General features: G+C 49.8%; 46 protein-coding genes, 1 tRNA gene and 1 pseudogene (1 of these 48 running past the window's edge). 18 read left to right on the top strand and 30 right to left on the bottom strand.

What is annotated here, in order from left to right:
• From INF28_RS07035 to rpmH, 4 genes are all read right to left on the bottom strand, one after another.
• Window positions 1–599 carry the 5' portion of a YidC/Oxa1 family membrane protein insertase gene (locus INF28_RS07035; RefSeq protein WP_226392756.1) on the bottom strand. It extends 454 nt beyond the left edge of the window, so only the first 599 of its 1053 coding nucleotides appear in the window; it begins with the start codon at window positions 597–599; the stop codon falls past the left edge of the window.
• Between the two features lie 32 nt (window positions 600–631).
• Window positions 632–838 carry a membrane protein insertion efficiency factor YidD gene (gene yidD, locus INF28_RS07030; RefSeq protein ID WP_226392755.1) on the bottom strand — a complete coding sequence of 69 codons (207 nt, stop codon included), beginning with the start codon at window positions 836–838 and terminating at the stop codon, window positions 632–634.
• A complete protein-coding gene (gene rnpA, locus INF28_RS07025; RefSeq protein ID WP_226392754.1) occupies window positions 819–1169 on the bottom strand; it encodes a ribonuclease P protein component in 351 nt (116 codons plus the stop codon). Before rnpA ends, yidD begins: the two co-directional genes overlap by 20 nt.
• Window positions 1170–1350: 181 nt before the next feature.
• The gene (gene rpmH / locus INF28_RS07020; RefSeq protein ID WP_226392753.1) at window positions 1351–1485 is read right to left on the bottom strand and encodes a 50S ribosomal protein L34; all 135 of its coding nucleotides are present in this window, start codon (window positions 1483–1485) and stop codon (window positions 1351–1353) included.
• A 434-nt stretch (window positions 1486–1919) separates the two neighbouring features.
• Here rpmH and dnaA point away from each other — a divergent pair, with 434 nt between their 5' ends.
• The 5 genes from dnaA (at window position 1920) to INF28_RS06995 (ending at window position 7909) form a co-directional block, all read left to right on the top strand.
• The gene (dnaA, locus tag INF28_RS07015) at window positions 1920–3233 is read left to right on the top strand and encodes a chromosomal replication initiator protein DnaA (RefSeq protein WP_226392752.1); all 1314 of its coding nucleotides are present in this window, start codon (window positions 1920–1922) and stop codon (window positions 3231–3233) included.
• A gap of 12 nt (window positions 3234–3245) precedes the next feature.
• Entirely contained in the window at window positions 3246–4643 is a 1398-nt protein-coding gene (gene mnmE / locus INF28_RS07010) for a tRNA uridine-5-carboxymethylaminomethyl(34) synthesis GTPase MnmE (protein ID WP_226392751.1), read from the top strand.
• A gap of 69 nt (window positions 4644–4712) precedes the next feature.
• Window positions 4713–5705, top strand: a complete 993-nt coding sequence (locus INF28_RS07005; protein WP_226392750.1) for a DnaD domain protein — start codon at window positions 4713–4715, stop codon at window positions 5703–5705.
• Window positions 5706–5709: 4 nt separating this feature from the next.
• A complete protein-coding gene (locus tag INF28_RS07000) occupies window positions 5710–6693 on the top strand; it encodes an ATP-binding protein (RefSeq protein WP_226392749.1) in 984 nt (327 codons plus the stop codon).
• A gap of 253 nt (window positions 6694–6946) precedes the next feature.
• Window positions 6947–7909 (top strand): reverse transcriptase family protein, encoded by a 963-nt coding sequence (locus INF28_RS06995; protein WP_226392748.1) that lies wholly within the window; start codon window positions 6947–6949, stop codon window positions 7907–7909.
• Here the strand turns inward: INF28_RS06995 and INF28_RS06990 are convergent.
• Complete coding sequence (locus INF28_RS06990; RefSeq protein WP_226392795.1) at window positions 7887–8120, bottom strand: transposase; 234 nt, start codon at window positions 8118–8120, stop codon at window positions 7887–7889. The two genes, INF28_RS06995 and INF28_RS06990, sit on opposite strands and share 23 nt — an antisense overlap.
• A 261-nt stretch (window positions 8121–8381) precedes the next feature.
• On the opposite strand from INF28_RS06990, the gene INF28_RS06985 reads away from it, so the two are divergent.
• Window positions 8382–11003 carry a glycoside hydrolase family 2 protein gene (locus INF28_RS06985; protein WP_226392747.1) on the top strand — a complete coding sequence of 874 codons (2622 nt, stop codon included), beginning with the start codon at window positions 8382–8384 and terminating at the stop codon, window positions 11001–11003.
• Between the two features lie 63 nt (window positions 11004–11066).
• Here the strand turns inward: INF28_RS06985 and INF28_RS06980 are convergent, their stop codons facing one another.
• The 12 genes from INF28_RS06980 to INF28_RS06925 all read right to left on the bottom strand — a co-directional run bounded on the left by INF28_RS06980 (window position 11067) and on the right by INF28_RS06925 (window position 32419).
• Window positions 11067–12125 (bottom strand): glycoside hydrolase family 88/105 protein, encoded by a 1059-nt coding sequence (locus INF28_RS06980; protein ID WP_226392746.1) that lies wholly within the window; start codon window positions 12123–12125, stop codon window positions 11067–11069.
• Between the two features lie 11 nt (window positions 12126–12136).
• Complete coding sequence (locus tag INF28_RS06975) at window positions 12137–13462, bottom strand: FAD-dependent oxidoreductase (protein ID WP_226392745.1); 1326 nt, start codon at window positions 13460–13462, stop codon at window positions 12137–12139.
• Complete coding sequence (locus INF28_RS06970) at window positions 13446–14855, bottom strand: FAD-dependent oxidoreductase (RefSeq protein ID WP_226392744.1); 1410 nt, start codon at window positions 14853–14855, stop codon at window positions 13446–13448. The genes INF28_RS06975 and INF28_RS06970 overlap by 17 nt, the downstream gene beginning before the upstream one ends.
• Before the next feature lie 71 nt (window positions 14856–14926).
• Window positions 14927–19294, bottom strand: a complete 4368-nt coding sequence (locus INF28_RS06965) for an S-layer homology domain-containing protein (RefSeq protein ID WP_226392743.1) — start codon at window positions 19292–19294, stop codon at window positions 14927–14929.
• Window positions 19295–19329: 35 nt separating this feature from the next.
• Window positions 19330–21954, bottom strand: a complete 2625-nt coding sequence (locus tag INF28_RS06960; RefSeq protein ID WP_226392742.1) for an S-layer homology domain-containing protein — start codon at window positions 21952–21954, stop codon at window positions 19330–19332.
• Between the two features lie 54 nt (window positions 21955–22008).
• Window positions 22009–23718, bottom strand: coding sequence for an FIVAR domain-containing protein (locus tag INF28_RS06955; RefSeq protein WP_226392741.1), 1710 nt, complete (start codon window positions 23716–23718; stop codon window positions 22009–22011).
• A gap of 19 nt (window positions 23719–23737) precedes the next feature.
• Window positions 23738–25246: an extracellular solute-binding protein gene (locus INF28_RS06950; RefSeq protein ID WP_226392740.1), complete on the bottom strand. Its 1509-nt coding sequence runs from the start codon at window positions 25244–25246 to the stop codon at window positions 23738–23740.
• Between the two features lie 41 nt (window positions 25247–25287).
• Window positions 25288–26166 carry a carbohydrate ABC transporter permease gene (locus tag INF28_RS06945; protein WP_226392739.1) on the bottom strand — a complete coding sequence of 293 codons (879 nt, stop codon included), beginning with the start codon at window positions 26164–26166 and terminating at the stop codon, window positions 25288–25290.
• 27 nt (window positions 26167–26193) lie between these two features.
• Window positions 26194–27159, bottom strand: a complete 966-nt coding sequence (locus tag INF28_RS06940; protein ID WP_226392738.1) for an ABC transporter permease — start codon at window positions 27157–27159, stop codon at window positions 26194–26196.
• Between the two features lie 177 nt (window positions 27160–27336).
• Window positions 27337–29154 carry a cache domain-containing sensor histidine kinase gene (locus INF28_RS06935; protein ID WP_226392737.1) on the bottom strand — a complete coding sequence of 606 codons (1818 nt, stop codon included), beginning with the start codon at window positions 29152–29154 and terminating at the stop codon, window positions 27337–27339.
• Entirely contained in the window at window positions 29151–30758 is a 1608-nt protein-coding gene (locus INF28_RS06930; RefSeq protein WP_226392736.1) for a response regulator, read from the bottom strand. Before INF28_RS06930 ends, INF28_RS06935 begins: the two co-directional genes overlap by 4 nt.
• A 485-nt stretch (window positions 30759–31243) precedes the next feature.
• Window positions 31244–32419: a D-alanyl-D-alanine carboxypeptidase family protein gene (locus INF28_RS06925; RefSeq protein WP_226392735.1), complete on the bottom strand. Its 1176-nt coding sequence runs from the start codon at window positions 32417–32419 to the stop codon at window positions 31244–31246.
• 299 nt (window positions 32420–32718) lie between these two features.
• Between INF28_RS06925 and INF28_RS06920 the strand changes: the two genes are divergently transcribed.
• Window positions 32719–33654: a helix-turn-helix transcriptional regulator gene (locus INF28_RS06920; protein WP_226392734.1), complete on the top strand. Its 936-nt coding sequence runs from the start codon at window positions 32719–32721 to the stop codon at window positions 33652–33654.
• Window position 33655: 1 nt separating this feature from the next.
• Window positions 33656–35368, top strand: a complete 1713-nt coding sequence (locus tag INF28_RS06915; RefSeq protein WP_226392733.1) for a hypothetical protein — start codon at window positions 33656–33658, stop codon at window positions 35366–35368.
• Window positions 35369–35594: 226 nt separating this feature from the next.
• Here the strand turns inward: INF28_RS06915 and INF28_RS06910 are convergent, their stop codons facing one another.
• The 5 genes from INF28_RS06910 to INF28_RS06890 form a co-directional block, all read right to left on the bottom strand.
• Window positions 35595–36479 carry a DMT family transporter gene (locus tag INF28_RS06910; RefSeq protein WP_226392732.1) on the bottom strand — a complete coding sequence of 295 codons (885 nt, stop codon included), beginning with the start codon at window positions 36477–36479 and terminating at the stop codon, window positions 35595–35597.
• A gap of 61 nt (window positions 36480–36540) precedes the next feature.
• A complete protein-coding gene (locus INF28_RS06905; protein ID WP_226392731.1) occupies window positions 36541–38577 on the bottom strand; it encodes a methionine--tRNA ligase in 2037 nt (678 codons plus the stop codon).
• Window positions 38578–38604: 27 nt separating this feature from the next.
• Window positions 38605–40242, bottom strand: a complete 1638-nt coding sequence (gene gltX, locus INF28_RS06900) for a glutamate--tRNA ligase (RefSeq protein WP_226392730.1) — start codon at window positions 40240–40242, stop codon at window positions 38605–38607.
• 61 nt (window positions 40243–40303) lie between these two features.
• Window positions 40304–40981 carry a YoaK family protein gene (locus tag INF28_RS06895; RefSeq protein ID WP_226392729.1) on the bottom strand — a complete coding sequence of 226 codons (678 nt, stop codon included), beginning with the start codon at window positions 40979–40981 and terminating at the stop codon, window positions 40304–40306.
• Window positions 40982–41050: 69 nt separating this feature from the next.
• A tRNA-Tyr gene (locus INF28_RS06890) sits at window positions 41051–41135 on the bottom strand.
• Window positions 41136–41316: 181 nt separating this feature from the next.
• On the opposite strand from INF28_RS06890, the gene INF28_RS06885 reads away from it, so the two are divergent.
• The 5 genes and pseudogenes from INF28_RS06885 to INF28_RS06865 all read left to right on the top strand — a co-directional run bounded on the left by INF28_RS06885 (window position 41317) and on the right by INF28_RS06865 (window position 43355).
• Entirely contained in the window at window positions 41317–41556 is a 240-nt protein-coding gene (locus INF28_RS06885) for a hypothetical protein (RefSeq protein WP_226392728.1), read from the top strand.
• Between the two features lie 115 nt (window positions 41557–41671).
• Window positions 41672–42103 (top strand): 50S ribosomal protein L13, encoded by a 432-nt coding sequence (gene rplM / locus INF28_RS06880; protein WP_226392727.1) that lies wholly within the window; start codon window positions 41672–41674, stop codon window positions 42101–42103.
• Between the two features lie 19 nt (window positions 42104–42122).
• Window positions 42123–42515 (top strand): 30S ribosomal protein S9, encoded by a 393-nt coding sequence (gene rpsI / locus INF28_RS06875; protein WP_226392726.1) that lies wholly within the window; start codon window positions 42123–42125, stop codon window positions 42513–42515.
• 359 nt (window positions 42516–42874) lie between these two features.
• Window positions 42875–43090, top strand: a pseudogene (locus INF28_RS06870) (hypothetical protein); the annotation flags it as partial.
• The gene (locus INF28_RS06865) at window positions 43050–43355 is read left to right on the top strand and encodes a DUF6017 domain-containing protein (RefSeq protein WP_226392725.1); all 306 of its coding nucleotides are present in this window, start codon (window positions 43050–43052) and stop codon (window positions 43353–43355) included. The pseudogene INF28_RS06870 and the gene INF28_RS06865, both read left to right, overlap by 41 nt.
• Window positions 43356–43562: 207 nt before the next feature.
• On the opposite strand, the gene INF28_RS06860 is transcribed toward INF28_RS06865, so the two are convergent.
• The 8 genes from INF28_RS06860 to INF28_RS06825 all read right to left on the bottom strand — a co-directional run bounded on the left by INF28_RS06860 (window position 43563) and on the right by INF28_RS06825 (window position 49586).
• Entirely contained in the window at window positions 43563–44453 is an 891-nt protein-coding gene (locus INF28_RS06860) for a radical SAM mobile pair protein B (RefSeq protein WP_226392724.1), read from the bottom strand.
• A gap of 20 nt (window positions 44454–44473) precedes the next feature.
• Window positions 44474–45697, bottom strand: coding sequence for an MATE family efflux transporter (locus INF28_RS06855; RefSeq protein ID WP_264175716.1), 1224 nt, complete (start codon window positions 45695–45697; stop codon window positions 44474–44476).
• A 41-nt stretch (window positions 45698–45738) separates the two neighbouring features.
• On the bottom strand, window positions 45739–45876 hold the full coding sequence (locus tag INF28_RS06850; protein ID WP_226392723.1) for a hypothetical protein: 138 nt from the start codon (window positions 45874–45876) through the stop codon (window positions 45739–45741).
• Window positions 45873–46451, bottom strand: a complete 579-nt coding sequence (locus INF28_RS06845) for a TetR/AcrR family transcriptional regulator (RefSeq protein WP_226392722.1) — start codon at window positions 46449–46451, stop codon at window positions 45873–45875. Before INF28_RS06845 ends, INF28_RS06850 begins: the two co-directional genes overlap by 4 nt.
• Before the next feature lie 124 nt (window positions 46452–46575).
• On the bottom strand, window positions 46576–46824 hold the full coding sequence (locus INF28_RS06840; RefSeq protein WP_226392721.1) for a hypothetical protein: 249 nt from the start codon (window positions 46822–46824) through the stop codon (window positions 46576–46578).
• A 99-nt stretch (window positions 46825–46923) separates the two neighbouring features.
• Window positions 46924–47412, bottom strand: coding sequence for a GNAT family N-acetyltransferase (locus tag INF28_RS06835; RefSeq protein ID WP_226392720.1), 489 nt, complete (start codon window positions 47410–47412; stop codon window positions 46924–46926).
• On the bottom strand, window positions 47402–48886 hold the full coding sequence (locus tag INF28_RS06830) for an amino acid adenylation domain-containing protein (RefSeq protein WP_226392719.1): 1485 nt from the start codon (window positions 48884–48886) through the stop codon (window positions 47402–47404). The genes INF28_RS06835 and INF28_RS06830 overlap by 11 nt, the downstream gene beginning before the upstream one ends.
• A gap of 25 nt (window positions 48887–48911) precedes the next feature.
• The gene (locus tag INF28_RS06825) at window positions 48912–49586 is read right to left on the bottom strand and encodes an alpha/beta hydrolase (RefSeq protein ID WP_226392718.1); all 675 of its coding nucleotides are present in this window, start codon (window positions 49584–49586) and stop codon (window positions 48912–48914) included.
• Between the two features lie 449 nt (window positions 49587–50035).
• Here INF28_RS06825 and INF28_RS06820 point away from each other — a divergent pair, with 449 nt between their 5' ends.
• The 5 genes from INF28_RS06820 (at window position 50036) to INF28_RS06800 (ending at window position 57442) form a co-directional block, all read left to right on the top strand.
• Window positions 50036–51901: a TerB N-terminal domain-containing protein gene (locus tag INF28_RS06820; RefSeq protein ID WP_226392717.1), complete on the top strand. Its 1866-nt coding sequence runs from the start codon at window positions 50036–50038 to the stop codon at window positions 51899–51901.
• Window positions 51898–53229 carry an ATP-binding protein gene (locus INF28_RS06815; RefSeq protein ID WP_226392716.1) on the top strand — a complete coding sequence of 444 codons (1332 nt, stop codon included), beginning with the start codon at window positions 51898–51900 and terminating at the stop codon, window positions 53227–53229. The genes INF28_RS06820 and INF28_RS06815 overlap by 4 nt, the downstream gene beginning before the upstream one ends.
• Entirely contained in the window at window positions 53226–55457 is a 2232-nt protein-coding gene (locus INF28_RS06810; protein ID WP_226392715.1) for a DEAD/DEAH box helicase, read from the top strand. The genes INF28_RS06815 and INF28_RS06810 overlap by 4 nt, the downstream gene beginning before the upstream one ends.
• 93 nt (window positions 55458–55550) lie before the next feature.
• Window positions 55551–55949 (top strand): winged helix-turn-helix transcriptional regulator, encoded by a 399-nt coding sequence (locus tag INF28_RS06805; protein ID WP_226392714.1) that lies wholly within the window; start codon window positions 55551–55553, stop codon window positions 55947–55949.
• A gap of 434 nt (window positions 55950–56383) precedes the next feature.
• Entirely contained in the window at window positions 56384–57442 is a 1059-nt protein-coding gene (locus INF28_RS06800) for a DMT family transporter (protein WP_226392713.1), read from the top strand.
• The last annotated feature ends 229 nt before the right edge of the window (window positions 57443–57671 follow it).

Below are 57671 nucleotides of genomic sequence, written 5' to 3'. Positions count from 1 at the left end.
TTCCCGGTCTCCAAAATCCACTGGCTGTTCATAATCTCCTGATGGCTGTGCAAGAACCGGGCAATCTGGATCTCGTACATACCAAACATCTTATAGTTATTGGCAGTCAGCGCCTCCATATTTTCAATTCCCAGCGCCGTAAAGAACTGACTGAGCCCATCCGGCGTTCCCTCTGCCCATTGGGTCACGGCACTGACGATCCGCCAAACTTCGTCCTCTCCAAACCCCATCAAATATACCACCGGCTTTTTTACCACCCAGTAAAGGGCCATCAAAATCGGCAGCTGGATCAGAAGCGGCAGGCAGCCGCTCATGGGGTTGACCTTATATTTCTGATAAAGCTTCATGGTTTCCGCATTCAGCTTTTCCTTATCATTTGCATATTTCTGCTGCAGCTCATTAAGCAACGGCGCCAACTTTTGTGTCTTCGCCATAGACCGCTGCTGTTTCACCATCATAGGCAGCAAGATCGCCTTGACAAGAATGGTAAACAAAATAATGGCAAGGCCATAATTCCCCACCAGCATATTACATAGCTTCAGGATCCACCCCAAAGCAAGCATAATATAGGACACCTGCGTTCCTCCTCTTATCGTCATTTCAGCGGATGTCTTCTGACATCCCGTCTTTTCTACGGAAAATCAATTCCGCCTTTTCCAAAGGGGTTACAGCGCAGAATCCGCCAAAGCGCCTTCACACTGCCCCGTAAAACTCCATATTTTTCTATGGCCAGCACCGCATACTGGGAACAACTGGGATAAAATCGGCAACACGGCTTCTTCAGCGGCGAAATGTGCCGTTGATAAAACCGGATCCCTCTAATCAGCAGCCATTTCATGCTCCCACACTCCCAGCTTTTCCGCCGCGCCACAGAAGTCACGGACTAGACGATCATGCGGGGCGGTTACCGTGAATCCCCGCGCAACAATGCAAAAATCATACCCCGTCTTCAACCGGGGGGCAAACACCCGGTAAATCTCCCGGATCCGGCGTTTGGCACGATTCCGCTCCACAGCGCCACCCACCTTTTTTCCTGCGGTGATCCCCAGCCGGGAAATCCCCTCCCGGTTCTTGGCGGCATACACTACCATGGTAGGCAATACAACGGATTTTCCCCGGCGGTATAGCCGCCGAAACTGCGCATTTTGTGTTAAACTTATGATTTTCATAACCTGTCCTGTCTTCCGGTATTCTTCCATATATAGACAAAAAGACGCCTGTGGCGCCTTTAGACTGTCGAAAAACTTTTTCTTTGTTCTGTTTCCCGAACTGCCGCAGACTGCCAATTCGAGCGTCCGGCAGCGCGCCGCCGGAACGCAATGGCCAATGGCAATGCCTGCCAAATTTTTCTTATGCAGACAGTTTCTTTCTGCCCTTCAGTCTTCTTCTCGCCAAAACCTTACGGCCGTTCTTGGTGCTCATTCTCTTGCGGAATCCATGTTCCTTGGCACGCTGCCGCTTTTTCGGCTGGTATGTTCTCAGCATTGCTATCCCTCCTTACAAATCATCGTAGAAAGTGGAAAATCTCCCACAATAATATTCAATAACAGAATCTGTACTATTTTATCACGCAATATGCCGCTTGTCAAGTACCTTTTGCCAGAAAAAATTTTTTCTCCGCCTTCCTGAAAATAAAACCGTACATCTTGTTATTTTCCTTTTTCACTTCTTCTATATTTTGTATTCCGTCAATTTATAGAATTTTTTGCCGGAAATTTTTGAATTTTTGGGTGTTGAATTTTTTTTTAATATCTGTTATGATAGATGTTACCGCAGGAAAACGGACAGGGAAGTTATCCGATCACCGCGGCAGGCACTGCATTTTTAGCATTTTGATTTCGCACTGCATTTTCTTTTCCCCTGCTCCGTATGCTTATATATTATAAATCGAAGAATTACCAGACAGGAGGCCGTCCGCATTGGATCAACTCACAACCATTTGGAAACAGGTTTTAAACGAACTCGCACAGGAAATTTCCAGTGTGTCCTTTGACACATGGATTAAGCCCATACGTCCCATAGCGCTTACCGAGACCCACATTCGTCTTGCTGTGCCGGGAAGCCTGAATAAAAACATGCTGATGACAAAATTTCGTTCGCTTTTGGAAAGCTGTATTGAACTTGCCGCAGGACATCCCTGCGAGATAGAGGTCATCTGCGATACGCCGGATTCATCAGACAAAGAAAATACCGATCCCATTCGGGAGCAGAATTTCTTAAACCCCAAATATTCCTTTGAATCCTTTGTGGTGGGCAATAACAATAACCTGGCGCACGCGGCGTCCCTGGCTGTAGCCGAATCCCCGTCCCAGAAATATAACCCTCTGTTTATTTACGGCGGAAGCGGCTTGGGCAAAACCCATCTGCTTCAAGCAATCGGGAATTATTTCCTTAAAAACTACCCGGATAAAAAAATTCTTTATACCACAAGTGAAAAGTTCACCTATGAACTGGTAATTGCCATCCGGGAAAAGACCAATCAGGATTTTCGGAACAAGCACCGCACTGTCGACCTGCTTTTGATGGATGATATTCAGTTTCTGGCCACCAAGGAATTGGCGCAAGAGGAATTTTTCCATACCTTTAACACTTTATTTGAGGCAGGGAAACAGATTGTTCTCACCTCGGACCGCCTACCGTCTGAAACACCGCACCTGGCGGACAGGCTGAAAGGTCGATTCCAGATGGGCCTGCTGGCAGACATTCAGCCGCCGGATTATGAAACCCGGCTGGCGATTCTGCGTTCCAAAATTGAAGAAGAATACTTTACCTTTGACGAAGAAATTGTGGAGTATGTGGCAAACAACATCAAATCCAATGTACGGGATTTGGAAGGCGCAGTCAAACGTATTCTGGCCTATGCCGGAATTGAACGAACCAATACCATTTCTATGGAGCTGGCACAGAAGGCATTAAAAGAAATTCTTTCCACCCTGCCCCAGAGGGATATTACCATTGGAGTGATCATTGACGAGGTGGAAAAATATTTCCGGCTGCCCAGCGGTTCTCTGGTCACCAAACGCCGGTCCAATGATATTGCCTATCCCCGGCATATCGCAATGTACCTTGCAAGGGAGGTGCTGGATGAATCCTATCCCAGAATCGGCGAGGAATTTCACCGTGACCATTCCACCGTTATGACTGCTGTCAAAAAGATCCGGCAGAACTTGAGCGGGGATACAGAACTGAACGCTACCATCCGTGAGCTGGTAGAGAACATCAAAAAGAATTAGAGGTTTGTCCTTATGAAACTGCATGATACTATTGCCGCAATCGCCACCCCCATTGGATCGGGTGGCATTGCCATTTTAAGGCTCAGCGGCAGCCGGGCCGAAGAAATTATAACACAGGTTGCAGCTGCCCCCAGTGGGAAACCCCTTCCCAAACTGGAGGACCGCAAACTGACCCTGTGCTGCATTCACTGTTTTGGGCATCCGGATGCGCTGATTGATCAGGCACTGGCGGTCATCATGCGCGCGCCCCGCTCCTATACCGGCGAGGATGTAGCAGAAATCCACTGCCACGGCGGCTTTTTTGCCGCCAGTAAAATTTTGACCGAATTGCTGGCCGCCGGCGCACGACTGGCTGAAAGCGGCGAATTTACCCGCCGGGCATTTTTAAACGGAAAGACCGACCTGACCGGCGCAGAGGCTGTGATGGATATGATTGACTCCCGGTCCGGCCTGGGATTGCAGAACGCGGCTCGCTCGTTAGGCGGCGCTTTGGCAAAAAAGATTGATGCCCTGCGGGAAGATCTCATGGCAGTTACCGCCCGTATTTCCGCTGCTGCCGATTATCCCGAGGAAATCGACCCTCCTGCGCCCGGAGAAACCGCCGCGGCACTACAGTCTTTGCAGGCAAAAATTCAGGCACTGCTGGATGGCTTTGAAACCGGGCGGATGCTCCGTGACGGCATTCTGACCGTGATCATCGGCAGACCCAATGTGGGGAAATCCTCCCTTCTTAACGCCTTGTCCCGCAGTGACCGGGCCATTGTCACAGACATTCCCGGAACCACCCGGGACGTAATTGAAGAATATATCCGCATTGGCGGCATTTCCCTCCGGCTTCTGGACACCGCCGGAATCCGTTCCGGCGCAGGTGAAGTGGAACAAATTGGCATTGAACGTGCCCTCTCCCACGCCCGGGAGGCGGACCTCTGCCTGTTTGTCATTGACAGCGCCGAGGGTATTACCGAAGAAGATAAGAAAATTGCAGAACAATTAAAAGATAAGCACTTCCTCCTACTTTTGAACAAGACCGACCGGGAAGCGCGGATCACACCGGAAGAAGCCCGGCAGGAACTGGGAATTGCCCTTCAAAATATTATTCAAACTGCCGCCCCCAAGGACGGCCCGGTCATCGGCATTGATACCCTGGAAACCGCGATCAGCCGTATGTTCCTCAGCGGCCATTTAAACCCGGGGGAGGTTTATTTGAGCAATACCCGACAGCGCGATGCGCTTTTAAAATCCCGGGACGCAATTGCCCGCGCTGCCGAGGCAGACAGCGCAGATCTGCCATATGATCTTTTGTATGTTGATCTGGAAGACGCGCTCTCCGCTTTGGGAGAGATTACTGGCGTAACCGTACAGGAAGAAATTATTGATCAGGTGTTTTCCCGCTTCTGTGTGGGAAAATAAGTTCCTGTACGGCGCTTTCCATCAGGGCGAAAACCCATTATTTATTTTCAGAAAGAAGGCTGCCGCAATATGGAACAATTTCCTGTTTCTTATGATTTTGCAGAAAAATATATCCGGTTCTCCAGGCCGGAATACATACAGGTTTATCTTTATGTGAAGTACCAAACCCACAAAACCGGAGTTTTTCCCAAACCGGACGCCATTGCCAAAGGCCTTGGTATGACCGCTGACCGGGTTATTTTTATTCTGGACTTCTGGGTCAGCCGGGACGAACTGATTTATGACGAAAACGGCTACCGTTTTCCGGAGGAAACTGCGGCGGCAACCCCGCCTGCTCCCAAACCCAAAAAACGGCGTCAGGTCACCCGTCCGTCTTATACCATGGCGGAAATTGATGCGGCGGCAACCCAAAATAAAGCGATATCCGGCCTGTTTTATCAGGCAGAGACGGTTTTGGGCAGGGTACTGACTACCACGGATATGGAAATGCTTTACTCCTTCATTGACTGGCTGGGATTGCCGGTAGAGGTGGTCACCATGCTGCTGTCCTATGCGGTAAAACGCGGAAAAACCAGCCGCCGCTATCTGGAAACCGTGGCCATTGACTGGGCGGACCGTGGCATTGACACCTTTGAAGCGGCCGAATCCTATGTTATGGAACTGGAGGCCATTGACAGCGCGGAGCACAAAATCCGGAGTATTCTCGGCATTTATGACCGAGCCCTAACGCCTACCGAGAAAAAATACATTAAGCTTTGGACAGAGGATAGTCAGATTTCCCTGGATCTTATCCCCCTTGCCTATGACCGCACGGTAGCTCATACAGGAAAACTCAGCTGGGCTTATATGAACAAAATTCTGGAAAGCTGGGCCGCAGAAGGCATTACCACCCCGGAACAGGCAAAACAATGGAATGGTGTGCTGAAACAGCAAAAGGATCCTGCCCAGCAAAGCTCCCTGCCGAAAAAGAGTAAATTCAACAATTATGAAGATAGCAACCAGACGGATTATGACAAGCTGGAGGAACAGCTTTTGGATATGATGCTGGATAACGAGGTGTAAAGATATGGAATCAGCGTATACCTTAGCCGGCCGCGCCCTGGCGCAGAGGCGCACACAAAACCAGGAAGAACAGGAACGGCGCAGAAACCAGGTATTAAAAGCCGACCCCACGCTTTCTGAACTGGAAGCCCGGCTGGCACAATGCGGTACGGCACTGGCCCGCTGTGTGTTGGAAAACGGAAAAAATTATGAAACCATTCAAGCCGCCATACAAAAATTGCAGGGGGAAAAGGCAGCGCTGCTGCGCCGGCTGCATCTGCCGGAAACCTATCTGGATGATATTTATACCTGCCCGCTCTGCCATGACACAGGATACAACGAAAGCGGCGGCCGCTGTACCTGCCTGAAACAGCTGATTAGCCTGTATGTGAGCTCCAATGCCAATTTGACAGAATACATGAAGGAACAGACCTTTGATCATGCCGATTTTCATCTTTTTGCAGACCAGCCCTCTGACGGCGGACGGGAGGTGCTTCCCTGTATTAAAAAGGCCTATGACATTGCCCGGCGTTTTGCGGACACCTTTGATACCTCCCACGCAAACCTTCTGCTGACCGGCAGCGCGGGTACGGGGAAAACCTATCTTTCAAGCTGCATTGCAAACCATGTTTTAAGCCGCGGAAAAACCGTATATTATCAAACTGCTTTCCAACTGTTTGATCTGCTGGAAAAGTTAAAATTTGGCCGCTGTGACGGAGATGAAAAAGAAGGGGCAGAATATACCGCCCAATATATTTATGATGCAGACCTGCTGATTTTGGACGACCTGGGCACCGAATTTATTTCAGCCTATTCTGCCGCCGCACTGTTTGATCTGATCAATACCCGGCTGATCCGGGAAAAAAGCTGTATTTTATCTACCAATCTGACCCCTGCCGGGCTGGAACAAATCTACAGCAGACGCCTTACCTCCCGGCTGATGGGCAATTATACGGTCATTCCCTTTGTGGGTCGGGACCTCCGGATGCGGAAATTTCAAAATGGATAAGTTGTTTCCGATATTACGTGAAACAACGCTTGCCTTTTTCCTTGGGCTATGCTATACTACCATAAAGCACTTTCTGTTGATTCACGCCTCCGGCATGAACGGCTGAAGCCGTAGTCAAGTCATCATGACACCGGGCGCGAGTCGCGCCCGGTTTTTTCTTTATTATCGCAGATTCGCTGCGCTCAAGAAAGCGGAAAAACCGCATTCCCGCAAACTGCGTTTGCAACAAAAAAATGCGCCCTTTCCTCTTTCTATGCACATTTTGTACGGCTTCAGCCGCAGAAAGGGGCCAAACCATATGATCATATACCGCAGTATTGATACTTTGGCAAAGGATTTGGGCTTTTCGCCCAAAACCCTATATGCTGTCAGTTACCAAACTGACCGGCATTATGAACAAGTCTCCTTTGCCTGCGGTGGGAAAACCCGCCTTCTTTCTGTCCCGGATCCCCTTTTAAAATCCATTCAGCGTTCGATTTATCGTAATCTTTTATGCCATATGCCGGTTTCTCCCTGTGCGGCGGCATACCGCTTTGGCACCAGCATAGCGCAGCACGCCCGCCTGCATGCGGGGCAGAAGCTGGTTTATCAGATGGATATTCAAAATTTTTTTGACCACATTCTCTACAGCACAGTCAAGGACAAGGCTTTTCCGGAAATCATCTACAGTCCCTCTCTGCGAATTCTTCTGACCATGCTCTGCTATTATCGTGACCGCCTTCCTCAAGGGGCTCCTACTTCACCTGTGATTGCCAACCTGGTGTTAAAGGATTTTGACGAAAAAGTTTGCGCGTGGTGCCGCCAGCGGCACATCCGGTATTCTCGGTATTGTGATGATTTAACCTTTTCTGGCAGCTTTGACCCCGTTTCTTTATATGAATTTGTAAAGGGTGCCCTTTACCAAGAAGGCTTTTATCTCAATCCCAAAAAAACACGCCTGCTTTCGCAAAGCAGACGCCAAACGGTTACTGGGCTTGTGGTCAACCAGCAGGTTTCTGTTCCCTCCGCATACCGGCGGCAGGTGAAGCAGGAAATTTATTATTGCCAAAAATACGGCATAACCGCCCATATGTCCCGGCAAAACATAGCAGATACCCCAGAGCACTATCTGCGTTCCCTGCTGGGTCGAGTGGATTTTATTTTATACTATCATCAAGACGCCTCGTGGGCCATGGACGGCCGGCAGTGGCTGATTACACAGCTGAAAAATTTTTGATAAAAATATATTCCATTGCGTATTTTTCTTTGGCTTTGGCAAATACTCGCTCTTTCATTTGTTTCCTTTGTTCATACAATTCTTTATTCTTTGAAGTGTGACGATAATCCTCAACAAGTTCTAAGCACTCAGACCATATATGTTTTGCTGATATCTTTACATGGCTAGAGCTTTTTGTACATTCGCTTGACTTGGGCCACTGTTCATATATTGCAAAATGGCTCTTAATTTCACACTAACCATCTATGTTCGTTGCATTCAACTTCTGGGCATGAAACACAATCTTATTTTCTATTTTTATTATATCAAAATCTATCTTTTTTTTCAATCACACAATTGTTTATATGGATACCCCGGCGCCTTTTCCCCGCCGCTTTTTTTCCCAAGGAATCTACCATAAAAACGTAGTTTTACCCATTTTCCCCCTGCCCTTTTTGTGGTATGATAACCTGGTTACAGGAGGAGGATTTGTATGATGTATCAAAAAATAAGTCTGAACGGCAGCTGGCAGTGTCAGGGCGAGGACTCTCGGGGCAACCCCATCTCCTTTCCCGGCACCGTACCCGGCTGTGTCCATACCGACCTGATCCGGCACGGTCTTTTGCCCGCCGACCTTTTCTGGCGGGACAACGCCCTTTCCTGCCAGTGGGTCGAGTCAAAAAGCTTTCGCTACAGCCGCCGCTTTGTGGTTGATGACCTCGGCGCCAACCCCGAACTGGTCTTTGAGGGGCTGGATACCTTCTGTGAGATTTATCTCAACCACCGTCTTTTGGGCCGCTGCTTTGATATGTTTCTCCCTTATACCTTTTCGGCGGAGGGGATTCTGAAGAAAGGGGAAAATCTTTTGGAAGTAATCTTTTTTCCGCCTGCGCAAAGGCCCCTTACCAAGAACAGAAAGGGCGCTTTCTCCACCCAGCGTCTGGAATGCCGGCGTATGCAGTGCACCTATGGCTGGGACTGGGTGGAACGGTTTGTGACCATGGGGATCTATCGGCCTGTATATCTGCGGTTTTCGTCTTCTATGACCCTTGCGCAGGTGTATCTTTACACCAAGGCCGCCGATGCCCAAAGCGCCCAGGAGGTGGCAGAGCTTTCTTTTCTTCGCTCCGCTCTGGGCGGGCATGTTGACATTTTGGTCCTGTCACCAAAGGGGCAGGAGGTTTGCCGCCAAAGCTTCTATTGCGAAGAACCCTCTGCCAAAATCTATCTTGATATTCTCTCCCCTGCCCTTTGGATGCCCAACGGCTGGGGCAGACAGCCCCTTTATGAACTGCAGGTCCGGATTGACGGACAAATGGCCTGCGTGCAGAAATTTGGAATTGTTACCGCCCGGATCCTGCAGGCGCCGGACGCCCCGGACAGCGATTTTGCCCAAAAATGCCGGCAGCTTCAGCAGTGCGCCGGCGGACCCCAATATGACAAAAACCAAAGCTTCTCCGGCTTTCAGCTTTTGGTCAATGGCCGCCCAGTCTTCTGCAAGGGCGCAAACTGGGTCCCATGCGAGCCCTTTCCCTCAGCAGAAACACCCGAAAAAATCACCGCCCTGCTGGAGCTGGCCAAAGCCGCCGGCATCAATATGCTGCGGGTTTGGGGGGGCGGCATTTTTGAGCAGGACTTCTTCTATGACGAATGTGACCGGCTGGGGATTATGGTGACCCAAGACTTTATGATGGCCTGCGGCGAATACCCCGAAGAGGACCCCGCCTTCTTGGAAGCCCTTCGGCAAGAGGCCAGGGCCGCCGCCCTCCGGCTGCGCAACCACCCCTGCCTGATGTGGTGGACCGGCGACAACGAAAACGCCGTGAACGGCTTTGACCTTTGTAAAAATTTCCCCGGCCGCACCGTCGCCCTGAAGGCCATTGCACCCGTGCTCTGCCAATACGACCCCCAGCGCCGCTTCCTTTTATCCAGCCCCTGGGGCGGTAACCGCTATGCCTCCAAAACCGCAGGCACCACCCACAATACCCAATTTTTGGGTACCATGTTGAATCAGTGCTTGGTCACAGACGACTACAAAGAATATCTCAAAGAATTTACCGCCCGCTTTATCGCCGAGGAACCCTGCCTGGGCGCCGCCGAGGAGACCTCTCTGCGGCAGTTTATGACATGGGCGGATATTTTGGAAACCGAGGATATCTGGCGATTCCACACCAAGACCAATCCCGCTTTGTCCAAAGAGATTTTTGACTATATCAAAGGCTTTGCCGAAAATATTTTCGGCCCGTTTTGCAATGGCCGTGACCGGCTTATGAAACTCAAATATCTGCAATATGAATGGATCCGGGTGTCTATGGAAAACGCCCGGCGGAATCAGGGCTTTTGCGGCGGCATTCTCTACTGGATGCTTAACGACTGCTGGCCGGCGGCGGCCGGCTGGGCACTGCTTGACTATTACGCCCGCCCCAAAGCCGGCTATTACAGCTTCCGGCGCTGTGCCAAACCCGTTATGACTTCCATTGACAGGGAAGGGGATATGCTAAACGTCTATCTCTGCAATGACAGCCCCCTTTCCCGCACCGTCCGTCTGTCGGTCCATGTTCTGGACTACAGCCGCCACAGCTTCTGCACCGTCAGCACCCAGGCGGTTCTGGCCGCCGCAAATACCAGCTGTATTGTCACTGCCTTTCCACTCTCCGGCCTTGGCCCCCACGGACTGCTGATCAGCGAGCTCCGCAGTGCGGAGGGCGGGGAGGTTCCCAGTATGGGCGTTACCGGCGGGGAAGTTGCCGGCGGGGGCGGTATTCCCGGCGGGGAAGTTGCCGGCGGGGAAACTGCCGGCGGGAGTGTTGACGGTATGGGCGTTGCCGGCGGGGGCAGTATCTCCGGCGGGGAAGTTGGCGGCGGGGAGATCATTGACCGTGCTTTTTATAAGCAGGGAAATCTACGGCTCTCCCAAGCCGTTCCGGTAGACATTGCCGCCCAAGATGCAAACCATCTGACCCTTGTCTCAGACCACTATCTGCATCTGGTCTGCTGTACAGGCGGCATTTTTGAAGACAACTATTTTTTCATGATGCCGGGCGAAACAAGAACCATCTCCTACCGCCCCCTTGCGGACGCCCAGCCCGAAGCGGCGGCCTGTTTGCTGCTTTGATCCAACAAAAAAACACCTGCCAAACGCAGCTTTTTGCTGCCGCAGGTGTTTTTTTATGCCTTGTTACCGCACCGCAGAGCTCTGGGGGGCGTTCTCCGTTTTTCCTCTGCCTGCCTCTGCCAGCGCCGCCGCCGCAAGCCCCTGTCCGTATAGGGTGGGCTGGATGCGGATGGTCCGGTATTCTTCCGCACTGGGCATGACCGGCGTGCCGCCAGATACGCCGCCCACCTCTCCATTTTCTCCCACCGCCGCAGATACGGCCTGCAGCGCCTTTTCTATGGACAAATCATACTCCCTGCCCAGCACGCCGCAGGCTCTTCCCAGCGCCATGCCTGCCGCAATCCCAGCCGTGGCGGAGATCTCATCATAGGAGGATGGGTCGTTCAAAATTGTCCCAAAGGCCCCGTTCTCCCGCTGAACCGCCCGCATGGCCGCCGCACTTTGGGCAAACTGCCGCCATTCCTGCTCCGTGCCCTCAATGGCAGATAGAATCAGCGCCGTACTGTACAAAATCCAGGCGTTGGCACGGCCCCAGCGGACCCCGCTCATATGATTTTGCCCGGCACAGTCCCAGGCGTGAAAATACAATCCCGTTTCCTCGTCCCTGAGGACACGCAGGTGATCTGCCAGCTGCCGGCGGCTGAAGGCAATATAGCGCAAATCGCCGGTGACCCGCCCCAGCCGGGCCATAAAGACACAGACCATGAATAAGGTATCCGCCCACATCTGCTGAGAAAATCCTGCGCCGGCTTCCGTCACCGTGTGCTCCAGTCCCCCGTCTTTGGTCCGGGGCGCCTTCTCCAACAAAAAGGCGGCAATCTCCTCGCACACCCGCAGCCATGCTTCGTTGCCTTTCTGTTCCCACATGGTTAGAACCGTTAGCAAAGGCGCAGTGGAATTGACCGTTTTTTGCACATACGCTTCCTTGAGATGCCTGTTGATCCATTCCTCCAAAAACCGCAGATATTCTTCCTTTCCCGTCGCCTGCCAGGCCTTCCATATCCCATACAGTCCCACGCCCGGACCCCAGTCAAACCGCTCTATATCCATGTTCCAGCTGGTGTCGTTTCCGTAAATCACCCGGTCAGTGATTTTTTCCATAATGGTTTTCCTCTGCTCCATTCTTTTCCCTCCTACTCTGCATCCGGCAGGTATGCGCCGTTTTCCTTTAACCGCTCCCGCAGCTTTTCTGTGGAAATCTCATGGACATTGCCGCCGTCTGCCAGCACCGCCGCCACACCTGCGGCCTCTCCGGTACATAGGCAAACCGGCATAACACGGGCACTGCCCTGGGCCATCCGGTCACAGGAAATGATCTTCCCCGCCACCAGTAAATTGGAAAATCCCACCGGGGTCAGACACCGGTACGGAATTCCGTACGACTCTCCGGGACCATACCGCTCCGGCCGACCTACCGCTTCTTTTTTCCCCTGGGCGATCAGCGCCGCCTCTTCCTTGGAATAATGCACATCTACATAATAGGAATTCCGGCAAATCTCGTCGGGGAATGACCGCCTTTTGCAATAGTCATCGGCTGTCAGGACATAGTCCCCAAGCACCTGCCTGCTCTCCCGGATCCCCATCAGGGGCGCTGTGCTTGCCAGATGCGCATTGCCAAATGCTGTGGGGTGAAATTCTGCCAATGCGTCCCGGTACTCTCTGGCCGCCGCCCGACCCTCTGTCATTGCTCTGGAGATCTGCTCCGGCACATCGGGGTCCGCTTCCCACAGATGCCCTGCGTTAAAGCCTACTGTACCCTGACCCACCACATTGCAGCAGATATGGGTGTCCTGAATATGTGGATATTTTCCGGAGGCCACAATGGCATGAATCGGACTTTCCGCCTTGCTTCCGTGCATATTCGGTCCGTGCTGAAACGCAAACAGATCCACATTCCCCAAAGCAAAACAGTGGGTGGCCGGCTGGCGCACCGTCTCCTCCGTCACCATCTGCGCCCCCGCTTTGCGGGAGAGAATCCCTTCTCCCGTGCAGTCTATATAGGTCTTTGCCTGATAAATCTTCAAATCCCCGTTTTGGCAAACCAAAATACGGCGGATGCGGCCGTCCTCTGCCTCTGCCCCGCAGACCTGCGAAAAGAACAGGCAGACCGCACCGCTGTCCACAACCAGCCGGTCATAAATCCCCTTCAGCTTTTCGCTGTCTATGGGAACCCAGTCCAGCCGTGCCGACGGAACATAGGGCATATCCGCTTTTAAGGCGTCAAACACCTCCTTAGCAATGGAGCGGTAAATCATCTTTTCCTGATCGGAAAAGGGACACCATGCCGGCACCAGCCCCATGGTCCCCATTCCGCCCAGGGCTCCCGTTGCCTCCAGCAGCAGGGTTTTTGCCCCCATCCGTGCCGCTGCCGCCGCAGCCGCACAGCCCGCCGGGCCCCCGCCGCAAACAATAACATCCCAATCTTCCCGGGTTTCTATCATTTCAAACGTTCTCTTCATGCTCTTCCTCCTCCGGAAGCAAAAATGCTCCCTGGCTGATCAAATTTTTTCTGAGCTCTGACGCACTGAGCTCTGCCGGCAGCTTCTTCTCTGCCGCCGCCATGCCTGCCGCCACCCCGGCGGCCTGGCCTATGGCACCCGCAATGGGCGTGACCCGAATGGCGCCCTGCGCCTCAAAAGAGGCGGAAATACACCGGCCTGCCGCAATCAGGTTTTCTATGGTGTCATTGAGCAGGCACCGATACGGCACCCCATAGACCTCGCCCCCGGTCAGGCGCCGGATCTTCTGCATTCTGCCGGCGTGCACACGGTCTTTGTCCCCGGAAGGCGGCGGGACGTCCACCGGATAGCCACCGTATGCCACCGCATCCCAAAACCGTTTCCCGGTCAGGATGTCCTCTGCCGTCAGGCAGTATTTGCCGCACAGCCGCCGGCTGCTTCTGACTCCGATGGCCGGTCCGGTTTGCAAAACCCTTGCCTGCTGAAACCCCGGTATCTCTGCCTTGATAAATCTGGCAAGTGCGGCCGCTCTCTGCCGTCCCAGGGTCTCCGCCTGGCTGAGCGCCCACGGGTCCGTGGGGTCACAGCCGCAGACGCTTGCGGTATTGACAATGACCTCTCCCGGCGTGTTGGTCTCAAAAAACAACAGATCCCGCCTGACCGAAAACACACGGTTTTCCGCAAGGGCTTGCCGGAATTCCCGGTGGAATCCGCTGACCGACAGCCGCACCGCCCGGTCTATCAAATCCACGTTTTGGGCGTTTAAATGGGTGAACTGATCCAGATGCCCCCGCATATATTCCCGCACCTTTTGGGTATCCACATTTCCCATCTTGATATTCATGGTAAGGGGCATATTCTTTCCGTCCTCCGGCCGGCCCTTTTCCATGGGCACACCTGCCCACTGACACAGATCCCCGTCGCCGGTGGCGTCGATCCAGATATCCGCCCGCAGCCGGCTGAGCCCCGCCTTGTTGGCAACCGTAATCTCCTGCAGTCTGTTTCCCCGGCAGGTCACCCCCGCCGCCGCTGTGTGATACAAAAGCCTGCCGCCCGCCTCCAGATACATCTCCTCCAGCGTCTCCTTCATGCCCTCTGCGTCAAAGGGGGTCACCGAATAGGTATAGCCGGTAGAATCCGGAATGTGGCCGGGGGACTGGCCCTTTTGCTTCATACGTGCCACCACCTCTTCGCAGATCCCCCGCACCACCTGCAAGCTGCCTGCGTGAAAGGTCATCATCGGCCCCACACCGCCTGCCGTGAGCATTCCTCCCAAAAAACCATACTGCTCCACCAGCAGGCAGTCCGCTCCCATCCGGGCCGCCGCTATCCCCGCAGCCGCCCCGGAGATTCCGCCACCGACAATCAAAACATCATACTTTTTCTCTGCCATCTTCTTCTCCTTTTTACAAAGGGCTCCCGCCAGCACTGGGGGAGCCCTTTTCCTCTCTTTTCTCCTCTGCCTTATCCGGCAATCCGGTCAATGTCCTCCAGCAGCCGCCGAATCAGCACGCTGGCATCTGCCCGGGTTGCATCGTTTCTGGGCGATGTTTCCTGGGTCAGCAGATAGGTGTAAACCCGCATGCAGATCAGATCCATTTCCGCTCTGGAAATGTTCATGTCCGGGGCAAAGTGCTCTGCATCGATCCCCTGCACGATCCCCTTCTGCGCACAGCCCATAACCGCCCCATAATACCAGGCGTCCGGCTGGACATCCACAAATCCTGCAAATGGCGCCCCTTGAGTCTGATCCAGTTCCAGATATTCCGCAAGAATGGCGGTAAATTCTGCCCTGGTAATGGACCGGTCAGGCTCAAAGTGGGTCTGGTCTACTCCTTCAATGACCCCTTTCTCTGCAAGATAATTAATATCCTCCTCTGCCCAATGCCCTTTTGTATCGGCAAACACGCTGTCTGTTTCTTCCTCGGAAACTCCGGCGTTTTCTGCCGTCTCCGTCTCTGCCGGCGTTTCTGCCTCTTCGGATTCCTCAGGCAATGCGGCCCCGTTCAGCTCCTGCCCGCTAATCTGGTTCTCTGTCACCTGTACAGAGCCGTCTATCTCCCGTACCTTGGGTTCCTCTATCCCCATATATATGGTATAGGACAGGGCGTCATTGGTGGTGGCCGCCGTCAGCATATTCATCTGATACCGGGACATGGTATAGTTTTTCTTGCTGATTTCCATCTTGACGGTCTGGTCAAACACAATCTCCATCACCGCACGACCCCGAACCAGTTTCACCCGGTCGCCCTGGACCTCCAGTTTGTCCTCATCCCGGATCATCAGCGGGAAGCATTCCTGCAAACCGCCCGGGTGCTGGACGCTCACATGAATGCCGTCCTCTGCATAACGAATGGTTTTGTTTCCCTTTTTCTCTCCCGACTCTGTCAAATCATAGGATACCGCAATATCCCCCTCCGGCAGATCCGCTATCCCGGTCTGCGGCTGAAGGCTCTGGCCGTTTACGGTATAGACCAGGTTCTGGTTGGCACTGCCGCCCTGCTGGCCCCAGATCGTTCCGTTTTCATACACCCGCTCAATGGACTGCTTCCGGTTGGGGTCATAGGACTTTGTCCCCCAAGAAAAGTCATTGGCCTTGGGCGCTTTTTCGCTGTCGGTGGTATCCTTCTCCTCGCTTTGGCTGGCGATCATGATTCCGCCCTCCGGATGCCACAGCAAGCCCTGTCCAAACACCTGCATGTTGTTGAACTGCTTGCCCGCATTGAATATGGTGTAGTAATACGGCCGGCGGATATAGGTAAATTCAAGGTAGCTTTCCTCGTCCGCACGCTGGTGGTTGAAATTCTCGCTTGCCATATATGGCAGGCTCTCAATGGCCTCCCAGCGCTCTGCTTCTGTGGGAACATATTGGTACATCAATCTGTCAAAGACCCCGTACGCATTGTACGCATCGCCGCCCCGCAGGGTCATTTCCGGCAATACCGGCCACGCCCCGCCCTCGGTGATGGCGCTTTTATTCCGTGCAATCTCATCTTCTATATCCACATCGCTTCTTACAAACGCACGAGCCATTGGAATTTTCTCCGCAATGGGCATATCCTTGCGGTAGATGGAATACCCCGTGGTGGTGATCCTTCGGCTGGGCGCCCCGTTGGTGCTGAACCAGGAGCCGTCCGGCTCGATCACCAGGTTATAGGAGAGCCAATCGATAAACCGGGTTTGATCCTCGATCAGCTTGGCCTCCATGTCCGTATCTTTGAAATAGGTGTACTCCGCCGAGATGTTGTTGGTGTGTACCCCCAGATTATAGCTCATGTCAAAGGCGCCTTCTTCGTAATAAAACCCCGCCGGACTGATGAACTCGTCGCTGTGCTGGTATTTTTCCTTCAGCAGGCTCTCGATCTCCGGGTCCGGATTGTATTCCAGATACGCCGCCGTTGCCGACCAGATCAGTCCGTACTGATTGGAATATTGCAGCCCGTATTCATACCACGCCTCGTTGGTCAGGGTCAAAATGATCGCTTTTCGGCATGCCTCGTTGAGCCGCTGAAACAGATCCGGATCAATGGAGCGGAATCCCATCTGGGTTTCTTCCGCCTCGTGCAGCAGCTTCAGCGCCTGCCCCAAAAAGTTCAGGGTAAAGGTGGTTCCCGCCAGATCATAGGTATTGGTGGTGCTTTGCGGAAATGCGCCTGCATATTCCCCCTTGGCCGCATCGGTCTCGGTCTTTTGCAGATCCAGCACGTGCTGCAGCACCGCTTCCAGCCGCACCTTGACCTCCGGATTGTTGTAGTATTCGTTCCAGCTGTCGTTGCGGGTATAAAAATACGTGATGGGCAGATAGGCCTCCTGAATCCGCACATTGATGGGGTTAAAAGCACTGTATCTTCTGGAAACAAAGATGTCCACAAACCCCCGGTCCGGCTCTTCCATTCTGACCGCATTCAGTATCTTGTACAGGTTAAAATAATAATACGGAATCCCACGGGTGTCGTCCTTCCAGATCAGCGGCGCCAGATAATCCTCGTCCTCAAAGCTGTCCGGCGTGATCAGGCTGAAATCCGGCGGCATAAACTCCTTTGGCTTTGCCGTCTGGGCCTGTACCGGCCCCAGCGGCTTGGATTTGCCCGCCGGCACCACCGCCACCACCTGAAACGCATAGTCAATTCCGGGCGCCAGGTTCTCTACCCGGTATGTGGTTTGCTCTGTGGTGCCAATGCGCTTTTCTCCCTGATATACCTCATAGGTAATGGTTCCGCTGGCTTCCGCCCCCGGCCAGGACAGGGATATCTCTGATGCGCTCTCTGCCTTGGCGGTCAGCTGGGCGTCCTGGGGCCACTGCACCGCATAGATGATGGCGTTTTCTACCGCCAAAATGGCTTCCTCCAACGCCGCAATGGCCTGTTTTTGTTCTTCCTCTCCGGCCCCTTCCAGCAGCTGTGCCGCTGCATCCTTCTGCGTCACCAGCTGGTTTCTCACCGATTCGGGACACATGCCCGGCTGGTTGCCGCCCGGAACCCGGCTGAGCAGTTCCTCTGCTTCTTGGATCTTATTTTGCAACAGTTTTTCATAATTGGCCGCCACCTGAATGGTCACCCGGCCGATCTGCACCGCATACAGCGCACCGGTAGCCGTGGTATCCCCCAGGTTCACACGGATATATTCCACCCCCAAGGGAAGGTCGCTGACCGAAAAGACCACCTTGCGCCACTCGCCGTTGGCCCAGCCTGCCTCATCTGCCGTCCGTACCGCCGCAGCCGTCTCATAAACCTGGCCGTCCTTGCTGTACTCTACCGTGCAGTCCTCCGCAAGAGAACCGTTTGATTTATAATACCAGGTGTCCAGGGTGACGGTCTGGGCACGCTTGCCCTCTTCCATCTTATACTCGACCCATTCGCCCCCGTGGTTCAGCTTCTTATAATACCGGGTGCCGTCCCCTTCAAACTTCTCCGGCGAGGAGGTCGCCACCTGGATATCCTCTGACCGCCGATAGGGGAAGGATGCACTGTCACACTCGTCCACAAACACCGCTTCCGGCACCACCGACTGCTGGAACACAACCAGAGCCTCTTCCAGCATGGTCAGGGCTTCCTCCAGCAGGGCCGTATCCGCATCACTGTCTGAAACCGCCTCCTGGGCCATGGAAACCGCCGTTGTTAATGTATCCACTGCCTCCTTGGGATACATGCCCGGCTCGGTTCCCACCTGTGCGTTGTCAAGCTTGCTCTGGGCCCGCTCCAGCGTTTGGGAAAGCAGGGCCCGGTAATCCACCTCCATCTCTGCTATTCCCAGGGTAACATTGGAAATCTGATGGGTGGTGTTTCCGCTTTGGCCGATATGGGACGTGGCTCCAAAGGCGATCCGTATGTATTGGGTCCCCTCCGGAAGTGCGCCTTCTGACGCAAATACAATGCTGCGCCACTGGCTTTCTTCCCAGAACTCTCCCTCTTTTGCGTCGGTTCTGACCACCTGGGTATATGGGGTATAGGTCTCGCCGTCTGCGGATGTCTCAAATTGCAAATCCCCTGCGATCTTGCCGTTTTTCATGGAATATACCGCATCTACCTGAAAAGAGACAAAGGCCTGCTTGGTCTGATATACCAGATAGGTCTGGGTATCCAGCGCACCGGTGTCCGCCTTTTTATACACCCTGTCCTTGTCTGCGATTCCCTGGGACGCAGACAGGTCCTTGGTGGAAAATCCAATGTTATCCGCCGTGGTTCCCGCCGCATAGCATAAAGACAGATCCGTGAGATTGTCAAAAAACCGCTCCTCTGCCAGCGCAGTGCCCCCGGGCAGTCCAAAACAGCTTCCCAGCAGCGCTATGCCGATCAAGCCCGCAATACACTTTTTCCATATTCTTTTTCCCATGGCTATCCTCCTTCTTTTCCCGCAGTCATTCTGCATCAGCGAATGATGATGACCGCTTCCACATCAAAATTGGAAACTTGCAAAAAGATCTTCTCGCCCGCTCCCACTTCGCCCGTCTCTGCCAGGCGGACATCCGTGCCGTCGTATGTATAGACCGGCGCACCGGCAATCTCATAGGACGCCTGTTTCTCTGCGCCGTTTTGCAGATAAGCCAATGTCAGCACGCAGGAGCTGTGATCTGCGTTCCGCTCTGCCTGTACCGCAGAACCATACACCTGCTCATTGCTGCCGCCAACCCCCTGCCGGAAATACTCCTCTGGCGGAAGCGCTCCTAAAATTTTGATGGCGGTTACCTTTTCTACAGCGTTCTTGGAAAAACGAATCAGGCTCCCTGTGCGAAGCTGTGCCGCCTTTTCTTCCGCACTTTCCGCTATGCTCAGCTCCACCTGCTGGCCGCCGCAGAACCCCTCCAGCATATAGGCAAGGGTTCCGTCCTCCTGGGCGTATTTGACAATGCTGGATACCAGCAGCGGCTGGTTTTCGTCCATGGCTGTCCCCTGGGCATTTTCCAGGTCCACATAGACAATGAAAATCCGCTTTTGTATGGAAAATTCCTCCTCTACCGGATCAAAAATCCGCACCTGATACCGGTAACCGTTGTTCAGCGATACGGCCGTGTCCGCATAAACCGTTTCATAGTCACGCACGTCCACAAAATAGGTAATGCTGTCTGCATCCCGGTAATACAGGCCGTCAAAGGAGCTATTGGCGGATTGATAGGTCATATATCCCATGGGGACGGTCTGCGTGTACAACCACAGGCTTTTGATCTTGCCCTTGCCGTTTAGTTCATAGGTCATAGGAACATGATAATCCCCGTTGTTCTTGTCCGCAATGGCGGCAAGTACCTCTGCGGCATCCATTTTTTCGCCGTTTAGCGTCACGCTGTCTGCCAGCTGGAAAATCCTTTCCTCCCGGCTGCCGTCCTTGAGGTTGGTCAGCAGCTTAAACTGCACCAAAGGCGTAAATCCCGCCTCCTGGCTGGCCGCCAGCAGATAACTGCACAGGCGGTCCTGGTTCACCGTTTCGATCTCTGCGCCATAGCCCGCAGAGGAGGTACTGATGTTTTTGGCCGCAATCCTGCCCATGACATCCGGCCAGAACCGGCCCTGATCCCCCGGCTGAAGCTCCAAAAGAAACGCCCCCTGCTCGTTTCTGGCCAGGTCATAGATCTCGCCGTCTATGGAAACCTGCCCCTCTGTTTCGTATACCGCATCCACCGTCCCGTCAAAGGGGGCACTGCCCGCAATGACCGTCACCAGTTCCTGATCCTTGCTCTGCCGTACACCGATCATCTGCATAGCGCCCAGGTCCTCTATGGCGACCGCATTGCCGTCTGCATCACAGATCCGTACCAGCGGGTCGGTGCTCTGGCAGTCGATATAGGTCTTGCCGTTAAACTGGCTGGTGGTGTTTGCACTGAAAGTCTTCAGCTGGATCAAACCCTTTTCCGCATCGATACTGCCCGCCAGCAGGGTTTGGATCTCCTCCACAAAGACGATCTCATAGCGGCCGTCGCCGTTGTTGTCCAAAAGCCGTATGGTGCCGTTTTGGATCTTCCAGTCCTCTGTCCCCGCTTCCGGCAGGTATTTTCCGTTGTAGACCGTCTGTACCGCTTCTGCCAGCGTATATTTCTGGGTTTTGCTTCTTCCCTCCTGATACACCGAAAAAGCATCTTCCTCGATGGATTCTATATCCTCAGGCAAAAAGCTGACGGTGCGGTTCTGTTTCTCTGACGGCTGTATGGAATACAGGGATTTGGTGCCATCGGCATTGTCCTTTGCATAGTATTCCACCTGATATCCCAGCAGACCGTCCAAATTCTCCTGCCCCGTACGGTAGTTTTCCCCGTCGATCACAATTCTTCTCTCTTCCATTCCCAAACTTTCTCCCAGACCGGTATAAGCGTTGGCTGTGACAATCCCCTCTTTTTTCTCCAGATTGAGCTGATCGCAGAGCTTGGTCCGCAGGGTGACCCCCGCCTTTTTGCTGTAGGTATCCGTCCCGTACTCCTTCTCGATCACATCCACGTCCAGCGACTGTACCAGCAAAACAGCGGCATCTCCTCTGGACAGCGGTTCCTCGCCGGTACTTTCTATGCCGCGGGTCAATCCGTACTGGGCGGCTGTAACCAGATATCCGTTTGGATATCCGCCCTTTTCCGCCGCCAGGATCCCATAACCCATGCACTCCAGCACCATTTTGCAGGCCTGCTCCAGGGTCACAGCGTCCTCCGGCCCAAAGCTGCCGTCGCCATAGCCGTTGATGATCCCCATGCCTGCTGCCAAATGGATATATCCCGCTGCCCAGTATTCCGCCGCCACGTCCTGAAACACCGTCTGCTGTGCCAGGGATTCTGCTCCCTGTTCCATGCCCAGAATCCGCACGATCAGCGCCGCAAATTCTGCCCGGTTCAATCCGGTATCCGGCCGGAATGTGCCGTCTTCATAGCCCTCCATAATATTCAGGCTGACCAGCTCCGCCACCGCCGGCTCATACGCTGTTCCCGTCACATCTGACAGGGCGCCGGCCGTCCCAAATACAGGCATTGCGGACATCCATATGCTCCATATCAGAATCCATATTCCCGCTTTCTTCATATGCCGCTCCTTTCTCCCTCTTGGCCGTGCAGACAAAGCTGTCACGGCCGCTGATTAAAATACATACAAATCCGCAGCAACCGGCCGCAGCTGCATCTCTCCGTCCCAGAGAAATACCCGGATATTGGGCGTATGCAGCCCTGCCGGCACCTGGATTGCGTTTTCTTCCCGAAAATCAAATCTTCCGTTCTCATCCGTCCTGAGCATGGTGACCCCGCAGCACTGGTCTCCGTCCATCACCGCCGCCAAAAGCATTACGCTCTCTGCCGCAGCAGGATCCACCGTCAAATTTCCGGTGAGTACAAAACTGCCGCCCGCTTGCAGCTGGATCTGGTCTGTCACCGCAACGCCGCCGCTTTCTTCTGTCTTCCAAAGGGAAAGCCCCCGCAAAAAGCTGTCCCGCTTTTCCCGGTCCAGGGTCACCTTCATCAGATGGTTCTCCCAGTAAACGCCCTCTTCTGACGCAGCGCCAAAGACAATTTTTACATACCGGGTTCCGGCCGGCACATCAAATACCGTATACCGCACCCGCCGCCAGGTGTCCTTGACCCAGTCGTCAAAATAGCCTCCGTCTATGGAGCGCACCGTCACAGTATCTGCCGGTAGCTCTGTGTACTGCTGTCCGTCTGCCGAAACAAAAATCTTCATATCCTCCGCCATCACGCCCGCATCAATCTCTGCCTGATTCCTGCGGACGGCCGCTTCCAGCTCGATAAATGCCACGTCCTCTGTGACCCGGTATACCAGCTCTGCACTGCCCTCTTTCAGACGGGCAAAGCGATTTCTGTCCCCCAGGGTAATGTCGCTGGTGGAAATCTGCAGGTTGTCTGCCGTATATGACAGCAGCAGGTCAAAATTCTCACACTCATCCACCAGGGGCAGCAGGTGGTTTTGCAACTGCAAAAAAATCTCCGTCTGCTCTGTCAGCGTCGCAGCCGCCTGATCAATCATCGTTTGGTCTGCGTCCGAATTTTTCAATACCGCTTCTGCCTCTGCATACGCCTGCTGCAGCGCCTGATAGGCCGATTCCGGATACTGCAGGTCTCCGTCACCGCAGTTGTCCTTCTGTTCCTCCAGCAAGGCTCCCGTCTCTTTCAGCGCTTCCTCCAGATACCGTGTGTCGATTCCCGCAGCAGCAAAAATCTGTACCTTGGAAATGGCAAGGTCATAATATGCCCCTTTGGAGCTCTTGGCGCCAAAGCTGATCTTCAGATAATGGGTGTTCTGGGGCAGCAAATTAAAGTCAAAATTTACCTGCCGCCAAAAATAATCCGCCCAGTTGTCCTCATTATACACCTGACCGTCAATGGTGGTCTCTGCCACGGTTTTGGTCACGTCCGCCTTGGGGATGGGGGTAAAATTCACGCCGTCTGACGAGGCCGCAAAGGACATATCGTTGGCTGTGGTTCCGCCTTTTTTGCAGTAGTAGGTCTCCACATGAAAACTGGCCATGGCCTCCTGCGCATAATAGATGATATAGGTGGATTTGTCCTCTGAGGCCGCATTCTGATCCGCTTCCTTGATCATTCTGCCGTCCGTAACCGAGGCATAGGTCCCGTCTGAAAATTTGTTGAAGTTCATGGCGCTGTCTGCCGTTTTCATATTGGCCACCTTGCCGTCTGTCAGATTGTATATGGCGGGATTTGTGAAATCGTTGCAGTCATCCTCTACAATCACCTGCTCCTCTGCCGCCGCAGATATCCCGGTGCACAGCACCATGATCCCCAGCAATACCGCCGCACAGCTGTTCCTGAGCTTTTTCATCTTTCCTTGTCCCCCTTTTTTACTTTGCCTTGTTTTGATACCAGTTGTTCAGATCCTGGGATATGGCTGCGCCGCCCTCCTGTCTCCAATTCTCCAAAAATTCGTCGTAGCTGCTCTCCAGATCCTCTTCTCCTGCAATGACCTTGATGAAATAGTCGTTGGCCATCTGGTTGACAATCTTGACATATTTATCGCTGTCAAATACCGGCGCATCCAAAGCCGGATTGGCCACTGCGTCCTCCAGACGCTCGTCATCCAGCGACATATACGCATAGGCGTCATATACCGCCTGGTCCTTTCTCACTCTGGTCTGCCAGTACTGCGGATAAGTCTCTTCATTGATACCGGTCAGATAGTTGTTGGCCGAACCTCTTTCGTCAAAAAACTTGGGAGAAATGGGGAAGTATTCTCCGTTTTCTACCGTATAATGTTCTCCTTCCCGGCCAATGGCAACCAGCTTAAAGGTCTCCTCATCCAGTTTGGCGTCCATATACTTCACCGCATCTTCCGGATGCTCTGCCGTCTTGGGAATGAACACCAGTCTGTCCAGAGAGGACTCGCCTGTGCCGATCCCCTTTTCACCGTTTGCACCTGTCACCGCATCCAAAAAGGTCAGTTCTGCCCCCGGGCTGGTCTTTTCCAGCGCATCGCTGATGGTACCCGCCTCTGAATAGGTAATGGGTATGATGGCCGCTCTGCCGCTGGAAAATTTCTCGGTCAGCGTTGCCGATTTGTTCACCGGAAATTCCCGGTCCAGCAGGCCTTCTTCATACAGGCTCTTCATGTATTTAATATATTCCAGATACCTTGGGTCTTCCGCCCGGTTGACCAGCTTTCCGTCCACCTCGTTCCAGGGATTGGGCACCCCAAAGGCGCCCACAATGCCCGGCAGCTCAATGGCCTGCTTGATGCACAGCGGCGCAATGGTCTCCCCGTCTGCACCGGCTGTCTGCATGGCCCGCAGCATAGCCGTAAACTCGTCCAGCGTTTCCGGATACTTGGCGCCGGATTTTTCCAGCATATCCGACCGGGTCACCAGCATGGAGGTATAGTTGAGGGATTTGCCGATTTTGATTTTCGGCACCGGAATGCCGTACAGCTTTCCGTCCATCCGCATCAGATCAAAGGATTCCGGCTTCATCACCTTTTTCATATTGGTGCCGTACTGATCCACCAGGGAGTCCAGCTCCAAAAGGGCGCCTTTTTTGGCATAATCCGCCCAGCTGACCCGCAGGTTATTGGTGGTGATGATAATATCATACGCCTCGTTGGAGGCCATGATCAAATTCAGCTTTTCCTCCGGTTTGTCCTGGGGCAGGGTGTAATACTTGACCGAATAGCCCGTTGCCTCTTCCAGATCCTTTGCCACCGGATAGGTGTTGGGATCCTCTTTCATATAATTCATCAATACCTTCAGCTCCGGTTTGGCACTGCCCTCTGTGCTCTGCTCCTGCCCGCAGCCGGTCAATGCGCCCAGCACCAGCACGCCTGCCAAAACTCCAACCCACATTTTTGTTCTTTTCTGCATAATAAGCTCCCTTCTCCGCATGCTGCGGCCTGTTTTTTCGATCAGCCCTTTACCGAACCAATCATAATTCCCTTGATAAAATATTTTTGGATAAATGGATATACCAGCAAAATCGGAAGGGTGGACGCAATAATCGTTGCCGACCGCACCCCTTCGCTGGAAATGTTGAGCTGGTCATCCACACTCTGGGACGAAAGCACCGCATCGCTCTGCTCCAGAATGATCTCCCGAAGATAAAGCTGCAGCGGCTTGAGCCCCGGCTCGTTGATGTACAGCATGGGCCCCATGTAGTTGTTCCAGTAATTGACTGCCGTAAACAGCGTAATGGTGGCAATGGTCGGCACCGCCAGCGGCAGTACAATGGTAAACAGCACCCGGGTGTGGCTGGCCCCGTCCATCATGGCCGATTCCTCTACACTTTCCGGTATGCTTTCGAAATAGTTCTTCACAATCATCAAGTTGAACACGTTGATCATTCCCGGCAGAATCACCGACCACAGCGTGTTATAGATGCCCAGATTCTTGATCAGCAGGTAATTGGGGATCATACCGCCGGAAAACATCATGGTAAAGACGTACAGAATCATCACGCCCTTGACACCCCACAGCTTCTTTTTGGACAGCGGATATGCCGTGACACAGATCAGCAAAATGCTCAAAGCCGTCCCCGCCACCGTGATGATTACCGATACCAAAAAGGAGGTCAAAAACCGACTGCTGGTAATCACATACTCCAAACTGTCCAGCTGAAAACCTATGGGCAGAATCCCTACCTTGCCCGAAACCACCGCCCAGTCCTCGCTGAAGGTCTTTGCAATGATATTCAAAAACGGGATCAGGGTGATCAGTCCAAACAAACCCATCACCGCATAGCTGATCACATCAATCAAAATATCCTCGGCTGTTTTTCTTATTTTCATCTTGCTCTGCCGCTCCTTTCTGCTGTTTTACCAAATGCTGCGGTTGACCAGCTTCCGGCAAAGGAAGTTACCGCTCATAAGCAGCAGGAACCCAACCACCGATTCAAACAGCCCTACTGCCGTGGAAAAGCTGTAATCCATCTTTCCAATACCCATCCGGTAAACATAGGTGCCAATTACGTCACCTACCTCATAGACCACCGGGTTGTACATCATCAAAATCTGTTCCGTCCCTGCGTTGAGGATCTGCCCCAACCGCAGAATGAACATCAGCACAATGGTAGAGGACAGCCCCGGAATGGTGATGTGAATGATCTGCCGGATCCTACCGGCTCCGTCTACCCGTGCCGCCTCATAAATTTCCTGGTCTATGCCGGTGATTGCCGCTATGTATACAATGGCTCCGTATCCCGCATCCTTCCATATGGTGGAGGTGACCACCACCGAACGGAAAAAGCTCTTTTCCATCATAAAAGCAATCGGTTCGCCGCCCAGCGCTGTGATGATCTGGTTCAGCAGACCGCTTGGGGTGGACAAAATGCTGGTAAACAGTCCGCTAACCACCACCCAGGACAAAAAGTGAGGCAGGTAGATCACCGTCTGTATGGTCCGCTTTGCCAGCATATTCTTCATCTCGTTCAGCAAAACCGCAAACAAGATGGGCACCGGGAACTGAAAAATCAGCTTGTAAACGCTGATCAGCAATGTATTGGTGAAAACCTGATAAAATTCACTGCTTCCAATCAATTTTTCAAAATTCGCCCAGCCCACCCACGGGCTTCCGGTGATTCCCGCAAAAATATTGAAATCCTGAAACGCTATGGTCAGCCCGTACATTGGCACATACTTAAACAAAATCAAAAATGCCAGGCCCGGTATCATCATGAGATACAAATCCGGATACCGCTTGAGACACTTGAGACATTTTGGCTGCTGCCGCTTGCCTATCTTTGTATCCGTGCGCCTCGCCGGCGCAGTTGCTGCCGCTTTCATAATCTACCTCTCTCCTCCCAGTATACTGCATTTCCTGCTGTCTTTTTTCTTCCTTTATTATAAATGTCTCCCCGCTTCTCTGTAAAGATGACAGAACTACGATTCCTTGTGTTTCTTTTCGTTTTTCCCGCCGGAGAAAAAAACAAGCCCGGCCTGCACCGGGCTTTCTGCCAACTTTTAGCCAGCTGGTGTTTCTTTCTCCATCCGGGCAAAGGCCACGCAAACGCAGGTCCCTTTTCCCGGCCACGACCGGATCTTCAAACCATACTTCTCTCCGCAGTACAGCTGCAGTCTCTTGTTGACGTTGTATACCCCATATCCATGGCGGCCCTCCGACGCCGGCGACTGCAAAGGCAGCACCGCCGCAGTCTCCTCCGGCATGCCTACCCCGTTGTCCTGCACATAGAAAAAGAATCCGTCCTCCTTTTCCTCTCCCCAGATCCGCAGTTCCCACTGCTTGTCCGGCTTGGGCTGCAAGCCGTGGATTACCGCATTCTCCAGCAGGGGCTGAAGGGTCAGCTTGGGAATATAACAGCTGCGCATGGTTTCGGGCACCTCAATATGATACTCTAAAATACCCCGGAACCGGCTGTTTTGTATCTCCAAATACACCCTGGCAAGCTCCAGCTCGTTCTCCACCGTTACAATATCCTTCCCGCCGCTTAAACTCAGCCGGAAATACTGGGACAGCGTCTGGATCATATCGCATATATCCGGCGCATTGGCCCGCACCGCCATCCAGCTGATATTGTCCAGCGTATTGTACAAAAAATGCGGGTTGATCTGCGCCTGCAAGCTCCGCAGTTCTGCCTCCTGCTTCTCCAGTCGTGCCGCAAAGGCCTCCTGCATCAGATCCTTTGCCTTGGCAATCATCACATCAATATGATTTTCCAGCAGGGAAACCTCCGATTTTTCTCCCGTGCTCTGGCTGCCGATGGTTTCGATCCCTTCCCGCTCCAGCTTCTGCACGATCCTCTTGATCCTCCAGCTGACCCGCATGACCAGATATCCAAACACCCCAAAAAATACCAGCATAAACAGCAAAAACAGCATGGCCAGAAAAATCACGCTGAAAAACTGGTTGCTGTGCCTTCCCTTTGCCATCACCGCTTTTTCCGGCAGGATTACGCCAACCCGCCAGCCGCTGTCTTCCATCTGTTTCATCATATAATACTTTCCGTCTTCCCTGGAAATGCCCTCTTCCATGGTCAGCAGCTTGCTGCGTGCGGCTTCTTCGCCTGCCAAAGCCTCTTCCAGCATCCACGGTGCGTCTTCGTGATACAAAAACAGCAGTTCCTGCTCCGAGACCCGGCTCTCCTCCAGCACCTGAAACAAATTCTCATACTTGACATCAATCAGCAGCGCTCCTGTCACCTCATTGATATTGCTGGAATTTTTCATCAGCCGGGCGCAGGTCAGAACCGTTTCTTCTGTTCCGTCAGAATACGCCTGTTCCCGTGCGCCGATCCAGGTCACCGCCCCGTTGTTCTCCTCCATCTGCCCAAGCCACGGCTCCTGCTCCAAATCCGCATACGCAAAGAAATTCACATGCTCTCCGGTGTAGAAATTCGGCGTCTTATAATAAATCCGTATCCGCTGGATATCTTCCCGCCGCTGAAACACCTCGATATTCCGGATCAGCTCCGCCTGCTCCGCCACCTGCGCACTGATCCCCTGCTCTCCCGACTGGGTCAAGGCCTGGTTGAACATGGTGTTCATAAAAATACTGTCTGAAATCTCTTTCACGCTGTTAAGCCGCAGATCAATATGCTGTGCCGCCTGCTCCACCGTCTTAAACACCGTTTCCGCCATCTCCTGCTCCACTGCATCGGCCGATTTGTGATAGTACCAGGACAGCATGATCCCGGTGGGCAGAATCACTAAAAGCAAAAAGGCCGCCAGAACATTCTTCCAAACGCTTCCTGTTTCCAGCTGCTTGCGCACATGCAAATATTTGTCCAGATCAATCAAAAATTCCTTGCCCTTCTTTTTCATAGCTTCTCCCGGTACTGGCTGGGACTGCAGCCAGTGTACTTTTTGAATAATTTGCTGAAATATCCGGCATCCTGATATCCCACCGCACGGCATACCTCATAGGACTTTATGGCCGGATCGGATAGCATCTCCTTTGCCTTTTCCATCCGCACCGAGGTGATGTAATCGTTAATGGTCTCCCCGGTTTCCTGCTTGAACAAAAAACTCAGATAGGTCGCACTGAAATACACCTCGTCCGCAATCTGATTAATGGTGAGATTTTCCGCATACCGCTCCTGTATGACCTCCTGTATCTTCCGGATCAGCGCCCGCTGTTTCGAATTCCGCCGGCCCTCAAAAAAGGAACAAACGGCCTGGTACCGGTCTGCTATGAACCGCTCCATCTCCCGCACCGTTTCAATCTTATAAAACCGCTCAATCTCCTGGGGAATCTCCTGCTCCTTGGCCGCCTCCCTGCCGCCGTATTCATACAAAAGCTGATCCGGCAGCAGCAGCAAGTTCATACAAAGGCTCTGGATATACCACTTGGGCATCTCATGATGCCGTCCGATCTCACCGAAAAAGTCCATAATCTCCTTTTTGGCTGATCCGTAATCCCCGTTTTGCAAAAAGTCCGACAGCCGCTCCGGCCGCCGAAAATCAATTTGATACCAGTCCTGCTCCGGCCGGTCCTCATCTTCCGTCACGATAATGCGGTTCTGCCCCATAAACAGCCGCTGTTCCACCGCCCGGGCCGCTTTGATGTAAGAATGCCGCAGCTCACAAAGTTCCTCCGCCGGGCTGCCTATGCCCACCGTGGTGCTCAGTTCCAGAAACTGCGCCAGATTTTCCCGTATCTCCTCCGCCAAAAGCAGCAGCTGTTCCTCCTGCCCCCTGCGCGGACATACAATGCACACATATTCCCCTCTGCTGTCCTCAAAACTATACCCAATAAAATATTTCTCCAGCAGTTCCTGCACCACGTTCAAAACCGCAAAGGAAAGCAGCTGCGACTCCCGTTCCGACCTTCCGCCGAACACCTCCGCCGCCGAATCCACCGAAACAATCAATATATAATATAAATTCCCGGAAGGAAAGCGGACGTTCAAAAATTCCATCTTCTTTTTCAGCTCTTCTTCACGAAAATCCGAATCCCGTATCAGCGCCATGAAAAACTTCTCTTTCAAAAACGGCATGCTTTGCAGCAGCTGTGTCTCCATCTGCAAAATCATGGCCTTTTGCTTCTGCCGGTCGCCCAAGCTCCCGGTGACCTTTTGTATCACCTTTTCTACTTCCTTCAGGTTGATGGGCTTAAATATATAATCCACCGCAGCCACGTGAAACGCTTCCTTTAAATACCGCACATCGCTGTAGCCGCTGATGAAAATAATCTTTGTGTCCGGCAGTTCCCGGCTGATCAATGCCGCCAGCTCCAGCCCGTCCATATTGGGCATTTTCACATCGGTCAGCACGATATCCGGTTTCTCTTCCCGTATCTTCTCCCAGGCCTGCTTCCCGTCCTCCGCCTCTCCTGCAACCCGGCAGCCGTATTTCTCCCAGGGAAAATACTCGCAAAGCCCCAGCCGTGCCGACGGCTCGTCATCCACAACAAAAACCTGATACATATATTTCACCTCTCTTTATGGTTTCTGGTCGATTTCTATTCTTTTTTCTTACCTGACAAAATACAACATATTATTATTATAATTATTTTTCTTGTTGCTGTAAAGCGATAATCTTTTGAAAATATGGTTTTTCTTACTAAATCAAAGATAGATTCTCTTCTTATCTTCTTATACAAAAAATATTATACCCACTTTTTTCTATCCGGTTTACTTTGTCGCCGTGGTGCCGCTTAAAATTATAATCAGCAAAAATGTAAAATTATCAAATCAAGATCAATACTTACGCAAACTCTTGTTCCCTTTGGTATTAAACAAGGACTTTGCAATGAAATTTATAAAAAATGTTTTATTATTGTTAAAAAAGGCAATGGGGGAGTGAGACTTTTTGTCCCTCTCCCCCATTGCCTTTTATAAAATTCCCCTCTTTGAACTGAAAATTTTACTTTTAGCCAAACGCCCGCAAGCCTGGCCAGACTGCGCTGTTTTTACATTGCCGCCCATTGCTTTAATATTTTTTGGAACATCTGTAACGTACCAATCCGATCTACCCCAGCCGCGGCCACAATATCCCGTCGTGCGGCCTCTTCTCCATCAATTTTAAATATAATTTCTCCCAGTTTATCCCCTGCCGCAACCGGCGCTTTCACACTGGGCTCTAAACTAATTTCTTTTTCCACCTTATCCTGATTCCCCTTCTTTACAATAAAAGCACCATCTTTAATTTCAAGCGGAATCACGGACACGGTTCCTCCCTGCACGGGCAGGGACGGCAGTGTCATATCCACCGTATCACCGTCTGCCACCGCATAGTTGGCAAAACCATAATCAAGCAGCGAAGATGCGCTGTCAAATCGCTCCGCTGTGCTGGGTGCGCCCAACACGACTGCGATCAGCTGCATACCATCCCTTTCCGCTGTGGCAGAAAGACAATACTTTGCCGCAGAAGTAGACCCAGTTTTAAGCCCATTTGCCCCCGGATAAAACCGTATCAGCCGGTTGGTATTGGATAGCCCAAATTTTCCGTCCCGCAGAGAATCCATCCAGATAGTTGTATAATCAAAAATGCCCTGATGCTTAATCAGTTCTCGGGATATTTTTGCAATATCTCTTGCCGAGCTGTAATGTTCCTGTGTTTCATCCAAGCCGTTACAGTTAATAAAATGGGTATTCTCACACTGCAATTCCTGGGCTTTTTTATTCATTTTCTCCACAAAAGCTTCATGGGTGCCGCCAATATATTCCGCCATTGCCACTGCTGCGTCATTTCCGGAGGCTACCGCAATGGCCTTGAGCATGTCATTTACCGACATTTGTTCTCCTACTTCCAAAAACACCTGAGAACCGCCCATGGATGCCGCGTTTTCACTGACCGTCACCATATCATCCTTATGAATTTTTCCGCTGTCTAAGGCTTCCATAATTAACAGCATAGTCATTACTTTGGTTACGCTTGCAATCTGCAGCCGCTTATCCGGTTCCCACTCGTAAAGCACCTCTCCCGTGGAAGCTTCCATCAATATTCCGGATTCTGCTTCCACTAATTGGGTAGACACCTCTGTATCCACCTGCGTGGATGGCTCTGCAAATACACATATGCTCCCTGTGCAAAGCAATATTACCGCCAATCCTATGCATATTCCCCGCATCACAGCTTTGGCCATGCTGATCCCTCCATTTTGTTTCGTTATCTATACTTTATGCTCAAATTTCAAGATTATCCCTTTTCAAAAAAAATTTTTCAAATTACTCCACAATAGCTAAACATCTCTTGCATTTTTTTTAAAATATAGTATACTGAATACAGAGGTTTGTCAGTGCTTCTTTCTTCCATGAAAAGCCGCCTCAATAGGAAAACCAACAGAAAACGGGGTGACCCTCCATAGCTAAAAGCGAACATCAAAAACTTAAGCTGCTCTGTCTGGCACAAATTTTCGGCGATAAAACCGACCGCAGTACTTCGTTGTCCATACATCAACTGATTGACGAATTGGCTGCCAAAAATATTTCTGCCAGCCGAAAAAGCCTTTATGACGATATACGGCTGCTGCGGGAAGCCGGCATGGATATCCGCATGAATAGCGACTATGGTTACTATCTGGCAAAACATCATTTTACCCTGACAGAAATGAGACTTTTGACCGATGCCGTCCATTCCGCGCGGTTTTTGTCTGCAGAAATGTGTCATCAGTTGATCCACAAACTGGGCTTACTTGCCAGCAGCAATCAGCGCAAACAACTATCCCGGCGTCTGCTTTCCCGTAACCGCAGTTTTTATGATACCACCGATTGCTTTGCCAGTATTAAACGAATATATGAAGCGATCCGGTATAACCGGCAGGTTTCCTTTCTCTGTTTTAGAATTACGCCTGAAAAAAAATTGTTTCTTTATAACCGCGCACAGCCCTACGTCGTCAGCCCCTGGGATTTTCTGTGGCACAATAACCATTATTATTTGATTTGCTACCGGCATGACGGCCATCGTCTGGAATATTTTCGAACGGATCGAATTATGGATGTCAAAATCCTGACTTCCTGCCGGGAAGGCGGAAACTTGTTCCGTGAAATAGATTTACAGCGGTTTCAGCCCGAAGAAGTAGCAGGCGCCTGCCCCGGTTCCTTTCACGGCGTAACCTTAAGATGTGCCAATCATTTATCCGGAGCAGTTATGGAACGGTTTGGCAGAGATGTCATGATGGTTCCGGATTGGAATGGTACATTTACTGCCGCTGTCAAAACTACCCTTGGGCCACGGTTTTATGCCTGGATCTTTGGTTATGGCAATGAAATTGAAATTTTATCTCCAAAACAGGCCGTGCTGGAAATGCGCAGTATGCTGCGCAAAGCGGGCAGCCTTTATGGTATGTATCCGGCACCTCCTTCTGACAAAGGTGATTGATATGGAACACGAACGACAAAAACTGATCAGAAAAATTGAATATCCCCTTATTGATGGCCAGCCGGTTGTTCTATTGGAGAGCCGGCTATATCAAAACCTGGATACCCTTGCCATCCATCTGTATCTGAAGATGAAAAACGTCAGCGGCAAAACGGTAACCGATGTATATGTGGATTTATGCTGTTTTGACCAAGAAGTCAATCTGGTTTCCACCCGGCCGGAACTGCCCTATGAGGGGCTTTCTATTCCTAACGGCACCGAATTTGGAGACGATATACCTGTTTCTCTTCCTTCTTTGCGAACCGCCAGCATTACTGCTACCCTGCACAGGGTCTGCTTTTCTGACGGAACTGTATGGCAGCGGCATGACGTACCGTCCCACTTAGAAACAGCCAAATCTCCGGATCCTCCGGAAGGCGATTTACTATTTTCTGAGCGAAAAGCCCAGCGCAAGGCAGAAGAAAACCTTTGGAAAGACTTTTCCGATAAGTCTTCCTCGGGGAGAAAACCCAAAAATGCCAAGCTCCGAAAAAAAATCTGTCGGATTGCCGCCGTCACCGTGGTTGCGGCAGTTCTTATTTCCGGATTCTGCCTGTGGCGGCATATTCAAAACGGAAATGATGCCTATGCGCAAGCCATGTCGCTGTTTGATTCCCGCCAGTATGCGGAAGCCTCTGCGGCTTTGGACAAATTGGAAAAATATACGTTTTCTGAAGAACAGACATTGGATATTCGTTGGTATCAAGCATTATGCTCCATTCAAACCGAAAATTACAGCCGGGCCATCCGGGAACTGGGCTCTTTACAGAGCTGGCGTGACAGCGACCGGTATCTGCGCCAGCTTATCACTTTGCTCAGCGGCACAACCGGCGCCGGCGAAAAACATTCGGCCGCCCTCCGAAAGGACGGGACAGTTGTAACAACCGGTGATAACAGCTATGGCCAATGCGCCACCAGTGAGTGGCGAAACATTACTTCCATTGCCTGTGGTACCAACCATACTCTGGGGCTGAAAAGCAACGGTACGGTAGAGGCCGTAGGAGCAGACGAAAGTTCACAATGCGCCCTGGGTGAATGGCACCATATCATCGATATTGCCGCCGGCGAAAAACATTCCGTGGGTGTAACCAACAATGGCCGGGTAGTGACCGCCGGGGATAACAGCTATGGCCAATGTGACACGCTGGACTGGACGGGGATTGTTGCCGTCGCCGCCGGGCGGAACCATACGGTAGGACTGCGCCAGGACGGCACAGTGGTTGCGGCAGGGGATAATCAAATGGGTGCCCTGAACGTCAGCACATGGCAAAACGTTATTGCCATCGCCGCGGGCAACGGATTTACCGCTGCTGTAACCAAAGACGGCAAGGTTCTCAGCACCGGAGACAACACCTATGGCGAATGCGATACTTCTCATATTGAAAATGCCGCTGGCATCAGCGCAGGAGATTTTCACCTGCTGGCGCTGGGCTATAACGGCCGTCTGACTGTAACCGGCGATAATGACTGGCGGCAGGGTGAGGTAGCGCTCTGGAAAAATCTAATTTCTGCCGCGGGCGGTGTTCACCACACCATAGCCATCAGTCAGGACGGCACTGCCTATGCCACCGGCGACAATAAAAGCGGTCAATGTGAAGTATGGAACTGGACAGACTTAGGTCTTCCAAACGGCGCAATGAAATCCTCCGTTTTTGCCGACATCAACCAGCCTTAACCGCAAAATTCGTGATACCAACATAAAAACGTTTTTATTCTTTGCAGAACAAGGGCGCTGGATTTTTAAGAATCCGGCGCCCTTGTTTTTTCCGAAAATGCTCTCCGCTGTACCTTTACACGCCGACGAAAGCGACCTTCAAAATCTAACTTCCTTTTTCGTCATCTGTCAGTGTGCCGATAAAGTGTGGGCACACTGCAGCCGTTCCCTTTTGGGAGCGTTTTTTCTATTCTGCGCTCGCATGGGCACGGTTATAAAAGAACATACCTACAGAAACCGCACAGATGATCACATATCCCAGCAGGCTGTAAAGATCCGGAATTTGGTCAAACAGGAAAAAGCCCAACACAGCGGCAAAAATTACCTGAGAATAATCAAAAACCGAAATCTCCCGGGCGGGAGCATAAGAATAGGCCGCCGTAATCGAAAACTGTCCGCCTGCTGCCGACAATCCCGCCAGCAACAAAAATACCAGCTGGGTAAAGCTCATAGGATGATAGTCAAAAATTAAAAACGGCAGGGTGCACAGGCAGGAAAATGCCGAAAAGAAAAAAACAATAAATGGTTTTCTCTCCCCCCGGCCGCTGAGAACCCGCACATAGGTATACGCCACACCTGCGCCAAAACCGCCCAAAACCCCGGCAACTGCGCCTGGGGACAACAGGTTCTGACCAGTGGGCTTAATAATAAACAAACTTCCCGCAAATGCCAGCAAAACCGCAAGCCCCTGCACCGGCTTAATTTTCTCCTTTAAAAGAAAAAAGGAACAGAGAATGGCAAAAAACGGAGAAAGTTTATTCAACATGGAAGCATCCGACAGCAAAAGATGATCCGCCGCATAAAAATTACCCAAAATCCCCAGCGTGCCAAAGGCAGAACGCAAAAGCAAAGGCAGAAGATTGCTCTTTTCGAAGTGAAACTTTTCCGGCGTTTTTAAAAGCACGCCAGATGCAAACAAAAGCGCCACCAAATTCCTGAAAAAGCTTTTTTGCACCGAGGGCAAATCTCCTGACAGCCGCACGAACGCAGTCATCAGTGCGAAAAAGAACGCCGCACATAAAATTGCAAAAACACCTCGTCGCTTTTGCGCTAATTCCGCCAATTCCTTCATAAATTTCATCTCCTTTTCAGCAAAAAACGGTTTCGGCGGTATGCGAAACCGTTTTTTCTTTTTATCCAATCTGACTTTGGTGCATGGGGAAAAAGTCAAACCGCGGCTCTAAAAACTTCAGCTGATGTTCCTGCCCGCCGCAGAAATCATATAACGTATCAAAAATACGGTTCCAATCCCAAAACTCCTCACCAAAGCCCAAATAATCAAGCAGCAATTCGGTTCCCTCCGGGGCAATGGGGTGCATCAGCACTGCCGCCACCCGCACCATATGGAAAACATCACGCAAAACCTGCTGTCTTGCTTCATTGTCATCTGCCTTATCCGCTTCAGCAATATGCTTTGCCCAATATTTGTTGGCATTTCTAATATAGGTATCCATCAGGCTCATCACCGAATGGAACTCAAATCGATACATATACCGCTCATACTTGAGTATAGTCTCTTTGCCCTCTTTGAGCACTTCCTCGCTGATCTCTCCCAGCGGAAGCATGCCGTTATTGTATTTCTGCGCCGTATAAAAACAGGATCTTGCCACACGGTTAAATACATTGGACAATAGCTTGCCCTCTTTGAGAACCGGGTCAGCATCCTTTTCACCGGCGGTGGGATTTAAGGGTTTTGGCTGGAAGCTGACACTTTTCAGTCCCAGTCCCAATCCCAGAAAATGTGCCCGCAGCTGCTCGGCTGTATAATAGTCCAGCAGTTCCTCTGCCATGGGCGGCTTCACCGCACCGCTGGAACTTGCCTTCTTGTTCAAAAACAGGATATGATTGTTCGCAACCAGGGTCGGCAGTGTCAGCTGTCCGTCTTTTGGATGCACCGAAAGCGGCCCCTTGCCCTGGGTTGCCATAAACATGACCATTTCCGCTATCCCATAAAAATAGATGTTGTCCTGGCCGATAAACTGGAATACCTCCGCATCCTCACTGCACCAGAACTTCTTCCATTCTTCCTCATCAAACCCTTGCTGTTTCAGATAGGTCCGAGTAAAGGAAATGGGCGCCCAAAGGGATTCCGGCCACACCCAGATGGTCAAACCTTCTTCCCCTTCGATCACCGGGGCGGGAACTCCCCATGCAATGTTTCCTGTCAACCGGAACGGCACCAGTGTCTTGCCCGCCCGGAACCGTATATCATGCTGATTCAGTACCTCACGAGCCGCGTCCCGCTCCTTTAAATTTTGAAATTCCAGAGAAAAGGAGGTTTTATTCGCCGCCGTATTTAATGTATGCGCCGGCATCTGATCCTTTATTTTTTCATAATCCTCGTAAAGCTCGTTCTTGATATACACCATGGGTGGCGTCATAAACTCCCGAATGGTGTTCGCCACCAGCGGCCGTACATTCTCACGGCCGGAAATATCCTCTACATATTCCTCCATCAGCTTCTGGAACCGGGTCAAATCAATATACCAGTTGGTCACATCCCGCATCTCAGGCGTTTCTCCAGTCAAGGTACTCTTGGGATCGATCAGTTCCTCCGGCATATACTGATGCCCCATGGAACACTCGTCCGCATAACCCTTGTCCGAATTGCAGTTTTCCACCGGGCATTTGCCCACTACCTGCCGGCCATTTAAGAACTGTCCCGCTTTTGCGTCATAAAACTGCCGGGTTACCATCTTTTCCAGATATCCGTTTTCATACCACATCTGCATCAGGATATCCGTCAGTTTCTTATGCTCCACCTTGGCCTCGTCCAATCCGGAGGCCGCAAACAGATTCAAGCTGATATTATATTCCTTTAAGGTCTGTTTCTGACTTTCATGATTTTTCCGCACAAAATCCTCGATACTGCCAGAAAATTCGCCTTTTTCGCAAAGGCTCCGATAGCTCTCCACAATGGGCGAGCCATAGCAGTCCGTTCCCGAAACAAAAATCACATTTTCTTTTCCGATCCTGTCCCGCAGAAACCGGGCCAGCACATCGGCCTGTACGAACACGCCCCCCACATGTCCAAAATGCAGGGTCTTGTTCCCATATGGCATGCCGCCGGTTATCACCGCCCGCTTCGGGAAAGACGGCCGGGGCATCTCCAGAATATTTTCCTTTTCCCGGCGAAACGGCCGGTTATCTGGTTTGTTTTCTTTTCCCATATCTTTTGTTCCTTTCTCAAAAGGCCGTTACATGGCGGCCCGGATTCTCTCTTTCATGGCTTCTTCCCCAATAATCTGACAGATTTCCCACAGATCCGGAGAGTTGGTCCTGCCTACCACCGCAACACGAATCACATTACTCACATCGGTAATGCTTCCCTTATACTGTTCCGGATTCTTTTTATAATCCTTGGGCTTTACCGCATAACCCATATCTCCTGTAATCTGGCGGATTTTTTCAAACCACGCGCTGTTATCATCGGATGCGTCATACCCCGCAAGATACCGCGCAAGAATTTCCTTTCTATCCTCCTGGCTCACCCGCTCCGGGAAGGGATCTTCCATAGCAAAGGTTTCACCAAAATAGAAAGACAAAAACTGCCGCGCCTGTTTCCAGTTGGTCAGATCCTTTCTGGGACGGTTGCCGCTGCGGCCCACATCAATAATCCTTTCGGAAAAGGCACGGTCACGGGTAAACAGCTTTGCAAACTCCGGATCGTATTCAGAAAGCCAGGCCGCCATCTTTTCATATATTTCAGACGCCGGCAACCGAAGCAAGGTCTCCTGACTGACATTGTCAAACTTCATCATATCAAACAAGGCGCCAGAATTGCTCATTTTCTCCAGGGAAAATGGGAACTCCTCCATGGGCAGCTCCGGATTTTCACTGCGCCATTCCTCAAAATTGGAATTGAGCACCGTCATCAAATATTCCCGTACCGCCTCCGGCACATAACCTTCCCGGCGGTAATAGTCAAGCCCCAATTCCGGATCCTTTCGCTTGGACAGCTTCCGTTTGGTTTCTCCGTCCATCTTCATCAGCACCGGCGTATGGCAATACACCGGCCGGATCCAGCCAAAGGTATCAAACAGCTGAAGGTGCATGGGCGCAGTAGACAGCCATTCTTCCCCCCGCACCACATGGGTGGTACGCATCAAATGGTCATCTACAACATGGGCAAAATGATAGGTGGGAATGCCGTCCGACTTGAGCAGGACAAAATCCTGATAGTTCTCCTGTAAATGCAGGATACCCCGAATCCCGTCATTTAATTCCACTGTATTCTCAATGTTCCCCTCAGAGCGAAAACGCAGGACATAACTTTCTCCCGCGGCGATCCGTTCCTTGATTTCCTCAAAGGACAAATCCCGGCACAGCGCCCATTTTCCGTAATATCCAAAGTTCTCTTTGTTCGCCATCTGCTCGCTGCGCATCTCGGCCAGCCGCTCTTCGGTACAGAAGCAGGGATATGCCAGGCCGCGCCGCACCAATTCTTTGGCAAAGCACTGATAAATCTCTTTTCTCTGCCGCTGGCGGTAGGGACCGTAATTTCCTCTGTCCCCGTTTGCATCCGCACCCTCGTCAAAATGAATTCCAAAATAATCCATAGCAGAGAGCACCAGCTCTACCGCACCGGGGACCTCCCGCTTGGCGTCTGTATCTTCTACCCGGAGATAAAACGTGCCGCCGCTTTGATGAGCCAGTCGTTCTCCAATCATGGCATTGTATAAATTCCCCAGATGCACAAATCCCGTGGGACTTGGTCCAATTCTGGTCACCATGGCGCCGTCCGGCAAATCCCGCAACGGATATTTTTGCTCATAATCCTCCGGGTTTTTATCAATCTGCGGAAACAGCAGTTCCGCAAGGGCTGTATAATCCATTTCTCCCTACCTCTTTCTTCGGTTACTCATAAAAATATTTTACGCATTTTTTGTAAAAAAGTCAAGCTATCTGCTCTTCTTCCTTAAAAAACATCAGAAAAAATCCTACCAGCAAAAGCGCTGCCGCAATCCAGATGGATCCGTTTCCGATCCAGCCGGTAAGCACGGCGCCGCAAGCTGCGCCAATGGCAAAAATAAAAATAATAAAAAAATAATGAAGGCTTTTTCGCTGTAGCTCTATATCACCCGTAATCCGGTAGCGACATAAAAGCTCTGCCGCACTGCGCATATTTCCAATACACATGGTGGTGGCAAAAGGCAGGCCTCTCACCTTTCGAAAGCTGTTGACCTGCATAGCGCAGGCAAATGACATCATAATATTAGCTAAAACATTCATGGTCTGCGGCAAAAGTCCCGTAATCACCAAAAGCAATATCTCAAATATCAGCACCGTCTGCCGCCAGTGCAGCCGCCGAGACTCCGAACAGGCATGCCGCAAGCGTTCCGCAGCATAAACCCCTGCAAAAAAAGCTGCAACAGGAAAAATATAATGAATGCATGCCGCCCATTTTCCCATTGCAAGATTCTGTCCCAAAAGCACAATATTCCCCGTTTGTGCGTTGGCAAAAACACCGCCGCGGCAGTTATAGGAATAGGCATCTTGAAATCCCCCTGCCAGCGTCAAAAACACTGCGGTGAGCATGGATTCCGACATTTGCTGTGTTTTCTTCCGCTTCATTTGCCGCCGCCTCCGTTTCTTTATTTGTAAATACAAAAAATCGGAGCAAAGAAAAACTTTGCTCCGACTTGGTGGAGGGAGATGGATTCGAACCATCGAAGCAAGATGCAACAGATTTACAGTCTGCCCCCTTTGGCCACTCGGGAACCCCTCCGTATTCAATTTCAAAGGTTGTCCGCCTCACAGCGACCTGAATATAATATCATGTTTTTTTCATTTTGTCAATACATTTTCCAAAAAAATTGAAACTTTTTTCATCAAGTGAGAATATGCTAGAAAAAAAGAGAAATCCTGCAAAAACAGAATAAAAGCCATAGCTAAATCATATTGGCAAAATGCACAAATTTAAAATTCAAAAGTTAGAATACGAGAGTATTTATGAGTATATGCAAGAAAACAAGAGCATGACTATATATAAGTTAATTTTTTTCAAAAAAAGTATTGACAAATTTCAGAAAACATATTATAATAGCGGAGCGTCGAAAATTGAGGCGTTTGTTTTTCGCACCCGGTTACTGATAGGGTTGACAGTGGACCGTCGCGAAGATTGGCAGTTTACCAACATGGAATTTTGACACAGAAAGGATCCATACGGTTTTATCTTGGAAAGCGGTGCTAAAAACAAATGCCTTAAGGCGCTGTCTGTCCCTGGGACAGACGAATGAATATAAACAGGAGGTAGGCATAAGCATGTCAACTTACATGGCAAAAGCGAATGAAATTGAAAGAAAATGGTATATCATTGATGCTGCCGGCAAACCGCTGGGCCGCGTTGCAGCGCAGGCAGCCACGATCCTGAGAGGGAAACATCGTCCCATTTACACCCCCGGTGTAGACTGTGGCGAATATGTGATTATCATCAACGCAAAAGACGCTGTATTGACCGGCAACAAGCTGATGCAGAAGAAATGGTACAGACACACCGGTTACATCGGCCACTTGAAAGAGGTTTCCTACAAAGAGTTAATGGAAAAACGTCCGGAAAAAGCAATGGAACTGGCAATTGCGGGAATGCTTCCCCACAATACGCTGGGCAGAAACGCATTAAAGAAACTGCGCATCTACAAGGACGCAGAACACAATCACCAGGCTCAGGCGCCCATCGTCTGGGAACAGAACTAAGAAAGGGGACTAAATACAAATGGCAAGCGTACAGTATTACGGAACAGGTAGAAGAAAAAAATCCATTGCCAGGGTTAGATTGGTACCCGGCAGCGGTAAGATTGTAATCAACAAGCGGGATATGGACGATTATTTCGGTTTGGAGACTTTAAAGGTTGTTGTAAGACAGCCGCTGGAACTCACCAAAACAACAGGTAAATTTGACGTTCTGGTTAACGTACAGGGCGGCGGTTTTACCGGTCAGGCCGGCGCGATCCGTCATGGTATTGCAAGAGCGCTTCTGGAGGTTGACGAGGAATACCGCAGTCTGTTAAAAGCAGCAGGTTATCTGACCCGTGACCCGAGAATGAAGGAAAGAAAGAAGTACGGTTTAAAAGCCGCACGTCGTGCTCCGCAGTTTAGTAAGAGATAAAATCACAATCAAAAACATTCAAAAACCCAGCAACCATGCGGTTTCTGGGTTTTTTCTATGCCCAAAAATCTCTGTCGTCTCCCGCAAAATTTGACGGAATTTAACTCATTTTAAACCAATTTAGATGGGCTAAAAAATGGCTAAAATTCACTCTGATTTTACGTGATTTTTAATGTTGTTTACTTTGCTTTTTTCGATTTGATGAGTTTGTTGTAATTTGGCATAATTTGATGAAATAAAATCACTTTTAACATATAAATTAAAATTGAATATAGATTTAAGCATTGCGTGTTTACTGCTCAATTTAAGCTTAGTGAACGCGCTTTTTTTGTACCCAAATTTAGGAAAGGAGGTTTACCATGTGCGTATTTCGAATTGAAAAAAACAAAAATGATATAGTAATGTCAAATCATCATTTGCGAAATAAGAAACTATCGCTCAAATCCAAAGGGTTACTTTCTCTTATGCTTAGTTTGCCTGAAGAGTAAGACTACACTCTAAAAGGCTTATCGATGATCTGCAAAGAAGGGATTGATGCGATTAGGGCATCTATCGTTGCACTTGAAAATCAAGGATAATATTAAATATGATATCCTTTTATATCATTATGACAAATCAGTCATAGACAAGATTATTAATGTTATGGCTGAGGTTCTGACAATTGATACTCCATATTACACCATAGAAAAAAAGCAGTGTCCTGCTGAACTTGTCAGGCAGAGATTTCTTGAAATTGATTATGGCAAGCTTGAGGCATTTCTGCTTGACTTTATAATGCAAAACGAAAAAATCCACAATGCAAAAGCATATATGATTACATCTACGATGCTCTGCATATGAAAACATTATTTTTTACTGAGCGATGTACAAGCAAAATATTGTGGCAATGCTTGTATGTGATACACACAAACTGATTTACTGAGTTGCGCTGCTTGTCAAATATAAAGTGTCCTTCTATACTACAAGCGCAAAAACAGCGCAGTTACTTTAGTTCTTACGATTGCGTCAATATACAATTACATACTGGTAACTGAGTAAGAAGCATAATCATTTTGTTTGCTTCTTCTTTGCCGATGGGATGATCTCCTCGTGAAAAAAGTAGTTGACCACGATGGGCGGAGCATCAAAAGGCCGCTTGATGGAGTCGTCGTTCCGGACATACATAAGTCCCTCTTCGTTACAAAATTGACGCATTTCTTTATCCAGCCTGGCCCAATAACTGCGGTCGCCCTCCTGATAGATTGCCCGATACAGTGGCATCAGGTCAGGATGCTTCTCGTCAATGTAGTCGAGGATGGTTTTCTTGTATCCGCCTCGAAGGTTTAGGTTCTCCAACCATACCAGATTGCACTGATTTTTAGCTCTGCGTATGATAGAGGGTATGTCGGTAATACCTGGAAAAATCGGGGAGATAAAGCAAGTGGTGCGTACTCCTGCATCGTGAAAGGTCTTCATTGCGGTCAGTCTCCGCTCAATGCTCACCGCATTGTCCATCTCCTCCCGGAAGGACTCATCCAGCGTATTAATAGACCAGGATACACGTGCATTGGGGAATTTTTTGATTAAATCCAAGTCCCGCACTACCAAATCGGATTTGGTAGCGATGCTCAAGCTGCACCCGCTGCCTTGCATCTGTTCCAATAAAGTACGAGTGCGTCTGCAAGTTTCCTCTAAAGGCTGGTATGGGTCAGTAACTGAGCCAATAAACAACTCTTTGCCTGCATATTTCTTCGGATTTTTGATCTCCGGCCAGTGCTTCACATCTACAAAGTCACCCCACGGTTCTGGATGGTTGGAGAACCGTTTCATAAACGAGGCATAACAATATTTACAGTCATGGGCACAGCCGGTATAGGGATTGACCGAATAGTCTGCAACGGGAAGATTGGATTTTGTCAATACACTTTTTACTTCTATCTCTTTTACTATTGGTTTCATACTTTACATATCCTTTGATTTTACATATTTTTACCATGTGTGTAAGTGGATTGTTTGCCGCAATCCTGCTGATTTTTTAGGGACGATATCCTGCGCCAGAATGGGATAAACAAGATTACCGCCACTGCCATCGCGCCAAAGTCGGCGATGGGCGTAGCCCACACAATGCCGTTGACCCCCGCTAGGGCATTCATCACAAACATAAACGGGATGTCCAGTCCGCCTTTTCGAAGCAGGGAAAGGATAGCGGGCTCCAGTTTCTTTCCCACAGACTGGAAAGCAGTAATGGCCAGCATGGTCACGGAAATGCATGGTCCTGTAATACAAATAATCCGCTGGAACATCTGACCAAAACGAACTGTCTCTGCATCGTCAATAAAGGCACGAACTATCGGTCCTGCACAGGTAAACAGAAACACTGTTCCAACAATAGCGACAGCTAAACTAATCAGAAAGCTGGTCTGGATAGCGGCTTTCATCCGCCGATAATTTTGAGCGGAATAATTATAACCAATGAGCGGCAGTACGCCCTGAGACATACCGGTTGCAATCGCAAAGGATAACATATCAACCTTTTTTGCCACGCCAATCCCAGCCACCGCAGCGTTGGAATACCCCGCCATCAGCTTGTTGATGGTGATGTTAGAAAGTACGCCCATCAGATTCATCAGGCAGCTGGGCAGCCCTACCAGAAGCACTTCACGTGCAATGCGATGCCTCCATGTATAAAGTGTAAGGTTAAAGGAAATGTCCGTCGATTGGCGTTTGCAAAAAATCAACAACATAAAGTATATGGTAGCAATAACATTGGATAGCATCGTAGCGATTGCCGCACCAGCAATGTTAAATCCCAGTAAAAAAATAAAGATTGGATCCAAGATGATGTTTAGCACCCCACCCATCGCCACGCCAAAACTCGCCTGAGCCGAATTTCCCTCTGCCCGTACCAAGTGGGCCAGCTCCTGATTGAGTACGGTTGGTACAGCACCGACGGTGATGGTCCAAAAGATGTACTGACTGCAAAATTCATATGTAGCATCATCTGCGCCTGCCCAAGGGAGCAACACCGGCTGAAGCAGCGCAAGCAGAAGTCCATAAGCCAGAGAAATACCAACGGAGGTCCAAATACTGAAAACCGCCGTCTGTTTCGCTTTCTGATGATTGCCAACCCCCAAGCTACGGGACATAAGGCTGGATGCACCGATGCCAAACAGATTGGCCAGCCCCGTTAAAAAGATAAACATGGGCATACACAGCGAAACTGCGGCCACCTGGTTTGGGTCGCCTATCTGCCCGATAAAAAGGTGTCTGCCATGTTGTATACTACGGTGATCAGCTGGCTGATTACAGTGGGAATCACAAGCGAGATGACAGCCTTGCCGACAGGAGCATCCTGAAATAAAACTTGTTCTTTCGTTTTCATTCTGTCATCCCTCCGATACGATGTAGACTATCTGCAATGGATTGAATAGCGATACAGTAGCTCTCGTCTTTATCGACGGGAAAATGGGAAAATCCCCCAGCATGTTCGTGAAAGGCAAACCCCACCATCATTCCTCGCAAAACCCGCTGCCAGTGGAACTGCTGAACTTCGCTCAGGCCATAGCCGGCAAGTACCTGCATCACCGGTCTTACAATTTTTCCGGCCCCTTGTTCCAGCATCCGATTGTTCCATTTTGGAAATCCCATTATCACCCTATACAGCTGATAATGCTCCCTGGCGAAGGCGCGAAACGCTTCCGCCAAAGCAAAGAGCGCCTCATCTCCTGTTTTACCTTTGACTGCCCTTTCCTCGGCCTCTGTTAATTGAGTGATAGCAACAAATCCTACGGCTTCCAGCAGCATATCTAAGTTTTTCACATGATTATATAAAGAAGCCGTCTTTACGTTCAGCCGTTTTGCCAGTTTTCCCATAGAAAACTGCGAAATCCCTTTTTCTTCAATCAGAGCCACCGCCGCCTGTACGACACGCTCTTTTCCAAGTCCTTGTCTCGGCATATCACCATCTCCAAAACTAATATCATTAGTAAAATTATAAACTAATAGATTTAGTTTGTCAAGATGCCGCCGATTAGTCGGGAAATTTAATTTCAGGGAGACTTTCCTCGAAGCCTGCATATTATCACTGCTGTTCGGCTGAATTTACCGTATACTCTTTCTTGGCACCGTAAACACCGAATATCCGCCAATTTCCAGGGCCAAGTCGATCAAATATCGCTTTTTGCTCCACTGTACATAAGGCAGGATCGGTCTCGACAGATGTCATCAGGAGAGGAGCATAGCAGTTATACATTGCCTGCTCGAAGGTATAGCCGCGTGTATTCACATACACATCTCCCGTAAAAATAACATGGTTGATATAATCGATCAAAACAATCTCACCCGGAAGATGGCTGCCTTGACCTTCGTATACCTCAAAATGCAGGTCTCCAAAGTTAAAAAAGCCGATTTGAACCAGCGGTTCCTTTTGTCAAATGGTGAAATTCTGTATTTTTCCATCCGACAGCTTCATCATATCATGCATGTCAACAAAGCCAATCTTTTGATACAGTGTTCTGCCTGCATCTGACGTCTCCAGATAAATTTTGGTTATCTTATGCTTTATCGCCTGGCTAACCAGCCATTTTACCACTGTTTTCCCAACGTCATTGCCTCGGAATTTTGGTATAGTATAGATATTCATTAGATATGCGCACTGTCCACTGGGATTATCCGGCGACGGCATTTCCCGGTAGAGACACATTCCGCCGCAGCCGACAATTTCTGTACCGATGTAAGCAAAACAGGCGATATGACTTCCTGCCGGTATTGCCTCTTGATAATAGCATCGGTTTTCCTGTTCCAGTTCTTTCATGGGCTGATCCTCCGGAATGGAAAATACTTCGTGCAACACTTCTATGCGCCATTTCATTAAGAGTTCTATGTCGGTAAGGTCAGCTTGACGTATCTCAATTTTCATTATAACGCCCCGCTTTCATTACAACTGGTAATTTTGACACATCCGGTTTTCCATTGACATTTAAAGGGATGTGTGGCATCTCCACAAAAAATTCAGGAATCATAAAGGAAGTCAGATTCTCTGACAACTCTTTTTTTACTTCAGAAACTTTCAGTTTATCGCCAGAGGGAACAACATAGGCTGTCATATAAGAAAGACCTTCTTCATCAGTGAATGCCCGGACAATTGCTTGCTGAACGTTCCTGCACTGATAGAGACGAGACTCCACCTCTGATACTTCCACCCGTTTACCGTAGATCATGACCTGATTATCCTTGCGGTGCAGAAAGGCAATGTTTCCATCTGGCAGAATGTATCCCATATCCCCGCTGCGATACATTATAATGCCGTTTTGCTGCTTTTCAAAGGCTTTGTTTTCCTCATCATGGTCGCCTATATATCCTGCAGACACACCATCTCCATAAATGCAGATTTCTCCGATCTCACCATCGGTTAATTCTTTTCCACATTGGTCTAAAATACGGATTTTGGCACCTTTGACCGGACGACCGATGGGGTATGTGCCATCTTCCAAAACCGTTCCCCCATTACAGCGGTAATAGGATGCACACACCGTTGTCTCGGAAGGGCCATAGGTGTTATAAACTTCTGCTTGGCCGAGCAGATGATCCACATAGACCCCGCGAAGCACATCGCCGCCGCTGATAAGAAGCCGCAGGGATGAGGGGATTTTCATCAGGTGGTTCATTTCCGCAAGTAGATACGGAAAGCCGCTGATAATAGTCACATGATGTTTCTCTACAAAATCCATAAGAGAATATGTACTTGCCTTATCTTCATCCGATGGGATAGCAAGAGCGGCGCCGTTTAAAAGGCTCGTAAATACTTCCTCGACAAAGATATCAAAAGAGCAAACAGAATATTGCAGCATAACATCATCCGGCCCGGGGTGAAACTCATTAGCGAATGCACGAACATAATGACATACATTCCGATTTGTCACGCACACGCCCTTCGGACGTCCTGTTGTACCGGAAGTATAAAGCACATAGGCGGGTCGCTCCGGATCAGCAATGGCATTCCGCTTCCATGCGAGAGTCTCCGCACCGCAAATTTCGCAATCTGTATATCGTAGTGGAAAACCATCCAACTTATGCGTGAATGCATGCTCAGTCAGGATAAAATCCACTTTAGCTTCCTCCATCATGCTATGGATTCTTCCAGTAGGGAAATCCGGCTCTGCCGGAACATATCTTGCACCACATTTTAGCACTGCAAGAATAGATGCAATCATTTCCGCACGATGGCGCATGACAATGCCGATACTGTGAATTTCTTTCGGGAAACTGCACGCAATCATATCAACCATATCAGAAAGTTCGCCAAATGTCATAGTTCGTCCATTTTCAATGATCGCAGGTTGATTTGTATAAGCTGCAACTATATTTTGAAAAAATGAATAAATGGTATCCATTGTTATTTCCCTCCATGTTGTTTATTTATCTGCTTAAAATCCATGCAATACCGGCGGCAGTTCGCTCAACTGTATTTTTATAATGATTGCCGGGATTCAGATGAAATATTGTGTCAATTCCTTGTCTGCTATAAAACGTCTTGATTTCTTTGGTATTCTCCTGCACTTCTTTTAGGTACGGATTCCGTGTTTTACACTCTTTGTCTCCTAAAGAAAAATACATGTGATCCGGTTTTCGTTTCATATCATGAGAGAAAATATATTCCCTGATCCCCGGAAACCACAGGGACCCAGACATACTGGCAAATCGCGAAAACACATCTGTCTGATAGAGAGAGTAGACCGCAAACAAACCGGCCAGAGAGTATCCTGCCAAACCACGCCATAAAGGGCATCCCTTGATTTCTTTTTCTGCTTCCGGCATAATTTCCCGGGTCAAAAACAGCAGGTAATCATCTGCACCTCCGGTGCACGGCGTGTCATCCTTTGAAATAGGTGGAATATCCCAAGGCGCCATATCATGATCCCAGTTAAGGTTGCTAATAGCTACAAGTGTAAAATCAGGACAGCCCATGTCCTGCAAAGCCTGAGCTACCCGCTCTCCTTCATTCGCAAATGTATTGAGATAGATTACAGGCATATCGGGTAGCGTGCCGGGAAAAACCGAAATGTTTTTATTTCCCACTACAAATGAAGTCATCCTTTTCCCTCTTTTCTTTTAATGATATATGATATAAATATTATACTATATCCATAAAAAAATCAAGTACGCAGAATATTCATACATAGTATGAAACAACTGACTTAGTCTGAAAACTGGATAAATTGACATGGATTAAATAAAGACATGTGGCATTGCAGAATTTTATCAATATCCGGAAATGAGAAAAAGAAACAACCTTTTCCTTAAATTACTCTATTATAGATAATTCACACTAAAACCTCAATATCAAATATTATATAGAGTACACGACAGTATACTTTTTATACTATATCAGATTATTCTGTGTACTTGATTTTTTTCATGGATATGGTATAATATTTATACAATGTCTTATCGAACGAAAGATGACACAGCAATGTTTTTTATTTCCATGGGGTTTTAAATATCATTGTCTCATCATCACTTTCATGTAAGGGGGTGTCACTTTGGAACTGTCAGAGTTAACGGCATATGCTGCAGAAAAATTTCATGTTCAGGAACAGCATAAATGGGCCGATTTTCCCGGCTTTTCAGTTCTGGCTGACCCCGGTACAGGAAAGTGGATCGCCCTTCTTATGCGCCAGTGGGATTCCGATTCAGGAAAGGAAATACAAAGATGCGATATCAAATGCGGTCAGAATATCCTTTCCGAACTGTCAGAGCCTTACCTCTCACTTCCTTTTCGCATGGAGGGTAGAATGTGGGTAGGGATTATATTTAACGACAGAACGAAGCCGGATGTCATCTTCCGGCTCTTTGACCGAGCAGTCTATTCCGGCGAAGAACGGGGATATACCATTGTTCTTGATGAAACGGCCGCAAATCATACGGACATATATCAGGACACCGCACTGCCCTTTGTTGGCAAGCGATCTGCTGCGGCAGAGCTTAAAATTCCTGATAAGATTCGTGAGATGTTGAGGCTGTACGAGTATAATGACGGTTCTTTTGCGCAAAAGTGCCGGAACTTTCACCGACAGGGCAAGTTCATGGAGGATTACGAGGATGATGCGCCATGGACGGGAGAGTATAAACACTATTTTCCGACCTACCACGATTTGAATATCAAGCAGCTTCGTGGATACTTTGCCTGGCGTACCGGTGTCAGAAAAGGGAACTTTTCCCCGATTGCCACTTCACTTGCCTATTTGTACTTGTATGAACTGCTTAATGGGATCGGGACAAGCTCCCCGGAGGACAGCCTTAAGAAGATGCGGGAATTTGAGACTGGCTTTCTTGACTCCGGGATCGGAGATCTTAGCATGCGCAAAAACCTGCATCGCTGGATGCTGGAATATGCGGTGATCCACAATGTGCCCGCGGCATTGGTTCGCAAATATGTCGACTCCGCTGTGATGGAAAAGGACCTCTCTCTTTCGATTCTCAGAGAGCCGAAAAAATTTACGGATGAAGAGGTCTTTTCCGCTCTTTGCACCTTTGCCGGAAAAAAACTGGAACAGTCGCCTGTTGTTAAAAAAGACGACGCGCCGGGCAAGCATTTATTTGCCTTAGTTTGGCGTTATGCGTCGGAAAACTCCCGGAATGGCGCGGATATTTTCACGCTGTGTTTTGGGGAACAGAAATCCTTTCCGTGGCGTCCCCTTGCCAATGCTGTATATTGGGAGGAACATCCTCATCCGGATACCGATTATGTACTGGATATGTGCAGAACGTATCATTGCCGCGGCGGTGTGTGGCGGGAAGAACGATATGACAGTCTGTATTTTGATAGAAAGAGGTTTCATGCCTTCCTCCATGAGACAGATCGGCGGCTGCGGAAACACTTGAAAATTGGCCATTATCTCCGTGATAATCCCGATGAGGCATGGGCAGCGCCCTATGTGGAACAGGTGTTGGCAGCCGAGCGGCAAGCGGAGATCGAAGCCGCAAGGCAGAAGATCACAATTGACCTCTCCGGTCTGAACCAAATACGTCAGGATGCACTCATCACAAGGGACAGTCTCTTGATAGAGGATGAGATAGACGTGAAAGCTTGGGATAACCTGGAACAAAAACAGACAGAAGAACCCACCAAGCCGATTGAGCAGAATGAAACAAAATCTATATGCAGTCCGATTGCGTCGCTGGATGTACTTCATACACAGATCCTTAGAGCTATTCTACAAGATGAACCAATAGAAAAGTATATGAGAGACAATCATCTGATGCCCTCTGTCGTGGCTGATACAATCAATGCAGCTCTGTTTGATGAGATTGGAGATAACGTCCTTGCATGCGATGGCAATGCCATCACCATTGTGGAGGATTACAGAGAAGATATCCTGCAAATACTTGGAGGTAACAATAAATGAATGAAAATAATAAAAAAGTACCAAAGCGAATCTCACAAACTATACTAAATTCCCTGAAGGGAGGCGTGGTTCCACGAATCGGGCTTCCCTATATCACGGTAGGAAGAAAAAACGAGATTGAGGCACTGCTTCATGACATAGACATCATTGCCGATGGCGGAGCGTCGTTCCGATTTATCGTAGGTAGATATGGCTCCGGAAAGAGTTTTCTGATCCAGACGATCCGCAACTATTGTATGGACAAAGGGTTTATTGTCGCTGACGCAGATCTTTCGCCGGAACGGCGTCTGCAGGGAACACGCGGGCAGGGACTCGCTACGTACCGTGAACTGATCAGCAACCTATCCACCAAAACCAAGCCGGAGGGCGGCGCTCTGACGCTGGTGCTTGACAGATGGATCAACGGCGTACAGACAGAGGCTGTGCAAAAGACCGGTCTTGAACCCGGTGATCCCGCGCTGACAAAAGCTGTGGATCAAAATATCTATGCCGTTACCTCCGCAGTCAGCGAGCTGGTGCACGGCTTTGAATTTGCAAAACTCCTTTCGATCTATTACCACGCTTATGTGGACGGTGATGATGAGATGAAAGCTAAAGTTGTCCGTTGGTTCCGTGGTGAATATGCCCTAAAACGTGAGGCAAAAGAGGAGCTTGGCGTCAATATTATCATCACGGATGACGACTGGTACGATTACCTGAAGATCTTTGCTGTATTTTTCCGATTAGCGGGGTACGCAGGTATGATGATCATGATTGATGAACTTGTTAATCTCTATAAGATACCGAATGCGATTACCAGGCAGTACAATTACGAAAAACTGCTGACCATGTATAACGATACCTTGCAGGGGAAAGCCAGATATCTCGGCATTATCATGGGCGCGACACCCCAGGCGATCGAGGATAAGCGGCGTGGAGTATACAGCTATGAGGCCCTCCGTTCCCGTCTTGCAGAAGGAAAGTTCTCAAAGCCCGGCGCAAGGGATCTTCTGGCGCCTGTCATACATCTGGAGCCGCTGACGCCGGAGGAAATGCTGGTGCTCTGTGAAAAGCTGTCCGGTATGCACGCCGATCTCTACAGCTATCAAAAGAAGCTCGGTACCGATGACCTTGTACACTTTATCAAACTGGAATACGGCCGGATCGGCGCTGACCAGAACATCACTCCCCGTGAGGTGATTAGGGACTTTATCGAGCTTCTGGACTTGCTATATCAGAATCCGGTCATGACGATGCAAGACCTTTTGCAGTCGGATGACTTCACCTATGCAAAATCAGAGGCGGTTTCCAACGAGACAGATAAAAACTATGTGGAGTTTACGATATGAACGTTTTTATAAGATATGCCCCATTTATTCAGGATTACATTTACCGCTCCGGCTGGCAGGCACTGCGGGGCGTGCAGAATGCCGCCGGTGACGCTATATTCGGTACAGATGACAATGTTCTTATCACCGCCTCCACGGCATCTGGCAAGACGGAAGCAGCGTTTTTCCCCATACTGACCTTGATGGACGAGGATCCGCCCCACAGCGTGGGCGTACTGTATATCGCGCCTTTGAAGGCGCTTATCAACGACCAATTCGGAAGATTGAATGAATTGTGCGAAGAAGCCGGTATCCCCGTGACACGTTGGCACGGGGATGCGCCGCAATCACAGAAACGAAATCTGCTTCGAAAACCTGCCGGTATTTTGCAGATTACACCCGAATCACTGGAATCGCTGATGATCAACAAACATATGGAGATACCATCGTTATTCGGTGATCTGCGGTTTATTGTTATCGATGAGATTCATTCCCTGCTGCGCGGCGACCGCGGGATGCAGACCTTCTGCCTGATTGAGCGGATGTGTCGGCTGGCGGGATGTAATCCCAGAAGGATTGGTCTTTCCGCAACCATCGGCAGCCCTGAAGCAGCGGGACGCTTTCTCGCTGCAGGCAGCGGCCGCCGCACCGTCATTCCCCGGTTTGACGGCGGCAGGGAAGTCTGGCGGCTATCCATGGAGCATTTTTACAACACAGCGCCTCAGGCAGACGAAGGAAAGCTGGCAGTGCCTGAAACACCCATTCTGGAATTGCCGACCGATACTGCACCGAAGGCGGCCGATCCGGGTGTTGGCTATATTTTTGAACACACCAGAGGCAAGAAATGTCTGATCTTTACCAACTCCCGTGAGGAGTGCGAGGCGGTCTGCCAGAGCCTGCGGCAGTATTGTGAAGCAAACCACGAGCCGGAGAGGTTCCTTATTCACCACGGCAACCTTTCTGCCTCTTATCGAGAAAGCGCAGAGGAAGAGATGAAGGATGATGATTCCCTCATGTCCGTTTGCGCCACCGCAACGCTGGAGCTTGGCATTGACATCGGCAGACTGGAACGGGCGTTCCAGATCGATGCGCCCTTTACGGTGTCAGGTTTTTTACAGCGCATGGGCAGGACGGGCAGGCGCGGCGATCCGTCCGAAATGTGGTTCGTCATGCGGGAAAATCACCCTGAACCGCGGGCTATGATGCCGGACATGATTCCATGGTATTTGATCCAGGGCATCGCCCTGGTGCAGCTATATATTGAGGAGCGCTTTGTTGAGCCACCGCGCATGGGTAGGCTGCCATACAGCCTTCTCTACCATCAGACCATGAGTACACTGGCATCCTGTGGGGAGATGACTCCCCAAGAGCTGGCATCCCGTGTGCTTACACTCTCCTGCTTTCACCGTGTCTCACAGGAAGATTACCGTATTTTGCTGCGTCACCTGCTGGCAATGGATCACATCAGCCGTACGGAAAACGGCGGCCTGATAGTCGGGCTTACCGGGGAGCGGATAGTAAACAACTACAAGTTTTATGCAGTATTTCAGGAGAATGTCGAGTACTCGGTGCGCTCAGGCCCGGAGGAGCTGGGTACTATTGTAAAGCCGCCCCCTGTTGGGGATAAGATCGCCATTGCCGGGCGGGTCTGGCTGGTGGAAGAGGTGGACCATAAAAAGCGGGATGTCTACTGCACCCTGGTAAAGGGGAATATCCCTGCTTATTTCGGCGATGTGGCGGGGGATATCCACACTCGTATCCTGGAGCGGATGTACGGTGTTTTAAACGAGCAGAAAAGCTATCCGTATCTCATGCGGCACGCGGTGTGCCGGTTGCAGGATGCACGGGATACCTTCCAAAAATCCGGTATGCAAGACCACCCGTTAGTGCACCTGGGTGGAAATATGTGGGCGCTGTTTCCCTGGCTTGGCAGTTATGCCTTTCTTGCGTTGGAACGTTTTTTGAAGATCCGCTGCGGAAAGCAACTGGGACTGAAAGGGCTGAACTCCTCCAGACCTTACTATATGCAATTTACTATGAAAGTCAGCGAGGAAGAATTTTATCGGATCACGGCAAACGAAGCAGCAAAGGAATTTGATCCGCTGGAGCTTGTCCATCCCAAAGAGGTTCCGGCTTTTGAAAAATATGACGAATATGTCCCGGAAGAGCTGATCCGAAAGGGATTTGCACTGGGCGTGCTGGATATTGACGGTATGAGGCAAAGGGTACTTGATTGGTCGAAGAATTGAATTGTAATTTTACCCCAATTGCCACTGTTTCATTGTTTATCCGTATGAATATCCGATTTTGGAGACTTATTTCTGTGTTATGGAGGTTTTATAATGGATAAGATTATGACATATGAAGAATATTTGCGAGATGTAAAAAAAGGAATTGTGACAGATCTCGGTAACTGTCCTGTTACGCCGTTGCTTCTTATGCTGCAAGGCAAATGGAAAACACAGATTTTATATGAACTGTGTATTCATGATACAGTCCGCTTTAGTACGCTGAAAAAAGAACTGTCCGGTATTACTAATACGATGCTGACTAATTCTCTGCGGGAACTTGAGGCGGACGGCTTTATCAATCGTGTACAGTTTAATGAAATTCCGCCCCATGTGGAGTATTCATTTACCGAGAGAGGACGGGATTTGATGCCGATATTCTATGAAATTATGGTTTGGGGATTCAAGCATGAAAGCGACCAACCGAAAAAGGACCAGCCCAAAAACGACTAAAAAATTTCCGTTTGAGGCTGTGCGGCGATTTGCTGCAGAATACTAAGGAACACAGCCGGATTATCTGTGGATCGGATTATAGTTGTTCCTCTCTTTATAGCTTGCAAGAGCAGATTTAGGCCAAAACAAAGCCCTTAAAATACTTGTTTTATTGCCACTTTGCCCCCTCTGACCTCAGGCGTCCGGGTGCAAATTGATGATGACGGTTTCGGCAAAGATATCTTTATAATCTACAGCGTCTTTGCCGTAACGATAAAATGAATGATTGTTGTTACGTTTCGGGCATGTGGTATGATATAATTTCACTATAAGAAACTCTCTTCCTTTAAGGAGTGCTTTGTCTTTGTAGTGAAACCATTGTACCATAAAGCCTGAAAGGTTTTCAACTTTCGTTTCACTTAACAAAATGTAAAAAATAAAATGGAGCAGTCTTTATGAAAACAAAAAACATTGCCACTATGTTTGCAATATTAGCGGCAGCATTATATGCAATTAACATACCTTTATCAAAATTATTGTTAAATCATGTAGACGCAACTATGATGGCAGCGTTTCTATATTTAGGTGCAGGCATAGGAATGCTGGTATACAGCCTTATCAGTAAGGCGGCGAGAAAAGGGCAAAAGAAAGAACCACTGACAAAAAAAGAACTGCCATATACCATAGCTATGGTTGTGCTGGATATTGCCGCACCGATTCTTTTGATGTTCGGTATCAGCAGAACGAACTCCGCAAATGTATCACTGCTGAATAACTTTGAAATTGTTGCAACGTCTTTAATTGCACTTATTGTTTTTAAGGAAGTTATTTCAAGAAAGCTTTGGGTTGCAATCTTTCTTGTGACAGCAGCCAGCGTAATACTTAGTTTTGAGGGGAACGGTGCATTTGTATTTAACAAAGGTTCTTTATTCGTGCTCGGAGCTTGTGTTTGCTGGGGTTTTGAGAACAACTGTACAAAGATGATCAGTAATAAGAGTTCAGAAGAAATCGTAATCATCAAAGGCTGTTTCTCTGGCTTGGGAAGTTTTATTGTGGCACTCATACTTGGGGAAAATCTGCCTACCTTTAGCTGGATTGCGGCGGTTCTGCTTTTGGGTTTTGTAGCTTACGGACTTAGCATTAACTTTTACATTATGGCGCAAAAGGATTTAGGCGCCGCCAAAACAAGCGCCTATTATTCTATTGCACCATTCTTAGGTGTTGCATTCAGTATGTTACTGGTGGGGGAACGACCGGCTGTTCAGTTTTACATTGGTTTATTGATTATGATTATCAGCACAGCTATTATGGTAAGGGACACGATTTCACTGCAGCATAATCACGAACACGAGCATGCACATACCCATCTGCACAGCCACGGAGACTTGTTGCATACGCATGAACATATACACAAACACAGCCATTTGCATACCCATGAAGACAGTTCCGGCAAACATACGCATACACACAGTAATTTAACGGGACATAATCATGTGCATACCACTGAACAATAAGTCAAAATAATTACTAACAAAATTAATAGAAGACGATTACTTCGGCAGTCGTCTTTTTTGTATAATGAAAACCACGCGATAGTCGCGTGATTCAGACTGTCGAAAAGTCGTTATACCGCAAGCGAGATGATAAAAGCAAAATGCGCTTCCTTTTCATAAACTTTATGTTGTCGTATAAAATGACGCCGGATTCATCGAGAAACCGGCGTCATTGCTTGCTTTTCCCGCA

Source organism: Ructibacterium gallinarum, from assembly GCF_014982785.1.
In the GTDB taxonomy this organism is placed as follows: Bacteria; Bacillota; Clostridia; order Monoglobales; family Monoglobaceae; genus Ructibacterium; species Ructibacterium gallinarum.
The sequence above is the reverse complement of the archived record's forward strand: the minus strand, read 5'-3'. Positions and strand labels throughout refer to the sequence as shown.

What these genes read in the sequence shown, in the direction of transcription:
- yidD (WP_226392755.1), bottom strand. Translation starts at nt 838, where the DNA reads ATGAAATGGCTGCTGATTAGAGGGATCCGGTTTTATCAACGGCACATT.
- rnpA (WP_226392754.1), bottom strand. Translation starts at nt 1,169, where the DNA reads ATGAAAATCATAAGTTTAACACAAAATGCGCAGTTTCGGCGGCTATAC.
- rpmH (WP_226392753.1), bottom strand. Translation starts at nt 1,485, where the DNA reads ATGCTGAGAACATACCAGCCGAAAAAGCGGCAGCGTGCCAAGGAACAT.
- mnmE (WP_226392751.1), top strand. Translation starts at nt 3,246, where the DNA reads ATGAAACTGCATGATACTATTGCCGCAATCGCCACCCCCATTGGATCG.
- INF28_RS07005 (WP_226392750.1), top strand. Translation starts at nt 4,713, where the DNA reads ATGGAACAATTTCCTGTTTCTTATGATTTTGCAGAAAAATATATCCGG.
- INF28_RS07000 (WP_226392749.1), top strand. Translation starts at nt 5,710, where the DNA reads ATGGAATCAGCGTATACCTTAGCCGGCCGCGCCCTGGCGCAGAGGCGC.
- INF28_RS06995 (WP_226392748.1), top strand. Translation starts at nt 6,947, where the DNA reads ATGCACATTTTGTACGGCTTCAGCCGCAGAAAGGGGCCAAACCATATG.
- INF28_RS06985 (WP_226392747.1), top strand. Translation starts at nt 8,382, where the DNA reads ATGATGTATCAAAAAATAAGTCTGAACGGCAGCTGGCAGTGTCAGGGC.
- INF28_RS06980 (WP_226392746.1), bottom strand. Translation starts at nt 12,125, where the DNA reads ATGGAGCAGAGGAAAACCATTATGGAAAAAATCACTGACCGGGTGATT.
- INF28_RS06975 (WP_226392745.1), bottom strand. Translation starts at nt 13,462, where the DNA reads ATGAAGAGAACGTTTGAAATGATAGAAACCCGGGAAGATTGGGATGTT.
- INF28_RS06970 (WP_226392744.1), bottom strand. Translation starts at nt 14,855, where the DNA reads ATGGCAGAGAAAAAGTATGATGTTTTGATTGTCGGTGGCGGAATCTCC.
- INF28_RS06965 (WP_226392743.1), bottom strand. Translation starts at nt 19,294, where the DNA reads ATGGGAAAAAGAATATGGAAAAAGTGTATTGCGGGCTTGATCGGCATA.
- INF28_RS06960 (WP_226392742.1), bottom strand. Translation starts at nt 21,954, where the DNA reads ATGAAGAAAGCGGGAATATGGATTCTGATATGGAGCATATGGATGTCC.
- INF28_RS06955 (WP_226392741.1), bottom strand. Translation starts at nt 23,718, where the DNA reads ATGAAAAAGCTCAGGAACAGCTGTGCGGCGGTATTGCTGGGGATCATG.
- INF28_RS06950 (WP_226392740.1), bottom strand. Translation starts at nt 25,246, where the DNA reads ATGCAGAAAAGAACAAAAATGTGGGTTGGAGTTTTGGCAGGCGTGCTG.
- INF28_RS06945 (WP_226392739.1), bottom strand. Translation starts at nt 26,166, where the DNA reads ATGAAAATAAGAAAAACAGCCGAGGATATTTTGATTGATGTGATCAGC.
- INF28_RS06940 (WP_226392738.1), bottom strand. Translation starts at nt 27,159, where the DNA reads ATGAAAGCGGCAGCAACTGCGCCGGCGAGGCGCACGGATACAAAGATA.
- INF28_RS06935 (WP_226392737.1), bottom strand. Translation starts at nt 29,154, where the DNA reads ATGAAAAAGAAGGGCAAGGAATTTTTGATTGATCTGGACAAATATTTG.
- INF28_RS06930 (WP_226392736.1), bottom strand. Translation starts at nt 30,758, where the DNA reads ATGTATCAGGTTTTTGTTGTGGATGACGAGCCGTCGGCACGGCTGGGG.
- INF28_RS06925 (WP_226392735.1), bottom strand. Translation starts at nt 32,419, where the DNA reads ATGGCCAAAGCTGTGATGCGGGGAATATGCATAGGATTGGCGGTAATA.
- INF28_RS06915 (WP_226392733.1), top strand. Translation starts at nt 33,656, where the DNA reads ATGGAACACGAACGACAAAAACTGATCAGAAAAATTGAATATCCCCTT.
- INF28_RS06910 (WP_226392732.1), bottom strand. Translation starts at nt 36,479, where the DNA reads ATGAAGGAATTGGCGGAATTAGCGCAAAAGCGACGAGGTGTTTTTGCA.
- INF28_RS06905 (WP_226392731.1), bottom strand. Translation starts at nt 38,577, where the DNA reads ATGGGAAAAGAAAACAAACCAGATAACCGGCCGTTTCGCCGGGAAAAG.
- gltX (WP_226392730.1), bottom strand. Translation starts at nt 40,242, where the DNA reads ATGGATTATACAGCCCTTGCGGAACTGCTGTTTCCGCAGATTGATAAA.
- INF28_RS06895 (WP_226392729.1), bottom strand. Translation starts at nt 40,981, where the DNA reads ATGAAGCGGAAGAAAACACAGCAAATGTCGGAATCCATGCTCACCGCA.
- INF28_RS06885 (WP_226392728.1), top strand. Translation starts at nt 41,317, where the DNA reads ATGCACAAATTTAAAATTCAAAAGTTAGAATACGAGAGTATTTATGAG.
- rplM (WP_226392727.1), top strand. Translation starts at nt 41,672, where the DNA reads ATGTCAACTTACATGGCAAAAGCGAATGAAATTGAAAGAAAATGGTAT.
- rpsI (WP_226392726.1), top strand. Translation starts at nt 42,123, where the DNA reads ATGGCAAGCGTACAGTATTACGGAACAGGTAGAAGAAAAAAATCCATT.
- INF28_RS06865 (WP_226392725.1), top strand. Translation starts at nt 43,050, where the DNA reads ATGCGATTAGGGCATCTATCGTTGCACTTGAAAATCAAGGATAATATT.
- INF28_RS06860 (WP_226392724.1), bottom strand. Translation starts at nt 44,453, where the DNA reads ATGAAACCAATAGTAAAAGAGATAGAAGTAAAAAGTGTATTGACAAAA.
- INF28_RS06855 (WP_264175716.1), bottom strand. Translation starts at nt 45,697, where the DNA reads ATGTTTATCTTTTTAACGGGGCTGGCCAATCTGTTTGGCATCGGTGCA.
- INF28_RS06850 (WP_226392723.1), bottom strand. Translation starts at nt 45,876, where the DNA reads ATGAAAACGAAAGAACAAGTTTTATTTCAGGATGCTCCTGTCGGCAAG.
- INF28_RS06845 (WP_226392722.1), bottom strand. Translation starts at nt 46,451, where the DNA reads ATGCCGAGACAAGGACTTGGAAAAGAGCGTGTCGTACAGGCGGCGGTG.
- INF28_RS06835 (WP_226392720.1), bottom strand. Translation starts at nt 47,412, where the DNA reads ATGAAAATTGAGATACGTCAAGCTGACCTTACCGACATAGAACTCTTA.
- INF28_RS06830 (WP_226392719.1), bottom strand. Translation starts at nt 48,886, where the DNA reads ATGGATACCATTTATTCATTTTTTCAAAATATAGTTGCAGCTTATACA.
- INF28_RS06825 (WP_226392718.1), bottom strand. Translation starts at nt 49,586, where the DNA reads ATGACTTCATTTGTAGTGGGAAATAAAAACATTTCGGTTTTTCCCGGC.
- INF28_RS06815 (WP_226392716.1), top strand. Translation starts at nt 51,898, where the DNA reads ATGAATGAAAATAATAAAAAAGTACCAAAGCGAATCTCACAAACTATA.
- INF28_RS06810 (WP_226392715.1), top strand. Translation starts at nt 53,226, where the DNA reads ATGAACGTTTTTATAAGATATGCCCCATTTATTCAGGATTACATTTAC.
- INF28_RS06805 (WP_226392714.1), top strand. Translation starts at nt 55,551, where the DNA reads ATGGATAAGATTATGACATATGAAGAATATTTGCGAGATGTAAAAAAA.
- INF28_RS06800 (WP_226392713.1), top strand. Translation starts at nt 56,384, where the DNA reads ATGAAAACAAAAAACATTGCCACTATGTTTGCAATATTAGCGGCAGCA.